Origin of the sequence: Tsukamurella soli (genome assembly GCF_039541155.1) — a bacterium.
Taxonomy (GTDB): domain Bacteria; phylum Actinomycetota; class Actinomycetes; order Mycobacteriales; family Mycobacteriaceae; genus Tsukamurella; species Tsukamurella soli.
The window spans coordinates 1-56,849 of record NZ_BAABFR010000009.1 but is presented as its reverse complement, the minus strand read 5'-3'; the positions used below and the strand labels follow the sequence as shown (position 1 = coordinate 56,849).

Annotated in this window: 51 protein-coding genes and 2 pseudogenes (1 of these 53 running past the window's edge); 19 read left to right on the top strand and 34 right to left on the bottom strand. The window is 70.6% G+C overall.

All coding sequences use genetic code 11. The features are described from left to right. Positions 1–748, bottom strand: the 5' portion of a protein-coding gene (locus ABD908_RS04700) for an SDR family oxidoreductase (RefSeq protein WP_344991589.1). 83 nt of this gene lie to the left of the window's left edge; only the first 748 of its 831 coding nucleotides appear in the window; its start codon is at positions 746–748; its stop codon lies off the left edge, out of view. Positions 749–868: 120 nt separating this feature from the next. On the opposite strand from ABD908_RS04700, the gene ABD908_RS04695 reads away from it, so the two are divergent. Continuing rightward, positions 869–1,729 (top strand): sigma-70 family RNA polymerase sigma factor, encoded by an 861-nt coding sequence (locus tag ABD908_RS04695; RefSeq protein ID WP_344991586.1) that lies wholly within the window; start codon positions 869–871, stop codon positions 1,727–1,729. 25 nt (positions 1,730–1,754) lie between these two features. Here ABD908_RS04695 and ku read toward each other — a convergent pair whose 3' ends face one another. After that, complete coding sequence (gene ku, locus ABD908_RS04690; protein WP_344991583.1) at positions 1,755–2,582, bottom strand: non-homologous end joining protein Ku; 828 nt, start codon at positions 2,580–2,582, stop codon at positions 1,755–1,757. Positions 2,583–2,656: 74 nt separating this feature from the next. On the opposite strand from ku, the gene ABD908_RS04685 reads away from it, so the two are divergent. The 4 genes from ABD908_RS04685 to ABD908_RS04670 all read left to right on the top strand — a co-directional run bounded on the left by ABD908_RS04685 (position 2,657) and on the right by ABD908_RS04670 (position 6,894). Then, positions 2,657–5,071: an ATP-dependent DNA ligase gene (locus ABD908_RS04685; RefSeq protein ID WP_344991580.1), complete on the top strand. Its 2,415-nt coding sequence runs from the start codon at positions 2,657–2,659 to the stop codon at positions 5,069–5,071. A gap of 87 nt (positions 5,072–5,158) precedes the next feature. Beyond that, entirely contained in the window at positions 5,159–5,641 is a 483-nt protein-coding gene (locus ABD908_RS04680; protein WP_344991577.1) for a MarR family winged helix-turn-helix transcriptional regulator, read from the top strand. Beyond that, complete coding sequence (locus ABD908_RS04675) at positions 5,638–6,024, top strand: DUF5313 family protein (protein WP_344991574.1); 387 nt, start codon at positions 5,638–5,640, stop codon at positions 6,022–6,024. The genes ABD908_RS04680 and ABD908_RS04675 overlap by 4 nt, the downstream gene beginning before the upstream one ends. A gap of 9 nt (positions 6,025–6,033) precedes the next feature. Then, positions 6,034–6,894: a P1 family peptidase gene (locus tag ABD908_RS04670; protein ID WP_344991571.1), complete on the top strand. Its 861-nt coding sequence runs from the start codon at positions 6,034–6,036 to the stop codon at positions 6,892–6,894. 4 nt (positions 6,895–6,898) lie between these two features. On the opposite strand, the gene ABD908_RS04665 is transcribed toward ABD908_RS04670, so the two are convergent. The 3 genes from ABD908_RS04665 to ABD908_RS04655 are packed head-to-tail and all read right to left on the bottom strand — an operon-like array spanning position 6,899 to position 8,963. Beyond that, positions 6,899–7,642, bottom strand: a complete 744-nt coding sequence (locus ABD908_RS04665; RefSeq protein ID WP_344991568.1) for a dienelactone hydrolase family protein — start codon at positions 7,640–7,642, stop codon at positions 6,899–6,901. Positions 7,643–7,652: 10 nt separating this feature from the next. Continuing rightward, positions 7,653–8,081, bottom strand: coding sequence for a TIGR03668 family PPOX class F420-dependent oxidoreductase (locus ABD908_RS04660; protein WP_344991565.1), 429 nt, complete (start codon positions 8,079–8,081; stop codon positions 7,653–7,655). A 9-nt stretch (positions 8,082–8,090) separates the two neighbouring features. Next, positions 8,091–8,963, bottom strand: a complete 873-nt coding sequence (locus ABD908_RS04655) for a LysR family transcriptional regulator ArgP (RefSeq protein ID WP_344991562.1) — start codon at positions 8,961–8,963, stop codon at positions 8,091–8,093. 69 nt (positions 8,964–9,032) lie between these two features. Between ABD908_RS04655 and ABD908_RS04650 the strand changes: the two genes are divergently transcribed. The 4 genes from ABD908_RS04650 (at position 9,033) to ABD908_RS04635 (ending at position 11,967) form a co-directional block, all read left to right on the top strand. Then, entirely contained in the window at positions 9,033–9,647 is a 615-nt protein-coding gene (locus ABD908_RS04650; protein WP_344991559.1) for a LysE/ArgO family amino acid transporter, read from the top strand. Positions 9,648–9,688: 41 nt separating this feature from the next. Beyond that, entirely contained in the window at positions 9,689–10,579 is an 891-nt protein-coding gene (locus ABD908_RS04645) for a DUF559 domain-containing protein (RefSeq protein ID WP_344991556.1), read from the top strand. A 147-nt stretch (positions 10,580–10,726) separates the two neighbouring features. Continuing rightward, on the top strand, positions 10,727–11,383 hold the full coding sequence (locus ABD908_RS04640) for an NAD(P)H-binding protein (RefSeq protein WP_344991553.1): 657 nt from the start codon (positions 10,727–10,729) through the stop codon (positions 11,381–11,383). A gap of 35 nt (positions 11,384–11,418) precedes the next feature. Beyond that, on the top strand, positions 11,419–11,967 hold the full coding sequence (locus tag ABD908_RS04635) for a hypothetical protein (protein WP_344991549.1): 549 nt from the start codon (positions 11,419–11,421) through the stop codon (positions 11,965–11,967). A gap of 132 nt (positions 11,968–12,099) precedes the next feature. On the opposite strand, the gene ABD908_RS04630 is transcribed toward ABD908_RS04635, so the two are convergent. The 5 genes from ABD908_RS04630 to ABD908_RS04610 form a co-directional block, all read right to left on the bottom strand. Next, positions 12,100–13,569 (bottom strand): NAD(P)(+) transhydrogenase (Re/Si-specific) subunit beta, encoded by a 1,470-nt coding sequence (locus ABD908_RS04630; RefSeq protein WP_344991545.1) that lies wholly within the window; start codon positions 13,567–13,569, stop codon positions 12,100–12,102. Beyond that, the gene (locus tag ABD908_RS04625; protein ID WP_344991543.1) at positions 13,566–13,919 is read right to left on the bottom strand and encodes an NAD(P) transhydrogenase subunit alpha part 2; all 354 of its coding nucleotides are present in this window, start codon (positions 13,917–13,919) and stop codon (positions 13,566–13,568) included. The genes ABD908_RS04630 and ABD908_RS04625 overlap by 4 nt, the downstream gene beginning before the upstream one ends. Positions 13,920–13,921: 2 nt before the next feature. After that, entirely contained in the window at positions 13,922–15,010 is a 1,089-nt protein-coding gene (locus ABD908_RS04620) for a Re/Si-specific NAD(P)(+) transhydrogenase subunit alpha (protein WP_344991540.1), read from the bottom strand. 240 nt (positions 15,011–15,250) lie between these two features. Continuing rightward, a complete protein-coding gene (locus ABD908_RS04615; protein WP_344991537.1) occupies positions 15,251–15,691 on the bottom strand; it encodes a MarR family transcriptional regulator in 441 nt (146 codons plus the stop codon). Between the two features lie 49 nt (positions 15,692–15,740). Beyond that, on the bottom strand, positions 15,741–15,887 hold the full coding sequence (locus ABD908_RS04610) for a hypothetical protein (RefSeq protein WP_344991534.1): 147 nt from the start codon (positions 15,885–15,887) through the stop codon (positions 15,741–15,743). Positions 15,888–16,023: 136 nt separating this feature from the next. Between ABD908_RS04610 and ABD908_RS04605 the strand changes: the two genes are divergently transcribed. Next, positions 16,024–16,614 carry a hypothetical protein gene (locus tag ABD908_RS04605; protein ID WP_344991532.1) on the top strand — a complete coding sequence of 197 codons (591 nt, stop codon included), beginning with the start codon at positions 16,024–16,026 and terminating at the stop codon, positions 16,612–16,614. Between the two features lie 79 nt (positions 16,615–16,693). On the opposite strand, the gene ABD908_RS04600 is transcribed toward ABD908_RS04605, so the two are convergent. From ABD908_RS04600 to ABD908_RS04585, 4 genes are all read right to left on the bottom strand, one after another. Next, positions 16,694–16,951, bottom strand: a complete 258-nt coding sequence (locus ABD908_RS04600) for an HPr family phosphocarrier protein (RefSeq protein ID WP_344991529.1) — start codon at positions 16,949–16,951, stop codon at positions 16,694–16,696. Positions 16,952–17,048: 97 nt separating this feature from the next. Continuing rightward, on the bottom strand, positions 17,049–19,115 hold the full coding sequence (locus ABD908_RS04595) for a PTS fructose transporter subunit IIABC (protein ID WP_344991527.1): 2,067 nt from the start codon (positions 19,113–19,115) through the stop codon (positions 17,049–17,051). A 38-nt stretch (positions 19,116–19,153) separates the two neighbouring features. Next, positions 19,154–20,107 carry a 1-phosphofructokinase family hexose kinase gene (locus tag ABD908_RS04590; protein WP_344991524.1) on the bottom strand — a complete coding sequence of 318 codons (954 nt, stop codon included), beginning with the start codon at positions 20,105–20,107 and terminating at the stop codon, positions 19,154–19,156. Then, positions 20,104–20,874: a DeoR/GlpR family DNA-binding transcription regulator gene (locus ABD908_RS04585; RefSeq protein ID WP_344991521.1), complete on the bottom strand. Its 771-nt coding sequence runs from the start codon at positions 20,872–20,874 to the stop codon at positions 20,104–20,106. The genes ABD908_RS04590 and ABD908_RS04585 overlap by 4 nt, the downstream gene beginning before the upstream one ends. Before the next feature lie 121 nt (positions 20,875–20,995). Here ABD908_RS04585 and ptsP point away from each other — a divergent pair, with 121 nt between their 5' ends. From ptsP to ABD908_RS04570, 3 genes are all read left to right on the top strand, one after another. Then, a complete protein-coding gene (ptsP, locus tag ABD908_RS04580; RefSeq protein WP_344991518.1) occupies positions 20,996–22,705 on the top strand; it encodes a phosphoenolpyruvate--protein phosphotransferase in 1,710 nt (569 codons plus the stop codon). After that, complete coding sequence (locus ABD908_RS04575; protein ID WP_344991515.1) at positions 22,702–23,067, top strand: VOC family protein; 366 nt, start codon at positions 22,702–22,704, stop codon at positions 23,065–23,067. Before ptsP ends, ABD908_RS04575 begins: the two co-directional genes overlap by 4 nt. Before the next feature lie 113 nt (positions 23,068–23,180). Further along, positions 23,181–23,717, top strand: coding sequence for a YceI family protein (locus ABD908_RS04570; RefSeq protein ID WP_344991512.1), 537 nt, complete (start codon positions 23,181–23,183; stop codon positions 23,715–23,717). A gap of 239 nt (positions 23,718–23,956) precedes the next feature. Here the strand turns inward: ABD908_RS04570 and ABD908_RS04565 are convergent, their stop codons facing one another. From ABD908_RS04565 to ABD908_RS04555, 3 genes are all read right to left on the bottom strand, one after another. Then, a complete protein-coding gene (locus tag ABD908_RS04565) occupies positions 23,957–24,886 on the bottom strand; it encodes an HpcH/HpaI aldolase/citrate lyase family protein (RefSeq protein WP_344991509.1) in 930 nt (309 codons plus the stop codon). Between the two features lie 202 nt (positions 24,887–25,088). After that, entirely contained in the window at positions 25,089–26,063 is a 975-nt protein-coding gene (locus ABD908_RS04560; protein WP_344991506.1) for an alpha/beta hydrolase, read from the bottom strand. Positions 26,064–26,375: 312 nt separating this feature from the next. Further along, positions 26,376–27,377 carry an alpha/beta hydrolase gene (locus tag ABD908_RS04555; protein WP_344991503.1) on the bottom strand — a complete coding sequence of 334 codons (1,002 nt, stop codon included), beginning with the start codon at positions 27,375–27,377 and terminating at the stop codon, positions 26,376–26,378. 389 nt (positions 27,378–27,766) lie between these two features. On the opposite strand from ABD908_RS04555, the gene ABD908_RS04550 reads away from it, so the two are divergent. Beyond that, positions 27,767–28,273, top strand: coding sequence for a GAF domain-containing protein (locus ABD908_RS04550; RefSeq protein ID WP_344991500.1), 507 nt, complete (start codon positions 27,767–27,769; stop codon positions 28,271–28,273). A 32-nt stretch (positions 28,274–28,305) separates the two neighbouring features. Then, positions 28,306–29,124: an alpha/beta fold hydrolase gene (locus ABD908_RS04545; protein ID WP_344991497.1), complete on the top strand. Its 819-nt coding sequence runs from the start codon at positions 28,306–28,308 to the stop codon at positions 29,122–29,124. Positions 29,125–29,173: 49 nt separating this feature from the next. Here ABD908_RS04545 and ABD908_RS04540 read toward each other — a convergent pair whose 3' ends face one another. The 15 genes from ABD908_RS04540 to ABD908_RS04470 all read right to left on the bottom strand — a co-directional run bounded on the left by ABD908_RS04540 (position 29,174) and on the right by ABD908_RS04470 (position 53,162). After that, positions 29,174–30,535: an FAD-binding oxidoreductase gene (locus tag ABD908_RS04540; protein WP_344991494.1), complete on the bottom strand. Its 1,362-nt coding sequence runs from the start codon at positions 30,533–30,535 to the stop codon at positions 29,174–29,176. A gap of 13 nt (positions 30,536–30,548) precedes the next feature. Then, positions 30,549–32,132 (bottom strand): acyl-CoA carboxylase subunit beta, encoded by a 1,584-nt coding sequence (locus ABD908_RS04535; protein WP_385923293.1) that lies wholly within the window; start codon positions 32,130–32,132, stop codon positions 30,549–30,551. A gap of 10 nt (positions 32,133–32,142) precedes the next feature. After that, positions 32,143–37,317 carry a polyketide synthase Pks13 gene (gene pks13 / locus ABD908_RS04530; protein WP_344991492.1) on the bottom strand — a complete coding sequence of 1,725 codons (5,175 nt, stop codon included), beginning with the start codon at positions 37,315–37,317 and terminating at the stop codon, positions 32,143–32,145. A gap of 24 nt (positions 37,318–37,341) precedes the next feature. Continuing rightward, a complete protein-coding gene (gene fadD32, locus ABD908_RS04525) occupies positions 37,342–39,249 on the bottom strand; it encodes a long-chain-fatty-acid--AMP ligase FadD32 (RefSeq protein ID WP_344991488.1) in 1,908 nt (635 codons plus the stop codon). 192 nt (positions 39,250–39,441) lie between these two features. Then, complete coding sequence (locus ABD908_RS04520; protein WP_344991485.1) at positions 39,442–40,425, bottom strand: TIGR03621 family F420-dependent LLM class oxidoreductase; 984 nt, start codon at positions 40,423–40,425, stop codon at positions 39,442–39,444. 102 nt (positions 40,426–40,527) lie between these two features. Further along, a complete protein-coding gene (locus tag ABD908_RS04515) occupies positions 40,528–41,493 on the bottom strand; it encodes a cutinase family protein (RefSeq protein ID WP_344991482.1) in 966 nt (321 codons plus the stop codon). 18 nt (positions 41,494–41,511) lie between these two features. Then, positions 41,512–42,525, bottom strand: coding sequence for a cutinase family protein (locus tag ABD908_RS04510; protein WP_344991480.1), 1,014 nt, complete (start codon positions 42,523–42,525; stop codon positions 41,512–41,514). Between the two features lie 3 nt (positions 42,526–42,528). Then, positions 42,529–43,008 carry a DUF732 domain-containing protein gene (locus ABD908_RS04505; protein WP_344991478.1) on the bottom strand — a complete coding sequence of 160 codons (480 nt, stop codon included), beginning with the start codon at positions 43,006–43,008 and terminating at the stop codon, positions 42,529–42,531. Positions 43,009–43,164: 156 nt separating this feature from the next. Beyond that, positions 43,165–44,865: an alpha/beta hydrolase-fold protein gene (locus ABD908_RS04500; protein WP_344991476.1), complete on the bottom strand. Its 1,701-nt coding sequence runs from the start codon at positions 44,863–44,865 to the stop codon at positions 43,165–43,167. Between the two features lie 120 nt (positions 44,866–44,985). Then, positions 44,986–47,265, bottom strand: a complete 2,280-nt coding sequence (locus tag ABD908_RS04495) for an arabinofuranosyltransferase AftB family protein (RefSeq protein WP_344991474.1) — start codon at positions 47,263–47,265, stop codon at positions 44,986–44,988. Then, positions 47,243–48,160, bottom strand: coding sequence for a decaprenyl-phosphate phosphoribosyltransferase (locus ABD908_RS04490; protein WP_344991471.1), 918 nt, complete (start codon positions 48,158–48,160; stop codon positions 47,243–47,245). The genes ABD908_RS04495 and ABD908_RS04490 overlap by 23 nt, the downstream gene beginning before the upstream one ends. Further along, on the bottom strand, positions 48,157–48,747 hold the full coding sequence (locus ABD908_RS04485) for a phosphatase PAP2 family protein (protein ID WP_344991468.1): 591 nt from the start codon (positions 48,745–48,747) through the stop codon (positions 48,157–48,159). Before ABD908_RS04485 ends, ABD908_RS04490 begins: the two co-directional genes overlap by 4 nt. Next, complete coding sequence (locus ABD908_RS04480; RefSeq protein ID WP_344991465.1) at positions 48,744–50,666, bottom strand: glycosyltransferase; 1,923 nt, start codon at positions 50,664–50,666, stop codon at positions 48,744–48,746. The genes ABD908_RS04485 and ABD908_RS04480 overlap by 4 nt, the downstream gene beginning before the upstream one ends. After that, a complete protein-coding gene (gene glf / locus ABD908_RS04475; RefSeq protein ID WP_344991462.1) occupies positions 50,663–51,895 on the bottom strand; it encodes a UDP-galactopyranose mutase in 1,233 nt (410 codons plus the stop codon). The genes ABD908_RS04480 and glf overlap by 4 nt, the downstream gene beginning before the upstream one ends. Beyond that, positions 51,888–53,162 (bottom strand): MFS transporter, encoded by a 1,275-nt coding sequence (locus ABD908_RS04470; protein ID WP_344991459.1) that lies wholly within the window; start codon positions 53,160–53,162, stop codon positions 51,888–51,890. The genes glf and ABD908_RS04470 overlap by 8 nt, the downstream gene beginning before the upstream one ends. Before the next feature lie 224 nt (positions 53,163–53,386). On the opposite strand from ABD908_RS04470, the gene ABD908_RS04465 reads away from it, so the two are divergent. Continuing rightward, positions 53,387–53,866, top strand: coding sequence for a hypothetical protein (locus ABD908_RS04465; protein WP_344991456.1), 480 nt, complete (start codon positions 53,387–53,389; stop codon positions 53,864–53,866). 2 nt (positions 53,867–53,868) lie between these two features. Here ABD908_RS04465 and ABD908_RS27570 read toward each other — a convergent pair whose 3' ends face one another. Next, positions 53,869–54,195 (bottom strand): helix-turn-helix transcriptional regulator, encoded by a 327-nt coding sequence (locus ABD908_RS27570; RefSeq protein ID WP_385924615.1) that lies wholly within the window; start codon positions 54,193–54,195, stop codon positions 53,869–53,871. Positions 54,196–54,510: 315 nt separating this feature from the next. Here ABD908_RS27570 and ABD908_RS27565 point away from each other — a divergent pair. Continuing rightward, a pseudogene (locus tag ABD908_RS27565) lies at positions 54,511–54,636 on the top strand (helix-turn-helix domain-containing protein); the annotation flags it as partial. Positions 54,637–54,862: 226 nt separating this feature from the next. Continuing rightward, entirely contained in the window at positions 54,863–55,435 is a 573-nt protein-coding gene (locus tag ABD908_RS04455; protein WP_344991450.1) for a LysR substrate-binding domain-containing protein, read from the top strand. A gap of 5 nt (positions 55,436–55,440) precedes the next feature. Here the strand turns inward: ABD908_RS04455 and ABD908_RS04450 are convergent, their stop codons facing one another. Beyond that, positions 55,441–56,670 carry a SpoIID/LytB domain-containing protein gene (locus tag ABD908_RS04450; RefSeq protein WP_344991448.1) on the bottom strand — a complete coding sequence of 410 codons (1,230 nt, stop codon included), beginning with the start codon at positions 56,668–56,670 and terminating at the stop codon, positions 55,441–55,443. Here ABD908_RS04450 and ABD908_RS04445 point away from each other — a divergent pair. Beyond that, positions 56,669–56,849 (top strand): annotated as a pseudogene (locus ABD908_RS04445) (hypothetical protein); the annotation flags it as partial. The gene ABD908_RS04450 and the pseudogene ABD908_RS04445 overlap by 2 nt on opposite strands.

Below are 56,849 nucleotides of genomic sequence, written 5' to 3'. Positions count from 1 at the left end.
CACTCGGCGTCGAGTACCGATCGCCCTGTTCGGCGAGCATCGCGAAGTAGCTGTCCGCGAAGTCCTTCGGTAGACCTGCCGCCACGAGCGCCGCGGCCGCCACCGCACGCGGCACCTCCTCGAACGAGAGGTGGCGGCCCGTCACGGCGCCGACGACGTCCACCACCCGGGGCAGGGTCAGCGCCTCGGGCCCGGTCAATTCGAGCCGGCGGCCCGCCCACCGGGGATCGAGCAGCGCCGCCACCGCCACATCGCCGATGTCCCGCTCGTCGATCAGCCGTTCCGCGACACGCGGGAAGGCGCCGCGCACCACATCGGAGCGGCGCAGTTGCGCGCCCACCGTTCCGAACGTGTTGGACGCGAACACATCGCATCGCAGCACCGTGGACGGCAGCGCCGAGGCGACCACCGCCGCCTCGACCTCCCGGTTGCGGTCCCCCCGCACCCGCGACGGCTGCAGATGATCCGGGGTGTCCACATTGACCGCCGACATCACCACCAGGCGCCGCACGCCCGCCGCCTCCGCCCGGGCGACCAGCCGGCCCGCGTCGAGACCCACCGCCCGGGGGTGCACGAAGATCGCATCGACACCATCGACACCCGCCTCCCACTCGGGCACCACATCGGCGACGGCCAGGTCGCCCGCCCCCCGCCGGCTGACCGCCCTGACCTCGGCGCCCGCACCGGTCAGTCCGCGGATCACCGTCCGTCCCACCGTGCCGGTCGCACCCGTCACCAGAACCCGCATCATCGTCTCCCATCACCGGGCGGGACGACCCCGCCGACATCGGTGCAGACGAGGTGGCCGCCGAGAATGTGACGAGCGGGCGCGGTGTCACACTCTCGCGCCCGATATCGTCGGTCCGGTATGGACGTGATCGGGACACCCGGCGGGGCACAGGACGAGTTCGGGCGGGCGTGGCACGCGGAGCGCATCCGGCTCGTCGGGCTGGCGAACCGCATCGTCGGCGACCGGCACATCGCGGAGGACGCCGTCCAGGAGGCCTTCGCCAGGTTCGCCGCGGCCCGGGAGGTCGCCGCGCCCGCCGCGTGGTTGAGCGCGGTCACGGCCAGAATCTGCCTCGACCACCTCAAGGCGGCGGCGACGCGGCGCGAGCACCCCGCCGACTCCCCCACCGTCGAACGGGGGTTGCACACCGCCGCCGACCCGGCGGACCGGATCACGCTCGACGACTCCGTGCGCGCCGCCCTGTACGTCGTGCTCGACCGACTCACCCCGGAGGAGCGCGTCGCCTTCGTGCTGCACGACGCGTTCGCGCTGACCTTCGCCGAGATCGCCGAGATCACGGGCCGCTCGGCCGCCGCGACCAGGCAACAGGCGAGCCGCGCCCGCCGGCGCCTCGCGTCGGAACCTCCGCTGCGGACCACCGATCCCGGGCGTCCGGGCGATGCCGCGGTGACGGCATTCCTCTCCGCGTGTGCGACCGGCGACGTCGCGTCGCTCGTCGCGACTCTGCACGCCGACGCCTGGGGCCGGGCGGATTTCACGACGGGCGCGCCCCCGATCGTCAACCGCGGTGCCGTGGCGGTCGCCACCAACCTGCGCGGCTTCCTGCACGGAGCCGCGCTCACCGCGGCGGGGCACACCGTGTACGCGTTCGACGGTGTCCGGTGGTTCGCGACGCTGGTCCTGCATACCCGCGACGGGCTCGTCGAATCCATCGCCGCGACCGTCGATCCCACCGTTCTCGGCAGCGACCGCGAGTGAGCCCGGCTGCTGTCGAGGTCTTCCGCTATCCCGCCGCGCGGCGGCGGGCGCCGGACCTGCCGCCGGCACCGTCCGCGCCCTCGCGGGCCTTCACGGATGCGCGCAGGGCGGCCAGCAGGTCGGCGACCTCGTCGTCCTCGTCGCCCGCTTCCTCGGGCTCCTCGGGGAAGGCCTGCCCGCCCGTCGCCTTCGCCTCGATGAGCAGGTGCAGCTGCGCCTGATAGTCGTCCTCGTAGGCGTCGGGGTCGAAGTCGGTGGCCATCGAGTCGATCAGCGACGCCGCCATCGCCAGTTCCTGCGGCCGGATCTTCACGTCCTCGCTGAGGGCGGGGAACTCGGGCACGCGGATCTCATCGGGCCATAGGAGCGTCTGCAGCACCATCACGTTGCCCACCACGCGCAGCGCACACAGGCGCGTGCGGCTGCGCAGTGTGAACGTGCAGATGGCCAGGCGGTCGGTCTCCTGGAGCGCCTGGCGCAGCAGGATGTACGCCTTCGGCGACTTGGACGAGGGCTCCAGGTAATACGGGCGGTCGAACATGATGGGGTCGATGTCGGTGCGCGGCACGAACTCCGTGACGGCGATCTCGCGGTGCTTCTCCACCGGCATGGACTTGATGTCGTCCTTGGTGAGCACCACGGAGTCCCCAGCCTCCGACTCGTAGGCGTTGGCGATCTGGGCGAACTCGACCTCGTCGTCGGTGCCCTCGCGGACCCGCTTGTAGCGGATCCGGGTCCCGTCCTTCGAGTCGACCTGGTGCGAGCGGGCATCATGGCTCTCGATGGCCGAGTACACCTTGACCGGCACGTTGACCAGCCCGAAGGACAGCTCTCCCGTCCACATGGCGCGCATGTGGCCATTGTGACCGCTGAAGCCGCCGAATGCGAGGGGCGATGATCGCCGACTGGGCGGGTGATAATGCGAACGTGCCCGCACACCCGAATCGGGAGAACCGCGACGTCGGCGGTATCACCGTGCCGCTGACCAATCTCGACAAGGTGCTGTACCCCCGGACCGGCACCACGAAGGGCGAGGTGATCGACTACTACCAGGCGATCGCGCCGGTCACGTTGCCACACCTCGCGGACCGGCCACTGACCCGCAAGCGGTGGCCCAACGGGGTGGATCGGACCGCGTTCTTCGAGAAGCGGCTCCCCGCCCACGCGCCGGCCTGGATCACGCGGGCGGCCCAGTTCCATTCGGATGGAGAGTCCATATACCCGGTCGTCGACTCCGTGGCCGCGATGGTGTGGCTGGGGCAGCAGGCCGCGCTGGAACTGCACGTGCCGCAGTGGCGGTACGTGCCCGACGGGGACGCCCCGTTCGGGCTCGCGCCCGGCGACGCGGACCGGCTGGTGCTGGACCTCGACCCCGGGCCGGACGTGACCCTCGACGACTGCGCAGCGCTAGCGCTGCGGATCCGGGAACTGCTCGCCGGCATGGGGCTGGCGGGGTACCCGGTCACCAGCGGCTCCAAGGGGATCCACGTGTACGCGCCGCTGCGACCGCCGGTCTCGTCGCGCGGGGCGCGGACGGTGGCCCGTGCCATCGCCGCGCAGCTCGAGGCCGAGACGCCCGACGCCGTGACCGCCACCATGGCGAAGGACGTCCGCGGCGGGCGGATCCTGGTGGACTGGTCGCAGAACCACCCGGGCAAGACCACGGTGTCACCGTATTCGCTTCGGGGACGCGAGGATCCGACGGTGGCGGCGCCCCGGACGTGGGACGAACTGGCGGCGGGTGGGCTGCGGCAGCTGCGGTTCGACGAGGTCCGCGCGCGGGTCGCGGTGGACGGCGATCTGTTGGCGGGGATGTGGCGCAGCGAGGAACGAACGGACCCGGCACCGCCTACGCCCGTGCGGCTGGACGAGTACCGGGCCAAGCGTGACGCCGCCCAGACCCCAGAGCCGTTCGGCGGCGAACCCAGCTCGGGCGCACCGATCTTCGTGATCCAGAAGCACCACACCGGTTCGAAACCCCCCTCGCTCCGCTCGCCCGGCCGCGTGCACTACGACTTCCGGCTCGAGCACGACGGTGTGCTCGCGTCCTGGGCGGTGCCGAAGAACCTGCCGGACGACCCCGGTACCAACCGGCTCGCCGTGCGGACCGAGGACCACCCGATGGACTACGCCGGGTTCGAAGGGAGCATACCGCGCGGCGAGTACGGGGGCGGCGAGGTATCGGTCTGGGATACAGGAACTTTCGATCTGGAGAAGTGGCGCGACGACGAGGTGATCGTGACGCTGCACGGGAACCGCCTGCGCGGCGGCCGGTACGTCCTGATCCGCACGGGCGGGAAGAACTGGCTGGCACACCTGATGACGCCGGGGACGACACGCGCGGTCGGGAAGACGTCGACGCCGCCGCGGGCGGCGGCCACAGACGAGCCCGCCGAGGGTGGCGGCCCGATGCTGCCCACCGAGGATCCCATCGGCGCTCTCACCGCCGACGAATGGGCCTTCGAGGGCAAGTGGGACGGTTACCGGGTGATCGCGACGGTAGTGGGCGGGAGGGTCGCGCTGCGCAGCCGCTCGGGGCGGGTGAGCACCGCGGACTTCCCCGGATTCTCCTCCCTTGCATCGGCTCTCGGTGACACCGAGGCCGTGCTCGACGGAGAGGCCGTAGTGCTGGACGAGGCCGGGGTGCCCGCGTTCCATCTGATGCGCACCGGGACGCGAGCGCGGTTCTACGTGTTCGACGTGTTGGCCGCGGGCGGCGTCGACCTCACCGGGCGACCTTGGACGGTGCGCCGGCGGGTCCTGGAATCGCTTGCGCCGCTGCTGGCGGCGAGCGGATGTGCGGAGGTGCCGCCGCTCGTGGACGCGCCCGACGGTATCGCCGCCCTCCAGCGCAGCCGGGAGCTGGGCTGGGAGGGTGTCGTCGCGAAACGGCGCTCGTCGGTGTATCTGCCCGGCGTGCGGTCGCGGTCGTGGCTCAAACACAAGCACTGGCGCGACCTGCAGGTGGTGATCGGTGGGTGGAAGCCGGGGCGTGGCGGCCGGGCCGGCGGCGTCGGGTCGGTGCTGGTCGGCGCCCCGACCGAGACGGGCCTGGTGTATCTGGGCTCCGTGGGATCCGGATTCTCCGACCGCGACCTCGACGATATCGCCGCGGAGTTGGAGCCGCTACGGATGCGCCTGTGCCCCTTCGTCGAACCACCCACGGGCCCGGAGTACCGCGATGTGGTGTGGGTCCTGCCGAAAGTGGTGGGCGACGTGCGGTACTCCTCGCTCCGCGCGGGCGGCCACCTACGTCAGCCGACGTGGAGAGGGTTCCGACGAGACCTGCTGCCGGGCGACGTCCCCGGCGCTGACGACCTGCCGTGGGAGGGCGGGGACTAGCAAGCGTCGAACTTCCGAGCGCTCGATAGCGAGCTAATGGTTAGTGCACTATTGATTAGTGGTCTATTCATCTGCTAGCGTCGAGACATGCCGAAGGACACCGCAACCGAGAACGAGGACCCGCTCGCCCTGGAGCGGCAGGTCTGCTTCGCGCTCGCCATCGCCAACCGGGCCGTGCTGTCGGTGTACCGGCCGATCCTGGCACCGATGGGCCTGACCCACCCGCAGTACCTGGTGATGCTCGCACTGTGGGGGTCGACGCCGATGTCCGTCAAGGCGATCGGCGAGGCGCTGCAACTGGATTCGGCGACACTGAGCCCCCTGCTCAAGCGGCTGGAGACGTCCGGGCTCATCGTCCGCGGGCGCTCGGCCGATGACGAACGCCGCATCGACGTCGACCTCACCGACGCCGGTCGCGACCTGCGCACGCGCGCGCTGGACATCCCGCCCGCGGTCGTCGCACGGCTCGGCGCCTCCCTCGACGAGCTCGAGGAACTGCACCGGGTACTCACCAACATCAACGCGAAGGCCGTCGCGGCCGGCGCACTCACCCCTGGAGGAGACCGGTGACGCCTGAGATCCATACCCCGAACCCGTTGCGCTACATCGCCTTCGTCTACGGCGCGGCGCTGCCGGACCACAACCGTGAGTGGGTACGCCACACCCTCACGTGCGACACCTGGGTGGTCCGGCACCTGATCCGCGGCCAGCTCGCGCTGGTGCCCGTGTACGCGATACTGCTCGCGATCCCGGGGCCGCTCGGCCTGCGGTGCGCCACCGTCCTGCTCGGGGTCTTCGTCGTGCTGTTCTACAACGTCGTCTACATGCGGCAGAATCGGGCGCGGCGGCTGCAGCGCAGCGGCCTCGACCCCAACCTGGAGAACCCGCGTGTACTCGCGCGAAGGGAGCGCGTCCGCGCCGCCTACGAGCAGTTGCATCCGCACGCGGGGTAGCGTGGCGGCATGAGCGCGTCGATCCCCGGGATCCGCATCGGCCACTACACGGACGCCGTCGCACAGACCGGATGCACCGTGGTCCTGTTCCCGGACGGCACAGTGGGATCCGGTGAGATCCGTGGCGGTGCACCGGCTTCGCGCGAGTTCGACCTGCTGTCTCCCGAACGCACCGTCGACACGGTGAACGCCGCCGTCCTCACCGGCGGCTCGGCGTTCGGGCTCGCGGCGACCGACGGCGTGATGCGCTACCTGGAGGAGGCCGGCACGGGGGTGAAGACGGTGGCGGGCCGCGTCCCCATCGTCCCCACCCTGGCCCTGTTCGATCTCGCCACGGGCGACGCCTCGGTGCGACCGACGGCCGAGAACGGTTACACGGCGGCCGCTTCCGCGTCTGCGCACGCCGAGCTCGACGGCCTGATCGGGGCGGGGACCGGTGCCACCGTGGACAAGTACCTGGGCCTGACCAGAGCTCGTCCCGGCGGCCTCGCCTACCGCGAGGCGCGGGCCGGCGGTGTCGTGGTGGGAGCACTGTGCGCGGTGAATGCGTTCGGCGGCATCGAGACCGGCGCCGGCGTCCCGACCGAGGACATCGCCGCGGCGTTCCGGGAGCAGCCGTTCCCGGCGTCACCGCGGGAGAACACGACGATCGGAATCGTGATCACCAACGCGCGCCTGTCCAAGGTGGACTGCCTGGTGCTGGCGCAGGGCGCACACGACGGCCTGGCACGCGCGGTCACTCCCCCGCACACCCGGTACGACGGAGACGGATTCATTTCGGCCGCAACCGGTCTCGTAGATGCGAAGATCGACCTGGTGCGCGCACTGGCGATCGCCGCGGTAACCGACGCCATCCGATCGCGCGCCTGAGCGCTCAGCCGCCGAGCGCGCGCGCGTAGAGGTCGGCCAGCTCGACCCAGTGACGCTCGGCGGCCGCCTCGTCGTAGGAGCGGTTGTCGGGAACCGCGAAACCGTGCGCGGCGGCATAGGTATCGATGGTGTGCGACACCCCCGCGGCCGTCAGCGCCTGCTCCAGCCGCTCGAACTGCTCGGCCGGGAACGAGTGATCGTCCTGCGCCGCGGCGACGAGTACGGTGGCGTGGATCTTGTCGACGGTGCGGTGCGGGCTGTCCGGATCGGCCTCGTCGGCGAGCCGGCCGCCGTGGAACGAGGCCGCGGCCGCGATGCGGTCCGGGTGCGCCGCAGCGACGATCATCGCGAGTCGGCCGCCCATGCAGTACCCGACCACGCCGACGCCGCCCGCGGCGACCTCGGGGCGGCCGGCCAGGAAGTCGAGGTAGGCGCCTGTGTCACCGGCGATCGCGTCGGCGGTCAGCTGAGAGCTGAAGGCGCGGAACCGATCCCGCTCGGACGGGGTGGAGAAGAGTGTCTTCATGTCGAACGGCGCGTACTCGCCGGCGCGGTAGTACAGGTCGGGGAGAAGGACGGCGTAGCCCAGCCCCGCGAGCCGGTCGGCCATCTGCTGGAACGCCTCCCGGATACCGGCGGCGTCGAAGTAGACGATGACACCCGGCCAGGGACCTGCCCCGTCCGGGGTGTGCAGGGTGGCGGAGGCGGTGCCGTCGGGCGTGGGGATCGTGACCTCGGTGCATGGCATGGCTTCAGTCCTACACCGTGTCCCCGGAGGCCGCCGCCCAGCCCCGCCACTCCGTCACCCGCGTGAGCACCACGGCACCATCGGGCACGCGCTCGCGATACTGCGGATACTTCCCGGCGAGGCGCGCCACCGCCTCGGCACGTTCGCCCGGCGCCGCGAGTCCGGCCCGCCCGTCTGCGCGCACCCACCACAGCCGTTCCCAGTCGTCGTCGTACACGTCGACCAGGAGCGAGACCGCCGGGTTCCCCGCGATGTTCCGGAGGCGGCGCAGGTCGGTGGTGGATTTGGGCTTGTGGTCGATGGCGAACGCCACCACGTCACCGTCGACGGCGAAGGTGACGGGCACGAGGTGGGGTCGCCCGTCTGCGCCGACGGTGGCGAGCCGCGCCACCCGAGCCGCAACGAACCGGGCGCGCGCCGCGTCGGAGCTCAGTCGCATTCCCGCACCCTATTCCAGGTGCTCCGCGGCGGCGGCGTGGATCGCGTCGGTGAGCCGATCGGAGGCCCGGGTGCGTAGGCGCCAGGACTGCCAGTACAGCCGCACCGTGAGATCGCGGTCGACGCGGACCATGCGGCCGGTCTCCAGGTCGTCGCCGAGGTGCGCGACGGGTACGTTGCCCCACCCGAGCCCCACGCGGACGGCTCGGGTGAAGGCGTCGGAGGTGGGGATGCGGTGCTCGGGCGGTGCGCCGATCGCCCGGTGTCGCTGGAGGATTCGATTCTGCAGTTGATCCTTCTCGTCGAGCTGCACCGTGGGCATCTCCCGCCACGGCCAGCGGTCGCCCCGCCGCCAGCGCTGCGCGAACTCGGCCGTACACACGGGAACGTACCGCATCGCGCCCAGGTACTCGGCGGAACACCCCTGCACCGGTTCGGGATCGACGGTTATCGCACCCAGCACCGCGCCGGAGCGGAGCAGGTCCGCGGTGTGTCCCTCGTCGTCGACGTACAGGCGCAGCCGCGGCCCCGCGCCGGCCACCTCGGCGATCACGTCCGTGAACCAAGTGGCGAGCGAATCCGCGTTGACGGCGACGTCGAGAGCGACGCGGCCCGCACCCTCGCCGTCGCCGCCCGCGAGCCGCCCGAGCGCGTCCGCCTCCAGCGCCGCCGTCCCGCGCGCGAGTCCGAGTAGGACCGCCCCCTGCTCGGTGGGCCTGCACGGGTTGGCGCGGGTCACCACCACGTGCCCGACCGCCTGCTCGAGGGCGCGGATCCGCTGGCTCACCGCCGACGGCGTCACCGTCAGCCGCCGAGCGGCCGCCTCGAACGTCCCGTGGTCCACGACCGCCGCGAGTGTCTGCAGCCAGTCCCCGTTCAGCATGAAGACAGGCTAATGCTACTGAAGAATCATTCGCTGGGCTTCATCCGGTCACGGCCCTAGCGTCGAGGCGTGCTCACCTCACTCGCCGCCGGGATCGCGCTCGGCCTGTCGCTCATCGTCGCCATCGGCGCGCAGAACACCTACCTGCTCCAGCAGGGCCTGCTGCGCCGGTACGTGGCGCCGATCGTGGCGGTGTGCATCGCGTCGGATGTGGTGCTGATCGCCTGCGGCGTCGCGGGACTCGGTGCCGTCGTGGCCGACCGGCCGATGCTGCCGGCCCTCGCGAAATGGGGCGGCGTCGCGGTGCTCACCGGGTACGGGCTGCGCGCCGCGTGGTCCGCCACGCGGGCCGGAACGCTGGAGCCGGCGGCGGTGCGCGGCGCCGCCGGGCCGGCCGCGGCGGTGGGTACCGCGCTCGCGCTGACGTGGCTCAACCCGCACGTGTACCTGGACACTGTGCTGCTGCTGGGGACCGCGGCGACCCGGTACGGCGCGTACCGGTGGTGGTTCGGGGCTGGAGCAGCCCTGAGCAGCCTGCTGTGGTTCACCGCGCTCGGGTTCGGAGCCGGACGGCTCGCCGGCGTATTGCGCAGGCCCGGCGCCTGGCGGCTGATCAACGGCGTCATCGCGGTGACGATCCTGCTGCTCGCGGTGCGGCTGGCCACTATGCCCCTGGGGAGATGACGGATCCGGAACCGTAGCCCACGCCGGTACGTCCAATTGGTATGGGGGGATTCACCACCGAGGAGAGGCTGGCGCGGCACCTGGCCGCCAACGACGGAATCATCACGCGCGGCGAGGCCATGTCGCTGGGGGTGACATCGTCCTCGATCGCCCGCCGTAAAGCCGCGAAGATCTGGCAGCCGCTGGGTGGCGGCGTGTTCCTCTCGACCGCGCATCCGCTGACGGAGGCCGCTCGGCTGCGGGCGGCGACGGTCATCGCGGGCGGGGTCGCCGACGGGCTCTCGGCGGCGTGGTGGCACGGAGTCGTCGACGAGCTCCCGGACATCGTCACGGTCACCGTTCCGCCCGCTCGTCGGTGCCGGGTGCGCTCGGCGATCCGGTTCGGCGTACAACGTCGCTCGCTGCTGGACGCCGATCTGACGACGGTTCGCGGGATCGCGGTCACGGCGGCACCGCTGACGGTCGCCGAGGCGTCCGCGGCCGCGGCCGCGGGAAGCCGGATCATGGACCGCGCGCTGCAGGAGGGCACGGTGACGATCCAGACCCTGGAACGGGCTCTGGAACGGAACGCCGGACGGCACGGGATAGCACGGGCACGCCGCTTGGTTGCCGTGGCGGGCACCGACACCGAGTCGGAGGCGGAACGGCGATTCGCCCTACTCCTGCGGCGCCACCGGATCACCGGATGGGTACAGCAGTACCCGTTCGGCCACACCCCTATCGACTTCGCGTTCCCCTCCGATCGGTTGGCGGTAGAGATCGACGGGTGGGCGTTCCACCGCACAGCGGACCGCGCCGCTGCCGACGCCCGCAAGCAGAACCGACTGATGCTGGCGGGCTGGCGGCTGCTCCGGTTCGGTTGGCACGCACTCGATCAGGCGCCCGAGGACGCCGTCGATCAGGTCGTGGCGGCCCTCGGAGCAGCCGCATGAGGGCTCGCCCGCCGGTGGCCGGATGACGCGCCGGCAATGGTCGGAAACTCCCGCCCGACGGGAGTTTCCGACCACGACCGGCGGCCTCTTCCGGCGCCCGCGGATGACCGACCGGATCGCGGGGCGCGCGGGCGTACGGTGGTGCGCATGGCGAAGGTGACGATCATCGGTGGACACGGCAAGATCGCGATGCTGCTCGCGGAGTTGCTGTCCGCACGCGGCGACGCGGTGATCAGCCTGTTCCGCAATCCCGACCACGCCGCCGACGTCGCAGCGACCGGCGCCACCCCGGTGGTGTTCGATGTCGAGAACGCCACCGAACAACAGCTGACCGACGCGATCGTGGGCAGTGACGCGGTGGTCTTCTCCGCCGGTGCGGGCGGCGGCGACGCGGCCCGGACGTACGCGGTCGACCGGGACTCGGCGATCCGCTCGATCCGGGCCACCGCGGCGGCAGGCGTTCGGCGGTACGTGATGGTGTCCTATCTCGGCGCCGGACCCGATCACGGTGTGCCCTCCGGCGACTCGTTCTTCGCCTACGCGGAGGCCAAGGCCGCGGCGGACACCGCGCTCCGGGCGTCCACCCTGGATTGGACGATCCTCATGCCGGGGCGGCTCACGCTCGACCCCGCGACGGGCGCGATCGATCCGACCGCGGCGCGCTCCCCGGACAACCGCGGCACGTCCCGCGCCAACGTCGCAGAGGTCGCCGCGGCGGTCCTGCGCGATCCGACGACCATCGAGAAGGACGTCCCGTTCACCGACGGGGACGTGCCCATCGCCGACGCCCTCGCCCGGCTGTAACCGAACGCCAGGCAGCCGCGTCGACAATCGGGCGCATGGAACAGATCGACATCTCGTCGCAGCCGACTCCGTCCGGCTGGTGGCTCGCGGCCGTCAATCTGGTGATCGGGCTCGGGTTCGTCCTCGGCTGCGGCGCGATACTGTCGGGCGCCGACGGGGACGTGGGGACCATCGTCTTCGCGTCGCTGGGGGTGGCGCTCGGGCTGTTCCTCTTGGCTGCCGTCGTGACCGTGGTGACCAGGATGATCGTGCGCACCACGATCGCGTCGGTCACTGCCGAGGGGGTGACGCTGTGGCGGATCCGAGACCCCGACCTGCGGTTCTGGCGCTGGGACGAGGTGGCGCGCGTGACCACGCGACCCATTCGGGCGAAGGGCTCGCAGATCGGGACCTCCGTCCGATTCGAGATGCGCCCCGGGCCACGGCTGGACGCACTCGACCCCGCGACCCCGCGATCGATGCGCGGGGTCGCGGCGAGCTATGTGAAGGCGAAGACCTCGATCGGCCTCACCACGCTGGTGCGTCCGGGGTGGGATGAGCTCGAGCCGGAGATCGAACGTTTCCGCGAAGCCCACACCGATTGACGCGCCCGACGAAAGGGTGCACATGTTGGAGACGACGGAGGCGCACAGGGTCGAAGACGACGGAGGCGCACGGGGTCGAAGACGACGGAGCCCGGCACCGCCGAGGCGGTACCGGGCTCTCGCGGTCGCGGATCAGAGCTGCTTGAGCTCCTCGATCACCGAGTCGACCGACTTCTTCGCGTCGCCGAACAGCATCGAGGTGGTCGGCTGGAAGAACAGCGGGTTCTCGATGCCCGCGTAGCCGGAGCTCATGCCGCGCTTGAGCACGATCACCGACTTGCTCTGGTCCACGTTGAGGATCGGCATGCCGTGAATAGGCGAGCTCGGGTCGTTGCGCGCCGCGGGGTTGGTCACGTCGTTGGCGCCGATGACGATGGTGACATCCGTGCGAGAGAACTCGTCGTTGATGTCGTCCATCTCCTTCATGGCGTCGTACGCGACGTCGGCCTCCGCCAGCAGCACGTTCATGTGCCCGGGCATACGGCCGGCGACCGGGTGGATCGCGTACTTCACCGGGACGCCCTTGCTCTCGAGGATCGACGCCATGTCCTTGACCGCGTGCTGCGCCTGCGCGACCGCGAGGCCGTAGCCCGGGACGACGATCACCTGGTTGGCGTAGGCCATCTGGATCGCGGCATCGGAGGCCGACGTCGCCTTGACGGGCCCCTGGTCACCGCCGGGCCCAGCCGCGCCGGCCTCTCCGCCGGAACCGAAGGCGCCGAAGATGATCGCGGGGATCGAGCGGTTCATGGCCTTGGCCATGAGGTTGGTCAGGATGGTGCCGGACGCGCCGACGATCATGCCCGCGACGATCATCGCAGTGTTGTTCAGCGCGAGGCCGGCGGCCGCGGCGGACAGGCCGGTCATCGCGTTGAGCAGCGAGATCACGACGGGCATGTCCGCGCCGCCGATCGGGAACACGACGAAGAGCCCCATGATGCCCGCGGCGACCAGGAGCAGCACGATCCAGATCATCGAGGTCGGCGCGGTGTTCGACGAGCTGACGCCGATGTAGATCGCGACCGCGATGCACACGATCATCAGCACGATGTTCGCGAGCTGGAACAGCTTGGCGTTCTTCACGAACGCCTTCTCGACCTTCTTGTTCAGGATCTCCTGCAGCTTCGCGAACGCGACCAGCGAGCCCCAGAACGAGACCGAGCCGATGATGGCGGCGAACAGCGAACCCACGATGATGTGCACATCGGGCTGACCAGGGTCGGTGTCGACGTGGGTGAAGCCCTTGGACTCGATGAACTCGACCCACGCGATCAGTGCGACGGTGCCGCCGCCCACGCCGTTGAACATGGCGACCAGCTGCGGCATCGCGGTCATCTTGGTCTTCAACGCGGGCGGAATACCCAGCGCGACACCGACGATCAGGCCGACCGCGATGAGGATCCAGTTGATGACCGGCGCCGACTGCCCCTTCTCGTGCCACCCGTTCCACACCGACAGGAGAGTCGCGACCACCGCGATGCCCATCCCGGTGGCGGCGATCCAGTTGCCGCGGACGGCCGTCTTGGGGCCGGTCAGACCCGAGAGTCCGTAGATGAACAGCGCGAACGCCGCGATGTAGAGGATGTCGACTGCGTAGCTCACTTGGCGACCTCCTTACCAGCGGTTCGGGGGGTGCTCGGGGGGGTTCCCCCCGAGGGTGCCTTCTTGCCCTTGAACATGCTGAGCATGCGGTCGGTCACCGCGAATCCGCCGATCACGTTGAGCGTGCCGAAGACCAGCGCGATGAACGCAATGACGTATACGTACCAGGGCGAGCCCGAGGGCAGCTTCCCGAGCACGACCAGCGCACCCAGGACCACGATGCCGTGGATGGCGTTGGTGCCCGACATCAGCGGCGTGTGCAGTGTGTTGGGCACCTTGGAGATCACGGCGAAACCGACGAAGCCGGCCAGCACCACGATCGCGATATCGGCGAGCAGATCCGTATACACGTCTAGCCCTCCTCTCGGGTCACGCACGAGGCGGCGAGGATCTCGTCGGAGAAGTCGGGGGCGAAGCTCGCCTCGCCGGCGTCGCTGCGGACGAGCATCAGCTCGAGCAGGTTCTGGATGTTCTTGGCGTACAGCTCCGACGAGTGCTCGGGCATGTCGGCCGGCAGGTTCAGCGGCGACGTGATGGTCACATCGTGGCGGACGACGGTCCGCCCCGGCTCGGTGAGCTCGCAGTTGCCGCCCGTCTCGCCGGCGAGGTCGACGACGACCGAGCCGGGCTTCATGCCCTCGACCGCGGCCGCGGTCACCAGGCGCGGGGCGGGCCGGCCGGGCACGAGCGCCGTCGTGATGACGACGTCGAAACCCTTGATGGCATCCTCGAGCGCCTGCTGTTGCGCGACCCGCTCCTCCGCAGTGAGTTCGCGGGCGTACCCGCCCTCACCCGCCGCGTCGATGCCCAGATCCAGCCACTGCCCGCCGACGGAGCGCACCTGTTCCGCGACCTCCGGCCGCACGTCGTAGCCGGTGGTCCGGCCGCCGAGGCGCTTCGCCGTGGCGAGGGCCTGCAGGCCGGCGACGCCCACGCCGAGCACCAGCACCGTCGCCGGCTTGACGGTGCCGGCCGCGGTGGTGAGCATCGGGAAGAAGCGGGTCGCCTTCTCGGCCGCGAGCAGCACGGACTTGTACCCGGAGACGTTGGCCTGCGAGCTCAGCGCGTCCATCGCCTGCGCACGCGAGATGCGCGGGATCGCCTCGACGGCGAAGGCCTGCACCCCGGCCGCCTTGAGCGCCGGGATCTGGTTCTCCTGGTTTCGTGGGTTGAGGAAGCCGATCAGCGTCTGCCCGGCGCGCAGCCGGGCGATCTCGGCGTCGGTCGGCGGGGCGACCTTGACCACCACGTCCGCCCGCCACGGATCGCCGAGCGTCGCGCCCGCTTCCACGTACAGCGCATCGGGGATGAGTGCACCGAGCCCGGCTCCGGACTCGACCACCACCTCGACGCCCTTGGTCTCGAGAGCGGAGACCACCTTGGGGACGAGCGCGACTCGACGCTCCCCCTCGGTGGTCTCACGCACCACACCGACATTCATGTCTTGTGATTTCCTTATGTCGCGTTCCACCCGGGGCCGTAGCATCACCACTGCCACACCGAGGAACCCGCGAGATACCGCAGGATTCGGACGCGCGCGTCCGGGGTCACCGGTGCGTCGCGGCAGCGGCGCAGAAGTCGGCCCCACCTTCGAATCAGTGGGAGAAAGATAACACACACAATCTTACCCACCGGTAAGTTAGTAAGGCCGCACTTACCCGCGGCTCACTCGCGGACGGAGCTATTCGCCCTGATCCGCGGCTGTGTAGCGGTCGATGAGCGTGGCGAAGGCATGCAGATCCTCCGCCGGCCACTCGCGCGTGCGTTCCGCGATGCGGCGTCGCCACGCGGCGTCCGCGTCGCAGAGGATCTCTCGTGCGCGTTCGGTGAGCTCGAGCCGACGCGATCTGGGGCGCTCGGGGTCCCGCTCGCGGCGGAGCAGGCCGCGACGCTCGAGGCTCGCGAGCTGGCGGCTGGCCGTCGACTTGTCGATCGCGACCACCTCGGCCAGATCCACCGCCCGCAGGTGGGGGTTCTCACCGAGCACGAACAGCAGCGTGTAGTCGACGTAGCCGATGTCCGGGTGTAGGTTCCGTAACTCTCCGCGCGTTCGCTTCGCGACGCCGACGATCGCGCGGATGATCTGGTCTATGTCGTCTGCGCGCGCGGCATCGACAGCCACCGTCTCGACCCCACCGCACGGGGGGCCGTCCCCGGGGGCGCCCACGGGATCAGCAACCCCGGGCGGTGTCGATGCGGGCGGGCGGATTCGCCACGTGCCCGGTGATCAGCGAGCCGCGCGCGGCCGCGAGGAACTGCTGCGGGAATTGTGCCGGGCCGCCGGTGGGCGCAAGACGGGCACGGGAGGCGGCGGACATGCACACAGACTAACGAACGGTCTCTCCTGGCACTCCGACACGATCATCCTGTGGCCAACCTGTGACTGGCGTGACTTGTGTTGTCTTATGAGGCTGAAGTTAAGATCATGGTCGAGACTGTGAAAGGGGAAGTCGGATGTCGACCAATCACCTAGTCGACGGCGCGGAACACCCGCTCGGCGACGCCTACCGCCGCACGTTGCGGACTGTTCCCACAACGACCGCCGCCACCGTCGTCTATGCGGGGGTCCTGGCCGCAGTCGTGTTGGCGGCTCTCGTCTACTTCGTCGGCTTCCGCGGCACCGACGCGAAGGGCGGGGTCACCACCGTGAGCGCCATCGAGGTCGGCGACTGCGTCACGGTCGGCAGCGGGCACCCGACGAAGGCACCCTGCTCCACCGGCACCCTGACGTTCGGCGTGGCCGAGAAGCTCCCCGGCCGGACCGCCTGCAGCTCGCCCGCGTACGCGCGGATCGAGGCCGACGGTGACTCGCTGTGCGTCGTGCCCAACCTCACGCTCGGCCAGTGCTACCGCGTGCCCGGGCCGTCGGCCGCCACCACCGACATCAGCCCTGTCGACTGCCCGTCTGCACTGACAGCCAGCTCCGGCAACGTCATCCAGGTCACCGAGAGCGCGTCCGGCGGGCCGCTCGACTGCCGCGGCGCCACCGCACTGAACTACGAGCAGCCGCGCCGATTGAGCTACTGCGTCCAACCGCTCAGCTGAGCACCCCGACTCCCGGTACGCCGAAACGGCTCTCAGGTCGATCGAACCTGAGAGCCGTTTCTTTCGACGTTCGGGTAGGTCAGGCGTCCAGGTCCTTCGCGACCAGGGCGGCGATCGCGTCGACCGTGGCCTGGTCGTCGGACTCGACGGTGACCTGGGCGCCCTGCTCGGCGCCGAGGGTCATGATCATGAGGGCCGAGCCGGCGTCCACGGGCTCGTCGCCGTCGACCGACAGCGTGACGTCGTAGCCGGACTCGTTGACCGCGTTGGCGATGATCCCCGCGGGGCGGGCATGCAGGCCGACCGCGGATCCGACGGTGACGGTGGTGCTGGGCATGGGATCTCCTCTGTGGGTGGGGGTGGTGCGGGATCTGCGGATGCTGGTGTCGGGTGCGAGGATACGGCCGGCGGCCGTACCCCCGCACCCGATCGGATCAGGCGGCGACGGTGGCGGCCTCGGCCGCGGGGACTGCCGCCGGCGCGGCCGGCGCCTTACCGCGGAACAGGCTCTTGGCCACGATCACGGCGGCCGCAGCGACGACGGTGCCGACCAGCAGGGCGATGACGAAACCGATCGCGTTGTTCATCGCGAAGAACACGAAGATGCCACCGTGCGGGGCGCGCAGCCCCACGTCGAGCGCCATGATCGTGGCGCCGGTCGCGGCGCCGCCCAGCATCATCGAGGGGATCACGCGGAACGGGTCGCCGGCGGCGAACGGAATCGCGCCCTCGGAGATGAAGCACAGGCCCAGCGGGATCGCGGCGATGCCGTTCTCGCGCTCCGCCTCGGTGAACAGGCTCTTACGCACCATGGTCGCCACGCCCATCGCGAGCGGCGGCACCATGCCTGCGCACATGACCGCTGCCATGATGTGCAGTTCGGCAGGGCCGCCCACGCCCAGGCCCTGGACCGCGAACGCGTAGGCCGCCTTGTTGACCGGGCCGCCCAGGTCGAAGCACATCATGAGGCCGAGGATGACACCGAGCGCGATCTTCGAGCTGCCGCTCATGCCGGACAGCTCGTTCTGCAGCCAGTTGGTGAGGTCGGCGAGCGGGCGTCCGAGAACCATGAACATCAGCAGGCCGGTGATCGCAGTGGCCAGCAGCGGGATGATGATGACCGGCATCAGGCCGCGCATCCACTTCGGCAGCGGGATCCGGGCGACCCACATGGCGACGAAGCCCGCGAGGACACCGCCGACCAGGCCGCCGATGAACCCGGCGCCGACGAGGGACGCGATCAGGCCGGCGGTGAATCCCGGTGCGAGGCCGGGCCGGTCGGCCATCGCGAAGGCGATGTACCCGGCCAACGCCGGCACCAGGAAGAAGAACGCCGCCTTACCTATCGCGAACAGCACGGAGCCGATGTAGATGTGCAGGCCGCCCGGAGGCAGATGCCCGAAGGTGTTCTGCAGCGCGTAGATCTGACCGAAGGCGTCCGAGCTGCCCTTGGGCGAGAGACCGATCTGCCACCCGCCGACCAGGAAGCCGAGCGCGATGAGCAGGCCGCCCGCTGCGACGAACGGGATCATGTAGCTCACGCCGGTGAGCAGGATCTGCCGGATCCGCGTGCCCATGCCGACGTCGCCGCCCTTGGCCGAGTCGTCGGCAGCCGCTGCCGCGCCGCCCTGCACGCGCGGCGCGCTCGGATCCGACGCCGCCGCAACGGCTTCCGCGATCATCGTGTCGGGCTCATTGATCGCCCGCTTCACGCCGGAGGCGATCACGGGCTTGCCCGCGAACCGCTCGCGCCCCTTGACACCCACGTCGGTCGCGAAGATCACGGCACCGGCCGCCGCGATGGTGTCGGCGCCTGCCGGCGTGGTGGCCGACGAGCCCTGGGTCTCGACGTACAGGTCCACGCCCGCCCGATCGGCAGCGAGCTTGAGCGCGTCCGCGGCCATGTAGGTGTGCGCGATGCCGGTGGGACACGCGGTGATCGCGACGAGGGACGGCTTGCCGCTGCCGACGGCCGCGCCGCTGCCCGCCTGACCGGCGACGGCGTCCGCCGGCGCAGCCTGCTTCGGGGCGGGCTTCGGCTTGGGCTTGAGCACCTCCTCGACCAGCGCGACGATCTCGGCGGGCGTCTGGGCCGCGCGCAGCGACGCGACGAACTCGGGCCGGACGAGCGCACGGGCGAGCGAGCTGAGCAGCTTCATGTGCTGGCTGCCGCCGGAAGCCGGTGCGGCGATGAGGAAGACGATGTCGGCGGGCCCGTCGGGGGCGCCGAAGTCGACCTTCTGCGACAGCCGCGCGAAGCCGAGGCTCGCGTCGGTGACCGCCTCGCTGCGGCAGTGCGGGATGGCGATGCCGCCGGGAAGACCGGTGGCGGACTGGGCCTCGCGGGCCATCGCGGCATCGATCAGGCCCGCTACGGGATCGGCACGACCCGTGTCGGCGATCCGGTGGGCGAGGTAGGAGATCACCTCGTCCTTGGTGGAACCGGCGGCGACGTCGAGGGCCACCAAGGATTCGTTGATGATGGGGACGGTGTCGGACATGTTGTGCGCTTCCTGCTGTGGGGTTGTCGGATGTGGGGTCAGGCGGGGTCGAGAGCGGTGACCGTGACGTCGCCGAGGGCGATCTGGTCCGGTGTGGGGACTGCGGTGCCCGGGAGGGCGGTGGCTGCGGCGCCGTAGGCGACGGCGGTGCGCAGGCGCTCGGCGGGCCCGGCACCGCGACTGTGGGCCAGGAGGAACCCCGCGAGTGAACAGTCGCCGGCTCCGACGGTGCTGCGCGGCACGATCTTCGGCGGAGTCGCGTACCAGGCACCCTCGTCGGTCACGTACACGGCGCCCGCGGCGCCGAGGGTGGCCAGCACGTCCGCGCCGGACGAGCGCTGCAATGCGCCGGCCGCGGCCAGCACCGGCGCGAGATCGCCCGCCTCGGCGGCCTTCTCCGCGGCGGCACCGTCGAATCCGGTGAGCTCGCCGAGCTCCTCGGCGTTGGGCTTGAGCAGTGCCGCGCCCACGCCGGGAGCGGCGACGGCGGCCAGCGCGGGGCCGGACGTGTCGACCGCGACCCGTCGGCCACCCAGTCGGGCGACGAGCCGGGCGTACCAGTCCGCGTCGACGCCGGGCGGCAACGAGCCGCACAGCGCGACCCAGTCCGCGCCGGCCGCGGCGGCGACCACCGCATCGGCGAGGGCCTCGCGGTCGGCCGGATCCAGGTAGGCGCCAGGAGCGTTCAGCTTGGTGGTGGTGCCGTCCGGCTCGGTGACGGTGACATTGGAGCGGATCTCCTCGGCGATCGGCACGGCCCGCGCGATGACACCGATCCGGTCGAGGCAGCCCAGGACGGGGTCGCCGAACGGCGCCGGGAGCACCGCCACCGTCGGCACGCCGGCGGCATGAACGGCGCGGGAGACGTTGACACCCTTGCCACCCGGCTCCGCTGTGGCGCCGACGGCGCGCAGCACGGCGCCCCGGGTGAGTGGCCCGTCGAGCGTCACGGTGCGGTCGAGGCTCGGGTTGGCGGTGACGGTGACGATCATCGGGCCACCACCACGTCGACGCCGTACCGGTCGAGGGCTGCGCGCAGCTCGGCGTCGGGCTGCGCATCCGTGACGATGGCGTCGATGGCGTCGAGCGAACCGAACGAGTTGAGGCTCTCCCGGCCGAACTTGCTGGCGTCGGCGAGGATCACGACGAACTGGGCGGCGCGGACGAGCGCCCGCTTCACAGAGGCCTCGTCGGAATCGGGGGTGGAGATCCCATGCCGGGCAGAGATCCCGTTGGCGCCGACGAATGCGACGTCGGCGCGGAAGGTGGCGAGCTCGGCGACGGTCGACGGCCCGACCGCCGCGTGCGTGAGCCCGCGGACACGGCCACCGACCAAGTAGAGATCGACGCCGTCCCGCGCGGCGAGGACGGTGGCGATGGGGAGTGAATTGGTGATGGCGGTGAGGCGGTCGCCTGGCTGGACCTCGCGCGCGGCCGCCGCAGTGGTGGTGCCGGCGTCGAACAGGATCGAGCCGCCGCGCACCGGGAGGAACCGCCGCGCGGCGGCGCCGATGGCCCGCTTGGCGTCGGCGTTGGTGCCCTCCCGCTCGACGACCCCGGCCTCCACCCCCGTCAGTAGGGCGGCGGCCACGGCGCCGCCGTGCACCCGCCGGACGGTGCCGGTGCGCTCCAACGTCGCGAGATCGCGCCGTACCGTCTCCGGCGTGACGTCGAACCGCTCCGCAAGGTCCGTGACCGATGCGCGACCGTTGTCGCCCACCAGGGCGGCGATCGCTCGCTGCCGTTCCTCCGCGTACATGTGTCTCTCGCTTCGTCGTTCTGGCGGCTCGGTGTTGGTTTGAGCCCGTTGTGATTTCTGCTTTCATTGTTTTACCCCCGACCCTGTTGACAAGTCAAGGATTTTTCGTAATCTAGATCACATGAGCATTCCTGCAGCATCTTCCCTCACAGATCAGGCCGGCACCCCCGGCACCGTCCTATCCGGGGCCGGCGTGGTGCCCGGGATCGGCTACGCGCCCGCGCTGCGGCCCGGCGAGCGCCCCGCGCTGCCCGCGGACGGCGTGGCCGACGTGCCCGCCGACCTGCGTGAGGATGAGGCATCCCGGTTCTCGCTCGCGGCCGCGGCTGTCGCCGGCCGCCTGCGGGAACGCGCGTCGCAGGCCACGGGCGCCGCATCCGAGGTGCTCGCCGCCACCGCGGGCCTCGCGTCCGACAAGGCATGGCTCAAGGCGGCGGACAAGCGGATCCGCTCGGGCATGCCCGCCGGCAACGCTGCGGCCGCCGCGACCGAGCAGTTCGCGGACATGTTCACGAAGCTGGGCGGGCTGATGGCCGAGCGCGTCACCGACCTGCGCGACGTGCGCGACCGGGTCCTCGCCGAGCTCGCCGGGCGACCCGAGCCCGGCGTGCCGCAGCCGGACCACCCCGTCGTCCTGCTCGCCGACGACCTCGCGCCGGCCGACACCGCGGGCCTGGATCCCGCGCTGATCCTCGGTATCGCGACCCGGCTCGGTGGACCGACCAGCCACACGGCGATCATCGCCCGGCAGCTCGGCATCCCCTGCGTCGTCGCGGTGTCCGACCTCGGCGGCGTGCCGGCCGGCGTCCCCGTGCTGATCGACGGGGCCGCCGGCACGGTCACCGTCGAACCCGATCCGGAGGCGGCCGCCCAGCGTGCCGAGGAGGCCGCGACCGCGGCCGCCGCCGTCGCCGACTGGCACGGCCCGGGGCGTACGGCCGACGGCCGGGCTGTGGCGGTTCTAGCCAACGTGCAGGACGGCGCGTCCGCGCACGCCGCGGCCGAGCGGCCCGTCGAGGGCATCGGCCTGTTCCGGACCGAGCTGGCCTTCCTCGACCGGACCGACGAGCCGTCGGTCGCGGAGCAGACGGACATGTATCGGGCCGTGATCGATGCCTTCCCCGGGCAGAAGGTGGTGATCCGGACCCTCGATGCGGGCTCGGACAAGCCGCTGAAGTTCGTCGACCATCCCGACGAGGCGAACCCGGCCCTCGGCGTGCGCGGCGTGCGGATCGCGCAGGGCGACCCCGAGATCCTCACCCGGCAGTTGGACGCGATCGCCGCCGCCGGCGCCACCTCCGACCCGTGGGTGATGGCGCCGATGATCGCCACGGCGGGCGAGGCGCACGATTTCGCCGCGTTGTGCCGAGAACGCGGCCTGACCCCCGGCGTGATGATCGAGGTGCCCGCCGCGGCGCTGCTGGCCGACGCCGTGCTCGCCGAGGTGGACTTCGTATCCATCGGCACCAACGACCTCACCCAGTACGCGATGGCCGCCGACCGCATGAGCTCGGAACTGGCGTCGCTCACCGACCCGTGGCAGCCGGCCGTGCTGCGGCTGATCAAGCTGGTGGGCGACGCCGGCACGCGCGCGGGCAAGCCCGTCGGTGTGTGCGGGGAGGCCGCCGCGGATCCGCTGCTCGCGTGTGTGCTGGTCGGCCTCGGCGTCACGTCGCTGTCGTGCGCACCGAACGCTGCCGCCGCCGTGGGCGCCCGGCTGTCCGGGGTGACGCTCGCGCAGTGCCGCGCAGCGGCCGACGCCGTACTGACGACGGCCGATCCGCGTTCCGCCCGCGCTGCGGCGGAGGCCGCCCTACAGTCGGCGGTGTGATCGATCACCTCGGTATCAACTGTCGCGACCTTCCCGCGGCGCAGCGGTTCTACGACGCGGTCCTGGCGCCGCTGGGCGTGAGCCGGCTGCTCGACTTCGGGGTGGCCGTCGGTTACGGAACCGACCGTCCCGAGTTCTGGCTGTCCGGCTCGCTGCCGGAGGTCGATCAGCGTGAGATGCACATCGCGTTCACCGCCGCGGATCGGGCGGCGGTGGACGCGTTCTACGTGACCGCGCTGGAGCTGGGTGCCGAGTCGCTGCATGCGCCGCGCCTGTGGCCGGAGTACCACGACGGATACTACGGGGCCTTCGTACGCGATCCGGACGGCAACAACGTCGAGGCCGTGTGCCATATGGGGTGATCCGGGCGGTTAGCCCGCGAAGTTCGAAAGAGTTCGCCGAACAGGGAATCAATCGGACCGAGGTCCGGTTATGCTGGCGAGAGTTCATAGTTCGATCTTCAAGGGAGCCTGTCATGAGCACTGTCCTCGAGCCGTCCACCTGGACCATCGATCCGGTCCACTCGTCCGTCAACTTCTCCGTGCGTCACCTCATGGTGAGCAAGGTGCGCGGCCAGTTCGACACCTTCTCGGGCACCATCACCGTCGGCGAGAACGGCGCCGCGAGCGTGACCGCCGAGGTCGACGTGACGTCGGTCAACACCCGCAACGAGCAGCGCGACGCACACATCCGCACCGCCGACTTCTTCGACGCGGAGAAGTTCCCCAAGGCCACCTTCGTCTCGACCGGGGTCACCCCCAAGGGGGCGGACTTCGTGCTGGCCGGCGACCTGACGCTGCGCGGCGTGACCCGCCCCGTCCAGTTCGACCTCGAGTTCCTGGGCACCAACCCGGGTATGGGGAACGGTGAGGTCGCCGCGTTCGAGGCGAGCACCGTGATCATGCGGCAGGACTTCGGCATCACGATCGACATGCCGCTGGAGACCGGCGGCAAGGTGATCGGCGACAAGATCACCCTCACCCTCGAGATCGAGGCCGGCCGCCAGTCCTGATCGGTCGGCTCCACTGCGCGCGTTCCCGCGTGCAGCCCGAGCGTTCCGCGGAACGCTCGGGCTGCGCGGGGCAGCCCCCAGCGGAGATCATCCGCCCGAGCGAACGTCACCGTCCCCATCGGAGATCGCACGCACAGCCCGGACCACGACGTGGCGTGAGGAGCACGACCACCGATCGGGCCACCCCACCGCGACCCGGTGGACGCTGAGCGTTCCGCGGAACGCTCCGGCGGGGTGGTTCAGTAGTGGAACGTGTCCGACGGTGCCGGGGCGTGCCCGGCATCGTCGTAATCCTGAGCGATCTCGATGCCGTACGCGCGCGCCAGGTCGAGGATCTTGTTGGCCCGGGCGATGCGCGGCAGGTCAGAACCGTTGCGGATCTCGCCACCATCGCGCTCGAACTCGCCGAAGAACTCGCGTGCCCACGCGATCTCGTCCTGCGACGGGCTGAGGCCTTCGTTGACGGGGTGACACTGCTCGGGGGTGAGACAGATCTTGCCGGTCATGCCGAACTCGGCCGACACCGCCGTCGCCTCCGACAGCCGCAGCCCCGTCGAGCCCACCGTCGGCCCGTCGATCGCACCGGGCAGATGCGCCGCCTTCGCGGCGATGGTGAACCGGGACCGCGCGTACGCGAGCGTGGCCGGGTTGTCGCCGAAGCCGGTGTCGCGGCGGAAGTCGCCGATGCCGAACGCGAGCCGGAAGGTGCCCTTGGCGGACGCGATCTCGCTGATCCGCTCGAGGCCGCGGGCCGTCTCCACCAATGCCACGATGAGAGTGCCGGGCAGCCTCTTCGCCGTCTCGACGACGTGGTCCATCGACTCGACCATCGCGAGCATCACGCCGCCCAGGTACTTCGCGTCTGCCAGGGCGGCGAGGTCGTCGGCCCACCACTGCGTGCCGAAGCCGTTGACCCGGACCCAGCCGTCGTTGGCGCGGCCGTCGTGCTCGGCGCCCAGCCAGCGGACGACGTTGTCACGCGCCGCGATCTTGTCCTTGGGCGCGACCGCGTCCTCGATGTCGAGGACCACGATGTCGGCGCGCGATCGCGCGGCGTGGTCGAACCGCTCCGCCTGGGCGCCGTTGACCAGCAGCCAGCTCCGCGCGAGCACCGGATCGATGCGGAAGCCGATCGGCTCCTCGGTCTCGATGGCGTTGGGGGGAGTCACGTCGCGAACCTCTTCACTCGCTGGCGGTCGGAGAGCGGGTCAAATCTACGTGCACCGTGAGGCGCCGAGGCAACCGGCCCTCGATTACCACCTGCTCAGGGGTCCCTAGGACAGCCGTCAGGCCCCGGCGCATGCGCACCGGGGCCTGACGGGCCGTACGTGTGGAGCGGACGGGCGATCGCTGCCGCCCGGATGTCGTCTGTCAGCCGAACCAACCGGTCCGCTGCATCTGCCAGACCTGATCCTGCCAGTAGCCCCACGTGTGGGTGCCCTTCGCCGGGAAGTCGTAGTGGACGTCCGTCAGGCCGGCCTTCTGGGCAGCGGCCTGGAACGCCTCGGTCTGCGACTTCGAGAGCATCTCGAGCGGCACACCCTGGATGATGTCGGCGGCCGACGGGTTGGGGGTGTACTTGCCCGGCTCGCCGCTACCCGCGGAGATCCACAGCGGCATGCCCGCGAACTTGTTGACCTGGACGGTCGGGTCGTTCTGGGCCCAACGCGAGTCCAGCGGGCCGCCCCACATGTCGAGCGCGCTGTAGCCGCCCGAATCCTCCTGGGCGATGCCGACGGCGATCGGCATGCCGGGCGCCGAGATGTTCAGGAAGCCCGACAGCGACGCGGCGCGCTTGTAGATGTTCCGGTTCTCCTCGGCGTTGATCAGTGCCGCGGAGCCACCCATCGAGATACCGATGAGCGAGATGTTGTTCGAGAAGCCCAGCTTGTTGATGTAGGCCGGGAGGCTGGTCGCCAGCCACGTGCCCCACGTGTAGCGGTAGGTGCCGTTCTGGTTGTGCGTCGGGTTCTGCCAGTTGGTGTAGAAGCTGGACGTGCCACCGACCGGCATCACGACGTTGATGCCGTGCTGCGACAGGAAGGCGACGTTGGTCTGCTGCTCCCAGCCGGAGACATTCCAGGTGGCGCGCAGGCCGTCGAGGAAGACGACGGTCGGGGCCTTGCTCGGCGCCGTCGTGGTGGATGCCCAGGTACGGACCAGCACGGGCGGCATGCCGGCACCGTCGATCCGCTGGGACTTGAAGCCCTTCGGCGGGTGCTTGGCAGAACCCGGCCCCCAGGCGTTGGCCGCCCCCACTGCGCCGGTGACGCCGGCGAGGGCGGGAATCATCGCGGCCGCCAGGACCGCAGTCCCCGCTCGCTTACCCCAAGAACCTGCTCGCATGAATCTGACCCTCTCCTCCGCCACCTCGCATAGGAGGTGGACGCTCTGTTCATCTCGGCCGGTGGGGCTTTCCCCCCGGACACCGACCACCTGACACAATGGCCACTCTAACACCGTTGGTCACATTATTCACACGAGTAACACGCGGAACTCTAAGAATGTGACTCGACTATTCGGTTCGTGCATCGGTCGCGCCGCCGCATATGTTACGGCGCGGCCGCATGATGGTCACGACCAGGCATCGAACGGCGCCTGGCTCACACAACACGGCGGCGGTCCCTCGCATGTGCGGGGGACCGCCACCGTGAAGTGTCAGAACTTCGTGAACCAACCGGTCCGCTGCATCGACCAGACCTGATCCTGCCAGTAGCCCCAGGTGTGGGTGCCGGTCGGCGGGAAGTCGTAGTGGACCTTGGTCAGCCCGGCCCGCTGCGCGGCGGCCTGGAACGAGCGCGCCTGCGACAGCGCCAGCATCTCCAGCGGCACACCCTGTACGAAGTCGGCGGCGGTCGGATGCGGCGTGTACTTACCGAACGTGCCGTTACCGGCACCGATCCACACCGGGATGTTCCGGAAGCGCGCCACCTGCACGGTCGGGTCGTTGAGCGCCCATCGCGAGTCGAACGGACCGCCCCACATGTCGAGACCGGCGTTGTAGCCACCCGAGTCCAGCGACGCGATGCCGACGGCGATCGGCATGCCCGGTGCGCTCAGATTGTCCATGCCGGACAGCGACGCGGCGCGCTTGTAGTAGCCGCCGCTGTTGAGCGTGTTGATCAGGGCGGCCGAACCCGACATCGACAGGCCCACCAGCGAGACGTTGTTGGAGAAGCCCAGACTACGGATGTATGCCGGGAGGCTGGTCTTGAGGAACGTTCCCCACGTGTAGCGGTACGGCTGGTGGTTGGTGCTGGACGGCGACTGCCAGTCGGTGAACCAGCTCGACGTGCCACCCACCGGCATCACGACGTTGACGCCGTGCTGCGACAGGAATGCGACGTTCGTCTGCTGCTCCCAGCCGGAGACATCCCAGGTGGCGCGGAGGCCGTCGAGGAACACCACCGTGGGCGCCTTGCTCGGCGGCGTCGTCGTGGAGGCCCAGGTGCGGACCTTCACGTTCGGCATACCCGCACCGTTGACGAACGCCTGCTTGAAGCCCCTCGGCGGGTGCTTGGCGGTTCCCGGACCCCAGGCGTTCGCCGCACCGAGCGAGCCGGTCAGCCCCGCAAGCGCCGGGATCGTCGCCACCGCAACCGCCGCGGCGACGGCACGCCTACCCCAGCTCGCGCTGAACCGCTTCGAACCCACACGCATCGTGGCTCTCCATCCTGTCGTGTCCGCCCGCCAGGGCGATGTGGAAACATCATGAACCCATGCCGGGCCGGGGGCGTACCACATGGTTTCGCGGGCAACCAATCGGCCTCTGCAACAGGTGTCGCAACGCACTCTATTCGACGCCTCGGAACCTGACAAACCCTAAGCCGAGAATAAGACCAGCTGGCAGTGGCCGACACCGTCGCTCCCAGGAGCATTCTGGCAGGTGGGAGCATGTGTTTTCGGAAGGCGGGCGGGCGCGTCACACGTCGGCACACAGCGCCACCTAAGTCATCTATCAGCTTCTGTCCAGGCGACCATCAACCGATACGTGATGTCCATCACATCGGTGCAGCGCGAATCCGCCGCCTCGCACGTAGCCTGACAGCGTGAGTTGGACACCCGGCACCGTCGCTTCGGACGACCTGTATCCCGCCCTGACGGAGGCCGCACGATCGCTCGTCGACGGCGAGCCCGACCGGATCGCCAACGCCGCCAACCTCGCGGCGCTGGTGTATGCGACCGTGCCCGACCTCAACTGGGTGGGCTTCTACTTCTACGACGGCGTCGAGCTCGTAGTGGGACCGTTCCAGGGTCTGCCCGCGTGCGTGCGCATCCCTCTGGACCGCGGCGTGTGCGGCGCCGCCGCCCGCACCCGGCGGACCCAGCGCGTCGACGACGTGCACGCCGTGGCGGACCACATCGCGTGCGACGCGGCGACGAACTCCGAGCTGGTGGTGCCGCTCGTAGCCGACGACGGCGAGCTGATCGGCGTGTTCGACCTGGACAGCGAGCGACCCGCGCGGTTCGGCGCCGCCGACCAGCACGGGCTCGAGGAGGTGGCGCGGGTGTTCCTGGAGTCGCTCGCCGCACGATCGGCCGCGGACTATGATTAGGCTCACCTAACTCGCACCGTAGACTCGGCGCCATGCACACACGCGACGGCAGGACCCTGTACGCCGAACGGTCGGGCTCGACGGCCACGACCGGCTCCCCCACCGTGGTGTTCGAGGCCGGCATGGGCGCCTCGCGCAGCACCTGGGGCGCGGTGGTCCCGACGGTGGCGGCGCACACCGCCACCGTCGCCTACGACCGCAGCGGGCTGGGCCGCAGCGCGCCCGCTGCCGACGACCGCAGCCTCCCGCGCCTGGTCGACGACCTGCTCGACGTACTGGCCGAGATCGACGGGCCCGTGGTGCTGGTGGGACACAGCTGGGGCGGCCCGATCGTCCGGCGCGCAGCCGCCGTCGTGCCCGACCGGGTGGTGGGTGTGGTGCTGGTCGACCCGACGGACGAGCGGTGCGGGACGTACTTCTCTATCTCCTTCGAGAAGCAGAACCGCCGGATGGCCGCGCTCACGCCGGCACTGGCCCGGATCGGATTGCTGCGGCGGATGGTCGCGCGGCAGTCGACCATGCTGCCCGCGGACGCGGCGGCTGCGATGCGGGCGGAGGACGGCACCGTCGTCGCCGGGCGGACGATGGCCGCGGAGATGCTGACGTCGGTCGCGGATATCCGCGCCCTGCGCGCCGACCCGCCGGCGGTGCCGAGCGTGCCGGTCACCGTCGTCACCGGGGGCAGGTCGGGTCGCCTGGATCGGCGTCGGCGCGCGGAGCTGCTGGCCGCGCACACCGCCTACGTGGCGGACCTGCCGAACGGGCGGCACGTCGTGGCCGAGAACTCCGGCCACCTGATCCCGTTCACCGAGCCCGGGGTGATCGCGGAGGAGATCCTGCGGCTGGTCTGAACATGTGCACGGTTACGTCGACGTCCCGACCGACGAAGCGGTGCACATGTTAGAAGCCGCGGCCCGGATTGAGCAGGTTCTTCGGGTCCCAGGCCGCCTTGATGGCGCGGTGCAGCTCGAGGACGTCGTCGCCGAGCTCCTGGCCGGTCCACCGGGCCTTGAGCACGCCGACCCCGTGCTCACCAGTCAGCGTTCCTCCGAGATCCAGTGCAGCGGTGAAGATTTCGTCGGCGGCACCCCAGATCGCCTGCGGCACCTCCGTCTCGCCGTGCGGGTAGATCAGGGTGGGGTGCAGATTGCCGTCGCCCGCATGCGCGCAGGTGGGGATGTCAAGGCCGTACTTCGCGGCGATGGCCTCGATCCGGGCGAACATCTCGGGCAGCTTGGACCGGGGCACGCCGACATCCTCCGAGAAGATGTTGCCGGCGTTCTCGTACGCGGGGAAGGCGGCCCGGCGCACCGCGAGCAGCTCGTCCGCCTCGGCCGGATCGTCGGAGACGACCACGTAATGCGCTCCGGCGCGCTCGAACTCGCGCTCCAGTACCGCCGCGTCCGCCGGCGTGGACGCCTGGCCGATGAGCATCGCGATGGTGGAGTCCTCGAGCCCGAACGGGCGCATGTCCTGCACCACCTCGAGCGTGCGGCGGTCCATCAGCTCCATGAGGGCGGGCGTGACGCCCGAGGCCACAACGGCCGCAACCGCGGCGGCGGCACGCACGACGTCGGGGAAGGACGCCGCCACCGTCGTGGGCGGGTGTGCCGGCGCGGGCTTGAGCTTGACGGTCACCGTGGTCACGATCCCGAGCGTGCCCTCGCTGCCGCACAGCAACTGGGTGAGGTCGTAGCCGGTGACGCCCTTGACGGTGCGCCGCCCGGTCTTGATGACCCGGCCGTCCGCGAGCACGACCTGAAGACCGAGCACGTACTCCCTTGTGACGCCGTACTTCACGCAGCGCAGACCGCCGGCGTTGGTGGCCACGTTGCCGCCGATGGTGCAGATCTCATACGACGACGGATCCGGCGGGTACATGAGCCCGTGCTCGCGCGCGGCCGCATCGAGATCGGCGTTGATGACGCCGGCCTCGGCGACCGCGTACTGGTCGGCCACGCTGATCTCCCGGATCGCGTTCATCCTGGCCAGCGAGATGACGACGCAGCCGTCCAGCGCGCTGGCACCACCCGCCAGCCCGCTGCCGCCACCGCGCGGGATCATCACCACGTCGTTGGCGTAACACCAACGGGCGGTGGCGGATACGTCGTCGGTGCATTCTGCCAGCACCACCGCGAGCGGTGTGCCGCCGTGCACCGGCGAGCAGTGGTCGTCCGCGTACGCGGCGGTGACGTCCGGATCGGTGAGCACCGCCCCGCGCAGCGCGGGGAAGTCGGCGGGGAGCACTGGTACGGCGGTCATCGCTGGATCGGTGCTAGATCGGCATCAGGTACGACCGGCGCGGCGCGCGCTGCAACTCCTTGTCCTGCAGCTGCGCCAAGCACTTCCGGATCAGCAGCCGCGTGTCCCGCGGCTCGATGACACCGTCGATGTACCCACGCTCGGCCGCCAGCCACGGCGTCGCCATGAACTGGTTGTAGAAGTCGATGAACGCCTTCCGGATCGCCGGCCCGTTCTCACCGGCCTCCTCGATCTCACGCCGCTTGATGATCGCCGCGGCGCCCTCGGCGCCCATCACCGCGAGGCGCGCGGTGGGCCACGCGAACGAGAAGTCCGCGCCGAGCTGCTTGGAACCCATCACGGCCCACGCCCCGCCATACGCCTTGCGCAGGATGATCGTCACCTTCGGCACCGACGCCTCGACATAGGCATAGATGAACTTGCCGGACCGGCGGATCGTGCCGATCCGCTCCTCCTCCAGCCCCGGCAGGATGCCCGGCACATCGACCAGGAACACCAGCGGGATGTTGAAGGCATTGCACAACCGTACGAACCGCGCGGCCTTCTCCGACGCCTGCGTGTCGAGCGTGCCGGCCATGAACATCGGCTGGTTCGCGACCACGCCCACCGGAGAACCGTTCGAGCGGGCGAAGCCGCACACGAGGTTCTGCGCCCACAGCTCGCCGTACTCGAGGAAGTCACCGTCGTCGAAGATCCGCAGGATGACCTCGTGGATGTCGTATCCCTCGTTGTCGTTGTCCGGGATGATCGACTCGAGCTCGAGGTCCGACGGCGTCAGCTCCGGCTCCAGACCCGGGTTGATCACCGGCGGCCGCTGGTGGCTGGTGGTGGGCATGAAGGACAGGTAGCGCTTGACCCAGTCGAACGCCGCCTGCTCGTCCTTCGCGACGTGGTGCAGGTTGCCCCAGGTCGCCTGCCGCACGGCGCCGCCCAGATCCTCGGCGCTGGTGGTCTCGCCGGTGACGGGGCGCAGCACCTCGGGCCCGGTGACGAACATGTAGGCCTGGTCCTCGACGCCCACCAGCACGTCGGTGTTGGCGGGTGCGTACACGGCGCCGCCCACGCACTTGCCCAGGATCATCGAGATCTGCGGGACCATGCCGCACAGTCCGTCCTGGCGGCGACCGAGCTCGGAGTACCAGACGAGCGAGGTGACCGCGTCCTGGATCCGCGCGCCGCCCGAGTCGTTGATGCCCACCACGGGAACACCTGCGGTGGCGGCGAACTCGTACAGCTTAGCGACCTTGCGGCCGAACATCTCGCCGACGGTGCCGCCCGCCACCGTCTGGTCGTGGCTGAAGGCCGCCACCGGCCGCCCGTCGACCTTGCCGTAGCCGGTGACGACACCGTCGCCGATCGGGTTCTTCGGGTCGCCCGGCGACTTGGCCAGCTGATCCATCTCCACGAACGTGCCCGGATCGAACAGCATGTGCATCCGCTGCCGCGCGCTGGGCAGACCCTTGGCGTCACGCCGGGCCCGCGCCCGCTCGCTGCCCGGGTCCTGCGCCTTGTCGAGGCGCCGCTGCAGGTCCGCCAGCTTGCCCGCGGTGGTGCTCAGGTCGGGCCCGGCCGGGGCGTCCGTGGAGAGATCAGTCACGAATCCGACCCTATCCCTTCGCGGCCCGAGGTCGATCGAGGGCCGCCGCTTGTTCGATCGCCTGGGACATGTGCGCCGCGATCCTGCCGATGTACGGCTCGTCGATCAGCTGCAGGTGGTCGCCGCCGATGTGGACGATGTCGAGGTCAGCGACGACGTCCTTCCAGCCGCCGTCGGGGTCGACCGACGCGTAGTTGGGCTCGAGCTCGATGGCCCCGTCGTGCATCCGGTCGGCCCGGTACAGGGTGACGGTGCCGTGGAACCGGCCGTACGCGGCCGGGTCGAGCCGGGTGAGCGCGCGGTTGTCGATGAACGACGTGCGCTGGTGCTCGACCATCGCGCCGGGGATCTTCTTGTCCGACAGCTGGACCAGCTCCATGATGATGCGGAACTGCCCCTCGTCGTCGGCCTCGACCAGGCGGTCCATCGGGAGCTCGACGTCGCCCTCGATGTTGTAGTTGGCGCGCGCGAAGCGCTCGTACCGCTCGAGCCGCTCCCGCTTCTCCTCCGGGGTGTCGGTGATGGGCACCGACGGACGGACGGCGTCGAGCAGGCCGATGTACGCGACCTCGTCACCGCCCTCCTCGAGCAGCCGCGCCGTGCCGTAGGCCAGCGCGCCGCCGAGGCTCCAGCCCGCCAGGAAGTACGGACCCTCGGGCTGGATCTCCTTGATCTTGGGCAGGTACTCGCGGCACCGCTCCTCGACCGAGCCCTCGACCCGCTCGAGGCCGTAGATCGGCAGGTCGTCCGGCAGCTTCTTGATCAGCGCCTCGTACGCCATCGTGTTGCCGCCGGCAGGGTGGAACAGGAAGAGCGGCTTGCGGGTGGTGGATTCGAGCGTGCCCTGGTCCGGCTTACGGAGCGTGCGGACGAAGCCGTCGACGGGAGTGGCGTCGTCCATCTGCTCGCGGACGTAGCCGGACATCTCCTCGATGTTCTTCGAGTCGATGATGTCCTCGATGTCGATCTCGCCGCCGCCGGCCCGCTCGGTGAGCCGCGCGGTGAGGTTCTCGGCGACGTCCTGCGCGAGCACGGGCAGCTCGTTGAACACCCCGCCCGGCGACGTGCCGACGACGATGGCGTAGGTCGCGAAGGTCAGCCGCTCGGCGGCGTCGCGCGGGGGCACACCGGTGGCGGCCGCGTCGGCCACCGCCGCGGAGTCGCTGAGATCCGGCGTCGCGTTCTTCGTCTCCGGCTGCGCCGCAGGCGCTTCCGCCGCTTCAGCCGAGGGCTCGGCCGCCTTCTTGGCGGCCTCCTCCTTGGCGGCCTTCATCAGCTCGGCGAGCTGCGCGGCGTCGGCGACCTCCCCGTCGGAACCGGCCTGGTGCTCGGCCAGCGCATCGACCTGATCCCGGTGCGTCACTGCGTATTCCACGAACTGCACCACATCGTAGAACGAGGCGTCGCGCACCGCCTGGATCTGGATCGGCGGGATGTCGAACTCGTACTCGGCGCGGTTCTTGATCCGCATCGCGAGCAGCGAGTCCATGCCGAGGTCGATCAGCGGGATCTCCTTGGGCAGGTCCTCGATCTCGTAGCCCATGGACTCGGAGACGATGATGCCGAGCCGGTGCTCGACGGTCTCGCCCGATTCCGCGTTCCAGCGCTCACCGGAACCCGCTGCGGGGGCCTCGGTCTCGTCGCTGACGACGATCTCGGGTTCCGCAGCGACGGCGTCCGAGGCGGTAGCGGTCACAGCGGGAGCGGCGGCCGGCGTCGCGCGGGTGACGACGGTGGCGGGCGCGTTCACGGCGTCGGCCGTCACGACCGCATCGACGAGCAGTCGGAAGCCGGCTGTGACATTCGGCCCGCTGGTGATCTGCTCATGCACCTGCAGCGACGCGCCGCCCGGATGCGGGTTGAGCGTGGTGGTGATCGGCCCACCGGACGGCTCGCCGTGTTCGACGATCGCGGTGACGGCGACCCCCGAGAGCACCTGCGCCGCAGCGGCACTCACCAGATCCTGCAAACCGATGTCGGCGCCCAGCACGTCACCGTCGAGCTGCCACACGTGCCGCCCGTCCGGCAGTGCCACGTAGCTGCCGGGAATGATGCCGGAGCCGCCACTCGAGATCTTGGTCGCGATCCACAGCGGCTTGCGCTGGAACCGCGTGCGCGGGATCGGCGCATACGCACCGGGGCCGAACAGCGACGCGACGTCGACCGAGTGACCGCGCACATAGGCCTGCGCCAGCGCCGCCATGATCGAGTCGTTCTCATCCTCTTTGCGCTTGAGCGTGTGGATGAGGCAGGCGTCGGTGATGCCGTTCTCGAACGTGACGGCCATGACCGAGATCAGGGTGACGGGGTTCGGGGAGAACTCGATGAACGTGCGGTACCCGGCCTCCACGGCCTTCTCGACGGCCTGGTTGAACCACACGCTGTGGCGCAGACCCTTGATCCAGTACTCGACCTCGTGCACGGGCGCGTGGCCGGCGCGGTAGAAGTCGCCGACGTTGACCGTGGAGTACATCGGGTACTTCAGCGGGTGGGCCTCGAGGCCCATGAGCTCGGCCTGCAGCTCACCCAGCAGCGGGTCCATCTGCGAGGTGTGCGACGCGCCGCGGGTGACCAGCTTGCGCGCCATCAGGCCCTTGGCTTCGGTCTCGGCCACGATCTGGTCGATGACCTTGCCCGGCCCGCCGATCACGGTGTGCTTCGGCGCGGCATACACGCAGATCTCGAGGCCGTCGTAGCCCGCGAGGACGGTATGGATGTCCGCGGCGCTGTACTCCACCAGCGCCATGAACTTCTCCATCTCCTCGGGGAGCATGGCCTCGCCCTCGCCCATCAGGCGCGAGCGGTTGCAGATCACGCGCACGGCGTCCTCGAGGGACAGGCCGCCGGTGAGCCACGCCGCCGTCGCCTCGCCCATCGAATGGGGAAGCACCACACCGGGTTCCAGCCCGTGATGGCGGAACAGCCCGGCGAGCGCGACCTGGATGGCGAAGATGCCGACCTGGCCGGTCTCGATGTGATAGGTCACGGAGTCGTCGAGCAGCATCTCGGCGTAGTCGTCCCCCGACTCGTCGATGATCAGCTCGTTGACCGCATCGAAGTAGTGCTTGAACACCGGGTTCGACTGGTACAGCTGCTTGGCCATCTTGCGGTGATGGCTGCCGAAGCCGGAGAAGATGAACGCCGGGCCGGTGGTGTCGGGCGCGTCCGCCGAGTACACCAGCGGGCTGTTCTTGCCCTCGGCCACCGCCGTGAAGCCCTTGATCGCGTCCTCGTGCGTGCGGGCCATGACCACCGAGCGCACGCGACCGTGGTTGCGGCCCGCCAGCGCGCGGCCGATGTCGGCCAGCGACTGTGCCTGTGCCTCGTCGGTCTGCAGCCAGGCGAGGAGTTCCTTCGCCGCGGCGCGGCGCCGCGAGGGCACGAATCCGGAGATCACCAGCGGGACGACCGCGTTCGCGGCGGTGGCTGCGTAGTAGACGGGAACGGAGTCCGCCGCCTGCACGTCGTCACCGTCGACATCGTCCGCCTCGACCACCGGGGCCTGATACTCGCGGAGGACCACGTGCGCGTTCGTGCCGCCGAAGCCGTTCGCCGTGACGCCCGCCAGCTTGCGGCCGGAGTACTCGGGCCACGCGGTGATGGTGTCGGCCACTTTCAGGTGCGTGGCATCGAACTGGATGTACGGGTTGGGGCCGGCGTAGTGCAGCGACGCGGGGATCTCGCCGTGCTGCATGGCGAGCAGCATCTTGGCGACGCCGCCGACGCCCGCGGCGGCCTCCATGTGGCCGAAGTTGGTCTTGACGGAGCCGATCAGCAGCGGCGTGTCGTCGGCGCGCCCGCGGCCGACGACGCGGCCGAGCGCGTCGGCCTCGATCGGGTCGCCGAGGACGGTGCCGGTGCCGTGCGCCTCGACGTAGTCGACGCCACGGGGGTCGATGCCGGCGTCGCGGTAGGCGTCGCGCAGGTTGGTGACCTGTGCGTCCGGGTTGGGCGCGGGCAGGCCGTTGGAGCGGCCGTCCGATGTCACCGCGGTACCGGCGATGACGCCGAGGATGGTGTCACCGTCGCGCTCGGCGTCGGCGAGGCGCTTGAGCAGCACGACGCCGCCGCCTTCGGCCCGGATCATGCCGTCGGCGTCGGAGGAGAACGCCTTGATCTTGCCGTTCGCGGCCTGCACGCCGAGGCTGTCGAAGCCGAGCGTGCCGGCGGGCACGATGAGCATGTTGACGCCGCCGGCCACGGCCAGCTCCGTCTCGCCGTCGCGCAGCGAGCGCACGGCCTGGTGGATCGCCACCAGCGACGAGGAGCACGCCGTGTCGACGGTGACCGACGGGCCGTGGAAGTCGAAGAAGTACGAGACGCGGTTCGCGACGATGGACGTCGAGGTGCCGGTGATCGCGTACGGGTTGGCCTTGGTGGGGTCCGCGATCGCCAGCATCTGATAGTCGTTGGCGGAGCTGCCCAGCCACACGCCGACGCGCCCGCCCTTGACCGAGCTGGCCGGGATGTGCGCCTGCTCGAGCGCCTCCCAGGTGAGCTCCATCGCGAGCCGCTGCTGCGGGTCGACCATCTCGACCTCGCGCGGGCTCATCGAGAAGAACTCGGCGTCGAAGCCCTTGACGTCGTCCAGATAGCCACCCTGGACGTTGGCGTTGTCCAGGACCGCCTTCAGGCGCGCGTCGGCCTTGAACTCGGCCCACCGATCGTCGGGCAGGTCCGTCGTGCCGTCGCCGCCGCCGATCAGGAAGTCCCAGGTCGACTCGGGGGTCTCGCCGGCGTGCGGGAAGCGGGTCGCCAGGCCCACGACCGCGATGTCGTGTGTGCCGCGCGCGGCCTCGAACTCCTCGCCGCGGTCGTACCGCGCGGCCTCGGCGGCCAGCGCGTCGTCGTCCTCCTCCGGGTCACCGTCGATGATCCGCTGGCTCAGCAGCGCGATCGTCGGGTGCTGGAAGGCGACGGTGGCCGTGAGCGCGACACCGGTGAAGTCCTCGATGTCGGCGGCCATCGACACGGCGTCGCGCGAGGCCAGGCCGAACTCGTCCAGCGACTTGTCGTCGGAGATGTTCTCGACGGGCTGCTTGGTCGCGTCCGCGATCCACTGCCGCATCCAGGTGCGCAGCTCGTCGACGGTGAGGTCCTCGCGGGCCTTGCCCGTCGCGAGATCGCTGGCCTTGCTGCCGGTCGCGGGATCGGAGGGATTCGAGGTGGAGTCGTGCTCAGCCATGTGCGGTGGGGAACCCTTCGAGTGTTACTTCATGTCGTTCGCGGCATCGGGGAACGCGGTCTGCGTGTATCCGCCGCGGAGCGTGCCGTCGATGTAGGCGGCGCGGCAGGCGCGCCGCGCGATCTTGCCGGAGGAGGTACGCGGGATCGACCCCGCGGGCACCAGGAGGACGTCGCGGACCATCACCGCGTGCGAGCTCGCCACGGCGGCGCGCACCTCGTCGGCGACCACCAGCGGGTCGGCCTTGTGGCCGCCCGTCGCGCGCTCGGCGACGATCACCAGCTGCTCGGACTGGTCCTCCGGGTCGAATGTCAGACCCGAATGCGAGTTCTCGAAGACCTCGCGGGGCAGCTCGTCGGCCGGCACCGAGAACGCGGCGACATAGCCGACACGCAGGTTCTTGTTGGCCTCCTGCGCCGTGTACTCGAGATCCTGCGGGTAGTGGTTGCGGCCGTCGACGATCACCAGGTCCTTGACGCGCCCCGTGATGTACAGCTCGTTCTCGAAGTAGACGCCGTAGTCGCCGGTGCGCAGCCACTTCGCGCGCTCCAGCTTCTTGACGCCGGCGCTGTGGCTGCCCTCGGCGAGCGGGATCACGCGGTTCTGGAACGTCTCGCGGGACTCCTCAGGCCGGTTCCAGTAGCCCGACCCGATGTTCATGCCGTGCAGCCAGATCTCGCCGACCCTGCCGTCCTCGACCTCGTGTCCGGTCTCCGGGTCGACGATGCACGCCCACTGCGACAGGGCGATGTCACCGCAGGAGACCTGCGGCACGGCGCCCTCGGAGTGCTCGTCGACGGGCGCGAAGTGGCCCGCGGCCAGCTCGGCACGGTCGACGTACACGACCTTCGCCTCGTTCTCCCGCTTGGTGGAAGAGACGAACAGGGTGGCCTCCGCCATGCCGTAGCAGGGCTTGATCGCCGTCTTCGGCAGGCCGTACGGTGCGAACGCGTTGTTGAACTTCTTCATCGACGACACGGTGACCGGCTCGGAGCCGTTGATCAGGCCCGCGACGTTGGACAGGTCCAGCTTCTCGCCCTCCTTGGGCAGGCCACGGGCGGCGGCGTGCTCGAACGCGAAGTTGGGGGCCGCGGCGAAGGTCTCGGCACCGTCGTCCATCGCGGCCAGCTCGTGGATCCAGCGCCCCGGGCGGCGCACGAACGCGGCCGGGCTCATGATCGTGATGAACTTGCCGCCGATCGCGGGCAGGATCACCGTGAGCAGGCCCATGTCGTGGAACATCGGCAGCCAGGTGACGCCGCGCGAGTTCTCGTTGAGGTCGAGCGCGTCGATCATCTGCAGCACGTTGGTGCCGACGGCCTCGTACGTGATCTGCACGCCGGCCGGGTTCCGGGTGGAACCGGAGGTGTACTGCAGGTACGCGATGGTCTCGCGGTAGATGGGGAACGGCTTCAGCGTGGCGCCGACGGTGTCCGGGACCGCGTCGACGGCGATGATGCGCGGCCGCTCCTTGGCGGGCAGGTGCCGGAAGAACTTGCGGCACGCCTCGGCCGACGAGGTGGAGGTGAGGATCGCGGTGGGCTTGCAGTCGTCGAGCACGATCGACAGGCGGTCGGTGTGGCCCTGCTCGTCGGGGCTGAACAGCGGCACCGCGATGTTGCCCGCGTACAGCGCACCGAAGAACGCGGTCACGTACTCGAGGCCCTGCGGCGCCAGGATGGCCACCCGGTCCTCGCGCTTGGTGATGTGCTGCAGCCGGGCACCGATGGCCCGGATACGCGCGCCGAACTCGGACCACGTCAGGTCGATGTACTCGCCGTCACGCTCGCGGCTGTAGTCGATGAAGCGGTAGGCCAGCGTGTCCCCCCGCTCCTTGACGTTGCGGTCGATGTGATCGACCAGCGTCATACCCGGCTTGAAGAAGAGGTTGCCGTCTTCGTCCAGGAACTGATCGAACTCGGTGTTCAGCATCCGCACTCCTCGGGCCGGACGGCTCGCGTCCGGGTTCATCTCTCGCCGGCGGCCTGGCGGCCCCGCGCTTCTCTCAGCTCTCGCGGATCGGCGTTGTCAGTATGTGCCGCCGTGGTCTCCGCAAACCCGACCATCCTAGCGCGACGCGCCGGGCGAAACGAAAATCGCGAGCAGGCTCGCGTGACGCCCGGCTCACTCGCCCTTGAGCTGCTCGAGCGCCGGAGCGAACGCCTCCATCTGGGTGGGCACGACGCCCACGTACGACATCCCCGTCTCGGCGCGCGTGTGGCGCACCTGGTCGGCGATCTCGTCGAACGTGCCGATCGCCAGGTACGGCGAGCCGAGGACGTCCTCGATGGTGATCTCCTTGTCGACCTCGATGTTGGGCGACAGCCCGCGGTCGATGGCCTTGAGGGCGTACTCCCCCACCTGCTCGCGGTCGTCGGTGACGACGATCGTGGCGATGGTCCAGGACAGCTCGAGATCGGCGAACCGGTCGCCCGCAGCGGCCCGCACCCGGTCGACCTTGTCCTTGGTCGCCTGCATCGACATCTCCGACAGCCGCAGCTTCCCGTCGGCCGTGGAGCTCGGCATGATCGACACGATGTCGGCGCGGCGGGCCGCCAGCTCGAGCATCCGCGGGCCGCCCGCGCCGATCGCGATCTTGGGCCGCGGGCCCTGCCGCGGCCGCGGGTAGCCCTTGAGGCCGTGCACCGAGAACACCTCGCCGTCGAACTCGGCCTCCTCGCCGCGCAGCAGCGACTCCAGCACCGTCAGGCTCTCGTCGAGCCGCCGGACGCGGGCGGCGGGGCTGTCGAACGGGATCCCCGCCTTGTCGAAGTCCTCGCGGAAGGCGCCCACGCCGAGCCCGATCTCGAGCCGCCCCTTCGACAGCACGTCGATCGTGGTGAGTTCCTTCGCCAGCACCGCCGGGTGCCGGAACGGCGCCGCCAACATGGACGTCGCCAGCCGGATCTTCTCGGTGGTCACGGCCAGCGCGCCGAGCGCTGCGAGCGGGCCGACCTGCGCGTCGAGCCGGTCGGGCACCGCGAACGTGTCGTAGCCGAGCTCCTCGGCCTCCTGCGCGAGCTTGACGAACTTCCTGGCTCCGCCCTCGTCGGAGTTGCCCGCGCCGCCCGCGGCGAAGCGGAACTTGCGGGGCTCGGCTGTGGTCACGTGGCGGGCTCCTCGAGAAGATGGTGTCGATCTAGGGCTGGCACTCAGGGTAGCGGGGGCATCGGGTTGCACGGCGGGCCGCACACATGCGCGGCCCGGCGGTCACGTGTGCGGCGGCGTGGGCGCCGCGGCGATCAGGCCTCGCGCCCAGGCGAGCAGCCAGCGCGGCGCGGTCTGCCCGCGCAGCTGCCAGTCGGACGTGGTGCCGTACAGGGCGTGCGAGTTCGCGGTGAGGACGGTGGCCAGCTGCGTCACGTTGCCGATGATGTCGAGCGGGTTGAGCGGGTGGTCGGGCTCGTTGCAGATCGGGTCCCGCGCGCCGCAGATGGTGACCGTGCGCCCGGCGACGGTGCCGAACCCGCCCGGCCTGCGTCCCTGCAGATCGACGCCCATGAGGTCGAGCCCGCCGAACAGCACCTCGACCCCCTGACCGTCGGGATCGGGGCCGATGGCCGTGGCCTCGCCGCGTACGCGCCGGCTGTCGGAGATCAGGCCCACGCCCAGGACGTCGGCGGCGGGGATCGGCCCCCGGCCGTTGCCGATGTCGCTCGCGATGTTGCCGGCGATGGTCGCGCCCTGGGAGAAGCCCATCAGTACGAAGCCGGTGAGCGGGCAGTGCGCGTGCACCCGGGTGATCTCGGCGACCGCGCGGCCGGTCCCCTGCGCCCGGGATGCGGCATAGGTCTCCTGGCCGTCGGGCGGGATCGCGATCGGATTGTGGAACTGCGCCACGTACGGGACGGTGTAGACCGCCGCGCGGCTGGTCGGATACGCGCGCTGCAGCGGACCCGTGACCTGCAGCAGCAGCGCCCGCGGGTTCGCGTGCGGGTGGATCGGGTCGTCGTTAGCGGACGACTCCCACGTGCCGGGGACGGAGATCACCTGCACGTCGGGGCAGTCGGCGGGCTGGGCGGTGGGACGCCCGGGCGTGGGGCCGACGGGGCTCGGCCCCACGCCCGGGCGCAGCAACGACGCGATCAGAATCACCACGACGACGATCGCGATGATCGCCGCGAGGACCGCGCCGAGGCCCATCAGGGTCAGGGCGCGTCTTCCGCCTGCCGTCATCCGCTAGCTGTGCATCTGCTAGCTGTGCTTCGGTCGCGGCGCGGCGTTGATCAGGCCACTCGCCCAGTGCCCCATCCACACGACCGCGGACTCACCCTTGTACGACCAGTCCTGCGTGGTGGCGTACAGCGCGTGCGAGTTGCCCGTCAGCACAGACTGCAGCTTGGGCATCGTCGTCGCGATCGCGTTGACATCGAACACGTCGGCCGGCTCGTTGCAGATGGGATCGTGCGAACCGCACAGGGACCAGGTGCGGCCCTTGAGTGTGCCGAAGCCGCCGGGGCGCTGACCGCGCAGCGTGAGGCCGTCGATGTCGAGACCGTTGAACGCGACCTCGACGCCGACCCCCGTCGGGTCCGGGCCCACCGTGTTGGAGTAGCCCGGCTCGCGCCGGCTGTCGGAGATCAGGCCCACGCCGATGACGTTGTCGGCGGGGATCGGGCCCTTCCCGTTGCCGATGTCGCTCGCGATGTCACCCGCGATCGCGGCGCCCTGCGAGAAGCCCGTCAGGATCACCGACGTGAGCGGGCAGCGGGCGTACATCGTGGTCAGCTCGGCGCGGGTCCTGCTGTCCCCCTGCTCACGCGAGGTGGTGTAGCTGGCCTGGCCGTCCGGCGGGATCGCGATCGGGTTGGACAGCTGCGCGATGTACGGCGTGGTCCACGCCTCGAGCCGCGCGCCGGGGAACGCGTTCTGCAGCGGCGCCGTCACCTTGAGCATCAGGGAGTTGGGGTTGGCCTTGGGGTGGATGGGGTCGTCGGTGCTCTTCGACTCCCAGGTGCCGGGTATCGCGATCATCAGGACGTCCGGGCAGTCGGCGGGCTGGCTGGCCGGCTTGGCCACGGCCGACGACGACGGCGCGGCCGAGGAGGACGGCGACGTGATCGGTGGCGCCGACGGCCCGCTGCTGAGCAGGCTGATCACCAGGATGATCACCAGGACTATCGCGACGAGCGCGATGATCCCGACGCCCATGGCCAGGGCCGACGGCCGGCGCCGTCCGGGACGTCCGGGCTGCGTGGGTCTCGACATCGGTTACTTCTTGCAGTATCCGGACTCGGCCTTCGCGATCAGCGTCTTCGCGTCGGCGGTAGCCTGCTCGTCGGTCTGTCCCGGTCCGAGCATCGCCTTGATCATGATCTCGAGGTTGGACGACTTGGGGTTGGCCGCGACCGAGCTGCACACGTAGTTGCCCGCGAGGACCACCACGTCGTCGGGCGCGTTGATACCCGCACCGCGGATCGTGGCGACGAACGCCTTCTCCTTTGCGGACATCGGGGTGGCCGACTCGCCGGGGAAGCCCGACGGTGCCGCGGTGGAGCTGGGGCCCGTGGCCGGCAGGGTGGTGGGACCGGCCGACGCCGTGCCCCCGCCGGACAGGTCGGGCGCCGTGGGCGCCGTCACCGTCGAACTCCCGCCGCACGCGGTGGCCCCCAACGCGATAGCGCCGGCCAGGGCGGCGACGCCCAGCGCGCGGCGGAACCGCGGCTGCGCTGCCGTGTGAAGTCGAACCATCTCGGTGTGCTTCCCGTCCTCGATCTCGTGCCTGTCGCGCACCGCCTGTAGGTGCCCGATCCGCCTGCGTGGGCGCGTCGCGTGTTCGACCGCCCCGGCGACTGTGCCAGGCTACCGGGCGCTCATGAGAGACCTTCTCAGGCGACCCATGCTGCCCTACTGCACCCGCGTGGTGCCGTTGACCGCGCTGATCGTGCCGTGCTCGAACCGCGAGATCGTGCCGCCGGGCACGGGCAGCGGGTCGAGCACCGGATAGCCCAGCCGACCGGACTCGTAGCCGAGCCTTCCCCATTCGGCGAAGATCGGCCCGGCGGGAACGATGGTCGCGGCCGTGCGCGGCGACCAGTACACGTAGCCGCCGGTGAACTGGTTGAAGGCGCCGGACGCGAGCTTGGTCTCGCTGGTGAGCGGGTAGCCGAGACGGCCGCGTTCGTATCCCGCGGACGCGTACTTCGCGAGGATCGCGCCGCCCACGTAGTGCGCGCCCGTGGCCGGCGTCCAGTACATGGTGCCGCCCTGGAACTGCTGGTACCGACCCTTGTGGTCGGGCGTCGCCGTCTCGTCGGACGTCGGTAGGCCGAGCACCGACGCCGGGCCGCCGACACGCTCGTACTCACCCGCGATGGCACCGCCCACGGCGTGCGCGCCGGTCTTGGGCGAGAAGAACATCTGGCCGCCCGTGAAGTCCTGGGCGCGGCCGCCCTTGACGGCGTATTCGGGGGTGAGGCACGTGCCGATCGTCTTCAACGTCGACGCCGCGGTGCCGATCACACCGCCCGGCCGGCACGGCGGAGCCGCGGGCACGCCGAGGGCGGCCTGCGCCTGCGGCCACGCCTGGCCGTTCTCGAACTGCCAGTACGGCCAGGTGTGCGTTCCGGACGGCCGGTACACGGCCTGCGCGGGTATGCCCAGCTTGTCGAGTTGGACCGCGAAGGCCTGGTTCGACGACCGCGCGAGGATCTCCAGGGCACTGCCCTGCAGGTCGGCGGACACGCCGGGCGCCTGGGCGGACTGGCCGGGGTCGCCCTGGCTGCCGTTGCCGGAGCTGAAGTACAGGCTGGTGCCGCGCAGCTTGCCCGCCAGCGCCAGGGGGTCGTGCGCCACCCAGGCCGGATCCGACGGTGGCCCGAACATGTCGTTCGCGTCGTAGTTCCCTGCGTTCTGCATCGCCGCGCCGATCGCCTCCGGCATACCGGCCGAGCTGATCGACAGGATGCCCGAGTACGACGCCGCGAAGCGGTAGAAGTGCGGGTTGCGCGCCGCCAGCATGAACGCCGCCGATCCGCCCATCGACACGCCCGCGACGCCCCGCGAATCGGTGGCGCGCCAGCTGCGCTGCAGCACGGGGGGAAGTTCCCTGGTGAGGAAGGTCTCCCACTGGTAGTTCCGGCCGTTGTCGGGCTGACGCCAGTCGGTGTACCAGCTGGACTGCCCGCCGACGGGCAACACGATCAGGGCGGACTTGTCGCGGTAGAAGTCCGCGACGTTCGTGTTCAGGAGCCAGCCGTTCTGATCGTCGCGCGCGCGCAGGCCGTCGAGCAGATAGAGAGTGGGGAACGATGCCTTCGGATCGGCGTACCAGTCGCTCGGCAGCAGCAGCTGCACCTTGACGTCGGTGCCCATCGCCGGGGAGTGGACGGTGAGGTCCACCTCGCGGTCGGTCTCGAACGTGGTGGACGTGATGCGGACCCCGGCCGGGACGGCGGCGGGTGCCATGGGCCTCGGGGTCCCGGGTGCCAGCGCGGGGCGGGGCGGGGCCGCCTGGACCGGAGCCGCGAGGGCCGGACAGACCGCCGCGGTCGCCAGCGCGACCGCCCCGACCAGCCCCGTCATCCGGCGCGCACTGCGCTTGCCCATCCTCGCGAACCCTCCGCCGTCGACGTCTTCCCGGCCGGACGTCGGCCCAGCCGAGTCAAGTCTTACACGGATGTGATTCACGGCCCGGGACCAACGCGCACCGGCGCCGACCCGGTCGGGCTAGCGGACGTTCTTCTGCGCATCCGTCAGCGGCGGCGGCACCTTCTGGCCGCACATCTCGAGCGTGTACTTGGGCACGCGGTCGATCCGGAACTTCATCGTCGCGAACGACAGCTTGATGTTGCGCTTGAACAGGTCCCACGTGAGGGGGGCCGAGTACGACTGACGCAGCTGAACGATCGCCGGGCACTGTAACGCCACGCGTGCCTGATTGACCCAGTCCGGATCGACCATCCAGGGCAGCAGCGGGTGCTTCGGGAAGCTCTTCGCCTCCGCGATCGCCCAGTCGGGGTACTGGTCCTTGTCGTGCCCGATCCGGCCGTCCACCAGTCGCGCGGTATGCGTCGCCATCGGCCACGCCAGCCCCACCTGATCCCAGATCCGGACGGACAGGTCCGTGTTCATCGAGGTCATGCCCAGGTTCAGGAAGAACACCGTCTGCCGGTCCACCATCCCCTTCTCCAGCGGGTACGGCATGGGGTCGAGATACCACCAGTCGTAGTCCCACGACGGCATGTACACGCCACCACGCGGGGTCGCGGCCAGGATCTGCTGCAGCGACTGCATCCGCGGGTAGTCGAGGTAGTCCTCGGCCGTGTCCGGATGCGCGTGGCCGGTCTGCAGCGAGTAGAAGGCCCGCTCGTCGACGATCCCGGAACGGCCGATGTAGGTGCCGTCGGGCAGCCCCCGGAACGTGGACGCGTACACCGCCCAGCCGATCACCAGCGCCCACACCAGGACCACCGCGGCCGCACCGGAGTAGTCGCCCGCGAGCCGCGCCGCGGCGGTGAGGCGACCGCCGGCACGGTCGGCCTGTGCGGCGGGGAGACGCAGCGGCAGCACGAGGACCGGGAGCAGCAGCAGGAACAGCGGCGCGAGCAGCACGCGTCCCGCCATGAAGTCGCCACCCTGCCGCAGCCAGTACGCGCCCTCGAGCAGACCGCCGACCACGAACAGCGCGACCATCACCCCCGGGCTGCGCAGCCGGGCGCGCAGGCCGGCGACGCCGCCTCGGCCCCGCGACCCACCGCGCCGGGTGCGACGGTGCCGGGTCGCCTGCTCGGGCACGCGGCCCGCGCGGGCGCCGGCCACGATGAACAGCACCACCGGCGCGACGAGTACCAGCAGGACCACCGGCAGCCACAGCGCATACGGGTCGATGAGGTTGAACAGGTAGATGAAGCCCTGCCCCCACTTCGAGCCGTTGGCGTCCTTGGCGATCGCGGTGTTGGGCACGGGCAGGCCGTAGTACCCCATGCGGAAGATCTGGTAGCCGAGCGGCAGCACCCCGGCGACGACGACGATGGCGACCCGCCGTACGGCGCCGATCGGCGCCACCACCATCACGAGCAGCACCATCGCGGCGATCAACGTCATGTCCGGGCGGACCAACCACGACAGGCCCGCCACGAACGCCAGCCCCAGCGTGACCGCCCAGCCGGTCCGCCGCGCGCGGACAGTGACCTCGTCCGGGTCGTGCTGGCTCCAGGCGACGGCGAGCCACCACATGCCGGCGATCCAGAACAGGGTGAGCGACTGCTCCAGGCCGGAGGTCGCGAAGTCCCGCGCGGGCGGCAGCGCCATGTACACGAACCCACCGGCCGGAAGCAGCAGCAGACCACGGCGCAGCCGTGACCAATCGCCCCCGCCCTTGTACAGGCGGGCCGTGCCGAGCATCGCCAGCGGCAGCGTCAGGATCGTGAGCACCATCGTGACGGTCAGCACCACGTACTCGATCTGCTCGCCGCTGATCCAGGTGAAGAACCACACGACATAGGTCCAGGCCGCCGACGTGTTGACCTCGACCCGCTCGCCCACGTTGAAGACGGGGCCGTTGCCGGCGAGGAGGTTGCGCACCGTGCGCAGCACGATCAGGCCGTCGTCGGCGATCCACCGGCGCTGCCACGCCCCGTAGCCGAAGAGCACCGCGCTGACCAGCACCCCGATCCACAGCGTCAACCGCGGCAGCGGCACCGCGTCGCGCAGCTCCGCGCGCAAGGTGTCGTCCGGGTCACGCGGGGGTGGGTCGCTGCGCTGCGCGCGGAACGGACCCGTCAGCGGCGGCCCGAACCGGCCCGGCAGATGGAACCGCTCGGTGACCGGGTCGTCACCGCCACGCGGCTGGATACCCCGACCGCCACCTCGTGCCCCGCGCCCGGCACCGGGCTCACCGCCCGGTGCACCGTCACGCGGCTGGATACCCCGACCGCCACCTCGTGCCCCGCGCCCGGCACCGGGCTCACCGCCCGGTGCACCGTCACGCGGCGTAGACCGCGACAACGACCGCTCCTACCCACGCCAGCGCCAGCACCTGCAACACGCGGTCGCCGAGCGCGATCTCCTCGGGCTCTCCCGCCTCGCCACCGTCGACGTCGACCGCGTACCGCAGGATCGCGATGGTGAACGGCACCATCGACAGCGCGTACCAGACGTTCGCCGGATGGGCCTTGTCGAATGCCCACAGGCCGTAGCACAGGACCACGGCGGTCGCGGCGAGCGTCCACACGAACCGCAGGTAGGTGGTGGTGTAGTACTCGAGCGACTTGCGGATCTTGGCGCCCGTGCGCTCGGCGAGCTGCAGCTCGGCGTACCGCTTACCCGCGGCCATGAACAGCGACCCGAAGGCCATCACCAACAGGAACCACTGCGACAGTCCCTTCGGCAGGTCGGCGGCCACACCACCGGCCACGGCGCGCAGCAGGAAGCCCGAACTGACGATGCAGATGTCGATCACGGCCTGGTGCTTGAGGCCGAAGCAGTAACCCAGCTGGATCGCGAGATATATCGCGATCACCACCACCAGGTGCCAGTTCGCCAGGAACGAGATGGCCAGCGCACCGACGCCCAGCACCACGGCGAGCACGAAGGCGAGGGTCCGGGGCACCACGCCCGCGGCGATCGGACGGAACCGCTTGGTGGGGTGCGCGCGGTCGGCCTCGACGTCCATCGCGTCGTTGACCAGGTACACGCAGGACGCCACCATGCAGAACGCGACGAAGGCGACCGCGACGCCGATCAGTCCGTGCCGGGTGATGCCGTGGACACCGGCGGCCAACGGCGCCACCAGGACCAGCGCGTTCTTGACCCACTGCCGCGGGCGCACCGCCTTGATCAGCCCGGTGACGAGGTTCGACGGAGCCTTCAGCTCGCCGTGCTCGATCGGCTCCTCGCTCATGCGGTGCGCTGTCCCTTCGTCCTGGTCGACAGCCGGCCGGGCGCCCGACCCCTGCTGCGCTGACGCCACAGTCTCTCACCCTCGATCGCGACGGCCGCGCTCACCGCTCCGATCGCGGCACCCGCCGCGACATCCGTCGGATAGTGCACGCCGAGCACCAGCCGGGAGGTCAGCATCGGAGGCACCACCGCGGCGACGCCCAGCAGCGCCCCGCCGGGGAGCCCCGAGGCGCGGCCCAGCAGGATCGCGGCGGCCGTGGACGAGGTGGCATGCGAGGAGGGGAAACTCAGCCTGCTGGGCGTCCCGACACCGACGGCGATCGCGGGGTGGTCCGGCCGCTTGCGGCGCACGATGCGCTTGATCACCACCGACGCGGCGTGCGCACCGAACGCGCCGACGCCCGCGGTGACGTACTCCTGTCGGTGCCGGCGGTCCAGCAGGGCGCCGAGCGCGGCCGCGCCCATCCAGCCGAGCGCGTGCTCGCCGAAGTGGCTCAGGCCGCGGGCCGCGGGTAGCACTCCGGGACGGTCGACCAGCAGGGCCTGCACCGCCACCAGCGCCGTCTCCTCGGAACTGAGGTCGGTCACTTCGTCTCCTCCTGCTCGGTGCCGGTCGGCTCGAACACCCTGCTCCACGCCTCGACGCTCGTGAGGTCGCGGTAGGCGGCGCGGTACCGCTCCCGCATCTCGTCGAACCGCTGGTCCACCTCGCGGTGCACGGCGAGGCTGCGCCGCATCAGGTCGAGCATCTTGTCCCGGTCGCGCTGCCGGAAGACCACGCCGCGGCCGTCGGCGGTGGTGACGGTGACCCCGTCCACGCGGCCGAGGCTGAACCAGCGGGCCTCGATAGGCGGGTAGTTGGCCTGCGGCACCTCGTGGTGCCGCGGGTCGGCGGGCCGGAGGTTGTTGCGCACGGCGGCGGCCAGCGTCTTGGCCTTCGCGACGGGACTCAGGGGAATCGAGGTGCCCAGCGCCGTCGCCTCCCCGGTCGCGCGGGGCAGCTCGGTCGCCGACGGCAGCACCACCGCATCCGGGAACTCCTTGCGCATCGCGGCCACCTTGGGCAGCGCGGTGGGCAGCAGGTCGAACAGCCCCTCCGGCCCGGCGAGGAAGTCGCGCATCGCCTCGATCTGGATCGCGGCGGTGGAGTACTCGAGGCACAGCAGGTGCTTGAGCAGCGCCTTCACCGAACTCTTCATGATGCCGCGGTGGTCGCCGTTGTGATGCAGCGCGGCCACGACGAGCCGGTTGCGCAGGTGGAAGTACGCCTGCCAGTCGATCGCGTCATCCTTGTCGGACCACGCCATGTGCCAGATCGCGATGCCCGGCACCGTCGCCGTCGGGAAGCCGGCGGCCGCAGCGCGGAGCGCGTAGTCCCAGTCGTCCCACTTGATGAACAGCGGGAGCGGCAACCCGATCTGCTCGGCCGCGGCGCGCGGGATGAGGCACATCCACCAGCCGTTGCCGTCGACGTCGATACGCCGGTGCAGGTCGCGGCTGTACTTGCGGTCACTCAGCGGGTACTTCGCGAAGTCGTGGTCGTACTTCACGAACGGGGCCGCGGTCCACATGAACCGGCCACGGTCGATCACCTCGCCCATGCAGTGCAGGTGGCTGCGGTCCTGCAGGTTGAGCATCTGCCCGCCCACCAGCATCGGTGTCTTCGCGAACCGCGCGAACGCCAGCGCCCGGAGGATCGAGTCGGGCTCGATCGCGATGTCGTCGTCCATGTACAGCACGTACGGCGAGTCCGTGAGCCGCAGCGCCTCGTACATGATGCGGCTGTAGCCGCCCGAGCCGCCGAGGTTGCCCTGCTCGAAGCGGTGGAAGCGGTCGCCGAGCGGCGCGATCGCGGCCGCGAAGTCGGGGTGGTCCACGACGCGCCGCGTGCCCTGGTCGGGCATGAGGACCGCGTCGATCACGGCGTCGACCTCGGGGTCGGACGTGAGCGCGCGCAGCGCCTCGACGGCGTCGTCCGGTCGGTTGAACGTGGGGATGCCGACGGTGACGCGCTTCTCGGTGGGGAGCGTGGCCTCGTCGACGGCCGCGTACCAGCCCGCGGACACCAGTTCGGCGTCGCTGTCGGCGGTGAGGTCGAACCAGATCCAGCCACCGTCCTCGAACGGACCCAGATCAGCTGTGAACTCGGCTGTGCCTATCCCCTCGGCGTCGAGCTCGACGAGCGACCCGCCCAGGCCGATCCGGGAACCGTCGACCTTGGACCGGTACAGGTCGACGCGGACGGTGCCGCGCACCGTCACCCGGAGCACGACGCTCTTCAGCACCGTCCAGCGCCGCCAGTACGACGCCGGGAAGGCGTTGAAATACGTGGCGAAGCTGACCTCGGAGTCCTCCGCGATCGACAGCGAGGTACGCGTCGGGGCGTGGGCGCGGCGCGTGTTGGTGTCGGCCTCGTCGAGGTACAGGGCCCGTACATCGAGCGGCTCGCCGGGCCGCGGCAGGATCACCCGCTGCAGCAGGGCTCGAGTCTGATCGGTTGCCGTCACTTGGTCTCCTCCGCGAGCGGCGCACCGGACTCGAGGTGTGGGCGCAGCGTGTTCTCGAACGTGGTCAGCGCGCTGGCGATCGCCATGTGCATGTCCAGGTACTGGTAGGTGCCGAGGCGGCCGCCGAACAACACCCTCTCCCGCGCGGTCTCGGCCTTGGCCAGGTCGCGGTACGACGCGAGGATCTCGCGGTCCTCGGGGGTGTTGATCGGGTAGTACGGCTCGTCGTCATCCTTGGCGAAGCGTCCGTACTCACGCATGATCACCGTCTTGTCGGACGGGTAGTCGCGCTCGGGGTGGAAGTGCCGGAACTCGTGGATGCGTGTGAACTTCACGTCGGCGTCGTTGTAGTTCATCACCGGGGTGCCCTGGAAGTCACCCGTCGGCAGCACCTCGGTCTCGAAGTCCAGCGTGCGCCAGCCGAGGCGACCCGCCGAGTAGCCGAAATACCGGTCCAGCGGCCCCGTGTAGACGACGGGGGCCGCCGGGGCGGCGGCGCGGACGGCATCGCGCACGTCGAACCAGTCGGTGTCGAGGCGCACGTCGATCAGATCGGACGCGGCCATGTTCTCGAGCCACGCGGTGTACCCGTCGACGGGCAGCCCCTCGTGGGTGTCGCTGAAGTAGCGGTTGTCGAAGTTGTAACGCACCGGCAGCCGCGTGATGTTGCCCGCCGGCAGGTTCTTCGGGTCGGTCTCCCACTGCTTCGCGGTGTAGTGCTTGATGAACGCCTCGTAGAGCGGCCGACCGATCAGGCTGATCGCCTTCTCCTCGAAGTTCTGCGCGTCCTTCGAGTCGAACTCGGACGCCTGCTCCGTGATCAGCGCCCGCGCCTCGTCCGGCGTGAAGTACCGGCCGAAGAACTGGCTGACCAGGCCCAGGCCCATCGGGAACTGGTACGCCTGCCCGTTGTGCAGCGCGAACACCCGGTGCTGGTAGCCGGTGAAGTCGGTGAACCGGTTGACGTACTCCCACACCTTCTCGTTCGAGGTGTGGAACAGGTGCGCGCCGTACTTGTGTACCTCGATCCCCGTCTCGGGCTCCGGCTCGGAGTACGCGTTGCCGCCGATGTGCGAACGGCGCTCGACGACCAGGACGCGGCTGCCCAGCTCTGACGCGGCCCGTTCGGCGACCGTCAGACCGAAGAAGCCCGAGCCGACCACGATCAGGTCATAGGTCTGGGGGCCCGGACGCTGTGCTTCCGGCGCCGGGGGGGTTTCGCTAGCCACGGGCACTCAGGGTATCGGAACCGCGGCCGGCCGGTCCGGTCCGGCGCGGGTCGGGGCCCGACGAGCCCGGCCGGATGCGGCGCGGTAGCAGCGCCGGCGTCGCCAGGAGCAGGAGGCCGGCGACGGCGAGGGCCGCGCGCGGGCCCGTGACCTCGGCGAGCAGCCCCCAGCCGGCGGTGGCGACGGCGATCGCGAGGCTGGTGGTGATCGACCACGCGGTGAGTACGCGGGCTCGCCGCTCGGGCCCGGCGGCGTCCAGCCGATACGCCGCGAGGACGGGGTTGTACACGCCGCAGCAGAAGATCAGCCCCAGCTCGGTGACCATCACCACCGCGAGCCCCGCTGCGCCCGGGCCGACGAAGGCGAGACCGAGGGGCCAGCACGCGCGCAGCGCGCCGAACACGTGCAACACCCGCGGCCGGCCCCACCGCGCGGCCATGCGGGGCGCCACCCGGGCTCCGACCAGCCCACCGATGCACGGCACGGCGAACGCGAGGCCGTACTGCCACACCGGGAAGTGCAGGCGCGCCAGCATCAGCACCGACAGCACCGGTTCGCCGGCCATGATCAGCGCGTTCACCGCGGCGGCATTGGCCAACAGGGGGCGCAGCACGGGATGCGCGGCGATGTAGCGCCAGCCCTGGGCGATGTCGGACCACCGCGAACCCGCACGCGCGCCGTGACCCGGCGGCGGCGCCTCGGGGCGCCGGATCGCGAGCACGCCGAGCGCCGACAACAGATAGCTCAGCGCGTCCATGCCGATGCCGGCGACCGGCCCGAGCAGCCCCACCACGGCGCCACCGAGGGGCGGACCGACGATCGTCGCGGACCACGTGGTGGACTCGAACCGGCTGGTGGCCACGAGCAGCGACCCGGCCGGTACGACCGTCTTGAGATACGCACCGGATGCCGCGTTGAACACGATCTTCCCCGCCGCGGCGATCACCGACACCGTCAGCAACTGGGCGAAGGTCAGCACACCCAGCGCGTAGGCCACCGGCACCGAGCCGAGCGCCGCGAACCGTGCGACGTCCATCGCGATCATCACCGGCCGCTTCGCGCGGAACTCGACCCACGGCCCCAGCGGCACCGCCAGCAGCGCGCCGATCATCAGGCCCGCCGACGAGAGCGCCGCCACCTGCGCCGCACCCGCGTGCAGGGCCACGATCGCCACCACCGAGAACGCGCCGAAGCCCAGGCCGCTGCCGTAGGCGCTCACCGCGTACGCCGCCCACAACCACCGGAACTCCGGGCCCGGTCTCGTCATCCGCATCCCGATATCGAAGCCGGGCGACGGTGCCGGACGCCAACAACCGCCCGCGCGGCGCGCCACAACCGCTGGTTGTGCGCACCGGGTCCACGCCGGCTGGGTAGCGACGTCGACAGGTATGGTCTACCCCCTCGGTGGCTGGTCGTTTGCATTACTTCTCCGCATCACGGCGGCACCTGCCTCCCGGGTGATGTCGGACGTCGCGGATAGCGTTGGCGACGATGGCGAGCTCGAAGAATCGGAAGAACGCCCCTGCGCCACGTGTACGCACGGGGCCGTCTCCTGATGACGCGCACGACATCGTCTACTTCAAGCGACACGTCAAGGACGACCCCGCGCAGGCCGAGCCGGGCCGTGATTCCCTGCGGTCCTGGCCGGCTTCGGTTCGCGCGAAGGCCAACGCCGTTCTCATCGCCGTCGCGACAGCACCGCCGAAGCGGTTCGCCGGTGGCGGCTACTGGGAGGCGATGAAGGGCGAGATGAGCGGGTGGTTCGAGATCCGTATCGACGGGCCGAGGCGGCACCACTACCGCTTGTTCTGCCTGCTCGACTACGAGGCCGAGGGGCAAGACAAGCCGCTGCTGGTGGTTATCGACGGTCGAGACAAGCCGTTTCGCACCACGTTGAGTGACGCGGACTACACAGCGGTGCGCGCGATGGGTGAGGAGTACTCGAGCCGCAACCCGCGATCAGTCGGCTGAGGTTACGCCGGGACCTTGGAACGGGTCCGCAGCCCGTGGAGGTGGCGAGCGAGGCCCGCCGGGTCCGCGGTGCGCCCAGCCAGCAGAGGCTCGGTGACCCACGTCCGCTCCTCCTCGGCAAGCGGCTCGATGGTGATTCTCATGCCGAGGGCGGCGGCCACCTCGGCCAACGTGCCGAGCGTCGGATTGGACTTGTCGGAGGCGAAGAGGCGCCGGATAGTCGCCGGATCGACCTGGATGGCACGAGCGAGCGCGGCCTTGGAAAGCCCGGCTGCTTCGCGAGCGTCATCGAGCGCGTTGACGACCTCGTCGATGGTGGCGATGCGCATGGACTCGACGACGAACTCCCGAAGGAACTCGGGGTCCTTGAGGTCGCGCGCAAGGTCGTCCCAGAAGGCGCTGGTACCGGTCATGGTGATCACCCCTCTCAAGCCAATCGTATCATAGATGTTACGCAACGGACAGTGTGTGCGAAGTGGGCCGCTGCCGTACGCGCTCACCGCGTACGCCGCCCACAACCACCGGAACTCCGGGCCCGGTCTCGTCATCCGCATCCCGATATCGAAGCCGGGCGACGGTGCCGGACGCCAACAACCGCCCGCGCGGCGCGCCACAACCGCCGGTTGTGCGGGTAGGTTCGGCCCGTGCAGCTCGATGCGGTCGCCACCTTCGTGGCCGTCGCGGACACCGGCCGGATCCAGGCCGCCGCCGACGAGCTCGGCGTCACGCAGCAGGCGGCGTCCAAGCGGCTCGCGGCGCTCGAGCGTGAGCTCGGCGTACGTCTCGCCGCGCGCACACCGACGGGCGTGCGGCTCACCGTCGACGGCCAGGCGTTCCTGCCGCACGCCCGCGAACTGCTGCGCGCCGCCGAGCGCGCGACGGCCGCGGTCACGCCCGGTCGCCGAGGCCTGCGCATCGACGTGGTGAACCGCCGGATCGCGCCCGCCGCCGCGCTGCGGGAGTTCTACCGGATGCGTCCCGGGCATCGATCTCGATGTGGTGACGCTGCTCGCCGAGGCACCTGTCGCGCTGGCGGAGGTGTCGGCCGGCACCGTCGATGCCGCGTTCCGATCGCTGCGGCACGCGGCGCTCCCCGACGGTCTGGTGGCGGAGCGCCTGATCGACGACCGCCATCAGGTGCTCGTCGGCCCGCAGCACCCCCTCGCCGCGGCGACGACGGTGACCGCCGCCGAGCTGGCAGCGCACCCGCTGTGGATGCCCGGGCTGTCCGACAGCGAACCGGTGGGCTACTACGAGGACCTGGCCGCGACGTTCGGCCTCTCGATCGACACGGCCGGGCCGAGCTTCGGCGTCGAGGACATGGTCGCGGAGATCGCGGCGTCACCGCGGCTCGCGACGCTGGTCGGCGCGGGGTCGCACTACCTGTGGCCCGAGAGCCTGGGGCTGCGCCGCATCCCCGTCGTCGACCCGTGCCCGGTGTACCCGCTGTCACTCGTGTGGCGCCGCGCCAACGCCCACCCCGTGCTGGCCGACTTCCTGGGCCACCTCCGCGCGCGGTATCGGGCAGGGTCCGCGGACGAGGTATGGGTGCCCGCCTGGGCGGGATGACGGCGTCAGGGCTCCAACGGGGCGGTGACGGGCGCGGGCTGCACCGGCACGGGGCGCCCGGCGCCGGGGGCGTGCTCGATGACGAACATGTCGGATTTCAGCTTGAGCTTGCTGCGCAGGTCGTCCCCGGTCACCGTCTTGGTGCCGCGGGTGCCCACGAGGAGCACCTCCTCTGCGCGCGGCACACCGGTCGCCTGCACGCGGGTCACGGCGATCGATCGCAGGGAGCCGATGCCGAAGTCGGTCCCGATCTCGGCGGCGGGCACGGTGGCCGTCCAGTCCCGATACGGCGAGACGACGTCGCCCGCGTCTGGTACCGCAGGGAAGACGCCGCCGGCGGTGTAGCCGCCCGTGGACGCCGAGAACTCGGTGGCGATCACCCGTCCGTCGCGCTTCCGCACGAGGCCGGCGGTATCGGCCACGGCGCGGTCGGTGCGCGGGTCCTCGTGGCTGTAGCCGTCGTACACCTGCGAGGCCTGGGTGTCGTCGAATCGGGTCCCCCGGGCCGGCGCAGTGGCCAGCGCGTACGACCGCGCCGCCACGGCCTGGGCCCGCAGCGCCTGGTAGCCGCCTTGATCGGCCCACGTCGCGGGGGACTCGGCCGGGACGACGCCGCGGACGTAGTCCTCGATGTCGACGATGTTGTACACGTGCCCGCCCTGCAGCGCCAGGCTGCCGCGGTACGCGAGGCCTCTACCGCAGAAGTGCAGGATCTCGTCCGCGGGACGCGACCGGCCGGCGTCGACCGGGTGCACGGTCTGGTCGGGGTCGGCGATGGTGCGGACGACGGGTCCGCCGCAGCCGCGGGTGACGACGGCGCGGGTCCCGTCGAGGAGCACGGCCGTACCGGGACCGACTCTCTGCCCGGCGACCTTCGCGCCGGCCGCGGCGTAGACGTACACCCCGTGCAGCTTGGACAGCCGGACGGTGACCGGGGTGTCGAGACGCACCCGGCCCATCGTGGTGTCGCCGTAGTAGTGGTCGAGGATCCGCTCGGCGCTCCAGCCGCGCGTCGCGTACCCGAAGGCGCCCCACTGCCCCATCCCGCGGCCGTGGCCGTTACCCGATCCGACGAACGTCACGGTGGCATGGGCATCGGCGACCGCTGTGGGATCCGACGGCGCCCCGCCGAGGGCGCCCCCGATCGCCAGCCCCGCCACGGCGGTCACAGCCGCGGCCCGGACGACACGCCGACGGAGGGAACGACGGGGCCCTCCGTCGATCCACACGGGCATGCGGTCTCCTTCGGTGCTCGCGTCCACCATCATGGCGGCCGGCCGGGTCGGTTCGCTCGGCTACCGCGGCGCGGTGGTGGCCACCGGGGCGGCCGGCTTTGCGACGACGGCCGTCGGAGTCGCGATGGCGCTCGCCGCAGCCGCTCCGGCCGCGGGAGTACCGCTCGCCGCGCCGGGGG

Excerpts from the sequence above, each read along its gene's own strand:
- ABD908_RS04695 (WP_344991586.1), top strand. The coding sequence starts at position 869 with ATGGACGTGATCGGGACACCCGGCGGGGCACAGGACGAGTTCGGGCGG.
- ku (WP_344991583.1), bottom strand. The coding sequence starts at position 2,582 with ATGCGCGCCATGTGGACGGGAGAGCTGTCCTTCGGGCTGGTCAACGTG.
- ABD908_RS04680 (WP_344991577.1), top strand. The coding sequence starts at position 5,159 with ATGCCGAAGGACACCGCAACCGAGAACGAGGACCCGCTCGCCCTGGAG.
- ABD908_RS04670 (WP_344991571.1), top strand. The coding sequence starts at position 6,034 with ATGAGCGCGTCGATCCCCGGGATCCGCATCGGCCACTACACGGACGCC.
- ABD908_RS04665 (WP_344991568.1), bottom strand. The coding sequence starts at position 7,642 with ATGCCATGCACCGAGGTCACGATCCCCACGCCCGACGGCACCGCCTCC.
- ABD908_RS04660 (WP_344991565.1), bottom strand. The coding sequence starts at position 8,081 with ATGCGACTGAGCTCCGACGCGGCGCGCGCCCGGTTCGTTGCGGCTCGG.
- ABD908_RS04655 (WP_344991562.1), bottom strand. The coding sequence starts at position 8,963 with ATGCTGAACGGGGACTGGCTGCAGACACTCGCGGCGGTCGTGGACCAC.
- ABD908_RS04645 (WP_344991556.1), top strand. The coding sequence starts at position 9,689 with ATGGGGGGATTCACCACCGAGGAGAGGCTGGCGCGGCACCTGGCCGCC.
- ABD908_RS04640 (WP_344991553.1), top strand. The coding sequence starts at position 10,727 with ATGGCGAAGGTGACGATCATCGGTGGACACGGCAAGATCGCGATGCTG.
- ABD908_RS04635 (WP_344991549.1), top strand. The coding sequence starts at position 11,419 with ATGGAACAGATCGACATCTCGTCGCAGCCGACTCCGTCCGGCTGGTGG.
- ABD908_RS04620 (WP_344991540.1), bottom strand. The coding sequence starts at position 15,010 with ATGAATGTCGGTGTGGTGCGTGAGACCACCGAGGGGGAGCGTCGAGTC.
- ABD908_RS04610 (WP_344991534.1), bottom strand. The coding sequence starts at position 15,887 with ATGTCCGCCGCCTCCCGTGCCCGTCTTGCGCCCACCGGCGGCCCGGCA.
- ABD908_RS04605 (WP_344991532.1), top strand. The coding sequence starts at position 16,024 with ATGTCGACCAATCACCTAGTCGACGGCGCGGAACACCCGCTCGGCGAC.
- ABD908_RS04600 (WP_344991529.1), bottom strand. The coding sequence starts at position 16,951 with ATGCCCAGCACCACCGTCACCGTCGGATCCGCGGTCGGCCTGCATGCC.
- ABD908_RS04595 (WP_344991527.1), bottom strand. The coding sequence starts at position 19,115 with ATGTCCGACACCGTCCCCATCATCAACGAATCCTTGGTGGCCCTCGAC.
- ABD908_RS04590 (WP_344991524.1), bottom strand. The coding sequence starts at position 20,107 with ATGATCGTCACCGTCACCGCCAACCCGAGCCTCGACCGCACCGTGACG.
- ABD908_RS04585 (WP_344991521.1), bottom strand. The coding sequence starts at position 20,874 with ATGTACGCGGAGGAACGGCAGCGAGCGATCGCCGCCCTGGTGGGCGAC.
- ptsP (WP_344991518.1), top strand. The coding sequence starts at position 20,996 with ATGAGCATTCCTGCAGCATCTTCCCTCACAGATCAGGCCGGCACCCCC.
- ABD908_RS04570 (WP_344991512.1), top strand. The coding sequence starts at position 23,181 with ATGAGCACTGTCCTCGAGCCGTCCACCTGGACCATCGATCCGGTCCAC.
- ABD908_RS04560 (WP_344991506.1), bottom strand. The coding sequence starts at position 26,063 with ATGCGAGCAGGTTCTTGGGGTAAGCGAGCGGGGACTGCGGTCCTGGCG.
- ABD908_RS04555 (WP_344991503.1), bottom strand. The coding sequence starts at position 27,377 with ATGCGTGTGGGTTCGAAGCGGTTCAGCGCGAGCTGGGGTAGGCGTGCC.
- ABD908_RS04545 (WP_344991497.1), top strand. The coding sequence starts at position 28,306 with ATGCACACACGCGACGGCAGGACCCTGTACGCCGAACGGTCGGGCTCG.
- ABD908_RS04540 (WP_344991494.1), bottom strand. The coding sequence starts at position 30,535 with ATGACCGCCGTACCAGTGCTCCCCGCCGACTTCCCCGCGCTGCGCGGG.
- pks13 (WP_344991492.1), bottom strand. The coding sequence starts at position 37,317 with ATGGCTGAGCACGACTCCACCTCGAATCCCTCCGATCCCGCGACCGGC.
- fadD32 (WP_344991488.1), bottom strand. The coding sequence starts at position 39,249 with ATGCTGAACACCGAGTTCGATCAGTTCCTGGACGAAGACGGCAACCTC.
- ABD908_RS04515 (WP_344991482.1), bottom strand. The coding sequence starts at position 41,493 with ATGACGGCAGGCGGAAGACGCGCCCTGACCCTGATGGGCCTCGGCGCG.
- ABD908_RS04510 (WP_344991480.1), bottom strand. The coding sequence starts at position 42,525 with ATGTCGAGACCCACGCAGCCCGGACGTCCCGGACGGCGCCGGCCGTCG.
- ABD908_RS04505 (WP_344991478.1), bottom strand. The coding sequence starts at position 43,008 with ATGGTTCGACTTCACACGGCAGCGCAGCCGCGGTTCCGCCGCGCGCTG.
- ABD908_RS04500 (WP_344991476.1), bottom strand. The coding sequence starts at position 44,865 with ATGGGCAAGCGCAGTGCGCGCCGGATGACGGGGCTGGTCGGGGCGGTC.
- ABD908_RS04490 (WP_344991471.1), bottom strand. The coding sequence starts at position 48,160 with ATGAGCGAGGAGCCGATCGAGCACGGCGAGCTGAAGGCTCCGTCGAAC.
- ABD908_RS04470 (WP_344991459.1), bottom strand. The coding sequence starts at position 53,162 with ATGACGAGACCGGGCCCGGAGTTCCGGTGGTTGTGGGCGGCGTACGCG.
- ABD908_RS04465 (WP_344991456.1), top strand. The coding sequence starts at position 53,387 with ATGGCGAGCTCGAAGAATCGGAAGAACGCCCCTGCGCCACGTGTACGC.
- ABD908_RS27570 (WP_385924615.1), bottom strand. The coding sequence starts at position 54,195 with ATGCGCATCGCCACCATCGACGAGGTCGTCAACGCGCTCGATGACGCT.
- ABD908_RS04450 (WP_344991448.1), bottom strand. The coding sequence starts at position 56,670 with ATGCCCGTGTGGATCGACGGAGGGCCCCGTCGTTCCCTCCGTCGGCGT.